59 protein-coding genes (2 of these 59 only partly in view) are annotated in these 54790 nt (G+C 63.0%); 29 read left to right on the forward strand and 30 right to left on the reverse strand.

Going from position 1 to position 54790, the window contains the following annotated elements:
• Window positions 1-640, forward strand: partial view of a glycosyltransferase family 87 protein gene (locus tag RIN13_RS05260; RefSeq protein WP_309106349.1) — the 3' portion only. 611 nt of this gene lie to the left of the window's left edge; only the last 640 of its 1251 coding nucleotides appear in the window; its start codon lies beyond the left edge, outside the window; the stop codon is at window positions 638-640.
• Window positions 621-1943 (forward strand): glycosyltransferase 87 family protein, encoded by a 1323-nt coding sequence (locus RIN13_RS05265; protein ID WP_309106288.1) that lies wholly within the window; start codon window positions 621-623, stop codon window positions 1941-1943. The genes RIN13_RS05260 and RIN13_RS05265 overlap by 20 nt, the downstream gene beginning before the upstream one ends.
• On the opposite strand, the gene mptB is transcribed toward RIN13_RS05265, so the two are convergent.
• The 5 genes from mptB to RIN13_RS05290 all read right to left on the reverse strand — a co-directional run bounded on the left by mptB (window position 1940) and on the right by RIN13_RS05290 (window position 6736).
• Window positions 1940-3538 carry a polyprenol phosphomannose-dependent alpha 1,6 mannosyltransferase MptB gene (mptB, locus tag RIN13_RS05270; protein WP_309106289.1) on the reverse strand — a complete coding sequence of 533 codons (1599 nt, stop codon included), beginning with the start codon at window positions 3536-3538 and terminating at the stop codon, window positions 1940-1942. The two genes, RIN13_RS05265 and mptB, sit on opposite strands and share 4 nt — an antisense overlap.
• Before the next feature lie 174 nt (window positions 3539-3712).
• Window positions 3713-3943: a hypothetical protein gene (locus RIN13_RS05275; RefSeq protein ID WP_309106290.1), complete on the reverse strand. Its 231-nt coding sequence runs from the start codon at window positions 3941-3943 to the stop codon at window positions 3713-3715.
• Window positions 3944-4064: 121 nt separating this feature from the next.
• Window positions 4065-5363, reverse strand: a complete 1299-nt coding sequence (locus tag RIN13_RS05280; protein WP_309106291.1) for a DUF6596 domain-containing protein — start codon at window positions 5361-5363, stop codon at window positions 4065-4067.
• A 35-nt stretch (window positions 5364-5398) separates the two neighbouring features.
• Window positions 5399-5758 (reverse strand): YciI family protein, encoded by a 360-nt coding sequence (locus tag RIN13_RS05285; RefSeq protein ID WP_309106292.1) that lies wholly within the window; start codon window positions 5756-5758, stop codon window positions 5399-5401.
• 162 nt (window positions 5759-5920) lie between these two features.
• Entirely contained in the window at window positions 5921-6736 is an 816-nt protein-coding gene (locus tag RIN13_RS05290) for a methyltransferase domain-containing protein (RefSeq protein WP_309106293.1), read from the reverse strand.
• Between the two features lie 111 nt (window positions 6737-6847).
• On the opposite strand from RIN13_RS05290, the gene RIN13_RS05295 reads away from it, so the two are divergent.
• Window positions 6848-7594: a response regulator transcription factor gene (locus tag RIN13_RS05295; RefSeq protein ID WP_309106294.1), complete on the forward strand. Its 747-nt coding sequence runs from the start codon at window positions 6848-6850 to the stop codon at window positions 7592-7594.
• A 92-nt stretch (window positions 7595-7686) separates the two neighbouring features.
• Window positions 7687-9069, forward strand: a complete 1383-nt coding sequence (locus tag RIN13_RS05300; protein WP_309106295.1) for a HAMP domain-containing sensor histidine kinase — start codon at window positions 7687-7689, stop codon at window positions 9067-9069.
• 26 nt (window positions 9070-9095) lie between these two features.
• Here RIN13_RS05300 and RIN13_RS05305 read toward each other — a convergent pair whose 3' ends face one another.
• Both RIN13_RS05305 and RIN13_RS05310 read right to left on the reverse strand, forming a co-directional pair.
• Window positions 9096-9851 (reverse strand): SDR family oxidoreductase, encoded by a 756-nt coding sequence (locus tag RIN13_RS05305; protein WP_309106296.1) that lies wholly within the window; start codon window positions 9849-9851, stop codon window positions 9096-9098.
• Between the two features lie 22 nt (window positions 9852-9873).
• Window positions 9874-11199, reverse strand: coding sequence for a DUF4241 domain-containing protein (locus RIN13_RS05310; protein WP_309106297.1), 1326 nt, complete (start codon window positions 11197-11199; stop codon window positions 9874-9876).
• 299 nt (window positions 11200-11498) lie between these two features.
• Here RIN13_RS05310 and RIN13_RS05315 point away from each other — a divergent pair, with 299 nt between their 5' ends.
• The gene (locus tag RIN13_RS05315) at window positions 11499-12485 is read left to right on the forward strand and encodes an SGNH/GDSL hydrolase family protein (RefSeq protein WP_309106298.1); all 987 of its coding nucleotides are present in this window, start codon (window positions 11499-11501) and stop codon (window positions 12483-12485) included.
• A gap of 98 nt (window positions 12486-12583) precedes the next feature.
• On the opposite strand, the gene RIN13_RS05320 is transcribed toward RIN13_RS05315, so the two are convergent.
• The 3 genes from RIN13_RS05320 to RIN13_RS05330 all read right to left on the reverse strand — a co-directional run bounded on the left by RIN13_RS05320 (window position 12584) and on the right by RIN13_RS05330 (window position 15774).
• Window positions 12584-13198, reverse strand: coding sequence for a DUF305 domain-containing protein (locus tag RIN13_RS05320; RefSeq protein ID WP_309106299.1), 615 nt, complete (start codon window positions 13196-13198; stop codon window positions 12584-12586).
• 78 nt (window positions 13199-13276) lie between these two features.
• A complete protein-coding gene (locus tag RIN13_RS05325; RefSeq protein ID WP_309106300.1) occupies window positions 13277-13729 on the reverse strand; it encodes a hypothetical protein in 453 nt (150 codons plus the stop codon).
• An 86-nt stretch (window positions 13730-13815) separates the two neighbouring features.
• Window positions 13816-15774, reverse strand: coding sequence for a copper-translocating P-type ATPase (locus tag RIN13_RS05330; protein ID WP_309106301.1), 1959 nt, complete (start codon window positions 15772-15774; stop codon window positions 13816-13818).
• A 9-nt stretch (window positions 15775-15783) separates the two neighbouring features.
• On the opposite strand from RIN13_RS05330, the gene RIN13_RS05335 reads away from it, so the two are divergent.
• On the forward strand, window positions 15784-15978 hold the full coding sequence (locus RIN13_RS05335; protein ID WP_309106302.1) for a hypothetical protein: 195 nt from the start codon (window positions 15784-15786) through the stop codon (window positions 15976-15978).
• Window positions 15979-16259: 281 nt separating this feature from the next.
• On the opposite strand, the gene RIN13_RS05340 is transcribed toward RIN13_RS05335, so the two are convergent.
• The 6 genes from RIN13_RS05340 to RIN13_RS05365 all read right to left on the reverse strand — a co-directional run bounded on the left by RIN13_RS05340 (window position 16260) and on the right by RIN13_RS05365 (window position 24128).
• On the reverse strand, window positions 16260-18389 hold the full coding sequence (locus tag RIN13_RS05340; protein WP_309106303.1) for an RICIN domain-containing protein: 2130 nt from the start codon (window positions 18387-18389) through the stop codon (window positions 16260-16262).
• 82 nt (window positions 18390-18471) lie between these two features.
• Window positions 18472-19761 (reverse strand): family 1 glycosylhydrolase, encoded by a 1290-nt coding sequence (locus RIN13_RS05345; protein ID WP_309106304.1) that lies wholly within the window; start codon window positions 19759-19761, stop codon window positions 18472-18474.
• Between the two features lie 8 nt (window positions 19762-19769).
• Window positions 19770-20654, reverse strand: coding sequence for a carbohydrate ABC transporter permease (locus RIN13_RS05350; RefSeq protein ID WP_309106305.1), 885 nt, complete (start codon window positions 20652-20654; stop codon window positions 19770-19772).
• Entirely contained in the window at window positions 20654-21616 is a 963-nt protein-coding gene (locus RIN13_RS05355; protein ID WP_309106306.1) for a sugar ABC transporter permease, read from the reverse strand. The genes RIN13_RS05350 and RIN13_RS05355 overlap by 1 nt, the downstream gene beginning before the upstream one ends.
• A 55-nt stretch (window positions 21617-21671) precedes the next feature.
• On the reverse strand, window positions 21672-22943 hold the full coding sequence (locus RIN13_RS05360; RefSeq protein WP_309106307.1) for an ABC transporter substrate-binding protein: 1272 nt from the start codon (window positions 22941-22943) through the stop codon (window positions 21672-21674).
• A gap of 132 nt (window positions 22944-23075) precedes the next feature.
• On the reverse strand, window positions 23076-24128 hold the full coding sequence (locus RIN13_RS05365) for a LacI family DNA-binding transcriptional regulator (protein WP_309106308.1): 1053 nt from the start codon (window positions 24126-24128) through the stop codon (window positions 23076-23078).
• A 125-nt stretch (window positions 24129-24253) separates the two neighbouring features.
• Between RIN13_RS05365 and RIN13_RS05370 the strand changes: the two genes are divergently transcribed.
• From RIN13_RS05370 to RIN13_RS05415, 9 genes are all read left to right on the forward strand, one after another.
• Complete coding sequence (locus RIN13_RS05370; RefSeq protein ID WP_309106309.1) at window positions 24254-24850, forward strand: gamma carbonic anhydrase family protein; 597 nt, start codon at window positions 24254-24256, stop codon at window positions 24848-24850.
• Between the two features lie 40 nt (window positions 24851-24890).
• On the forward strand, window positions 24891-25223 hold the full coding sequence (locus tag RIN13_RS05375; protein WP_309106310.1) for a GNAT family protein: 333 nt from the start codon (window positions 24891-24893) through the stop codon (window positions 25221-25223).
• A 411-nt stretch (window positions 25224-25634) separates the two neighbouring features.
• Complete coding sequence (locus tag RIN13_RS05385) at window positions 25635-26066, forward strand: hypothetical protein (RefSeq protein ID WP_309106312.1); 432 nt, start codon at window positions 25635-25637, stop codon at window positions 26064-26066.
• 238 nt (window positions 26067-26304) lie between these two features.
• The gene (dnaK, locus tag RIN13_RS05390; protein WP_309106313.1) at window positions 26305-28176 is read left to right on the forward strand and encodes a molecular chaperone DnaK; all 1872 of its coding nucleotides are present in this window, start codon (window positions 26305-26307) and stop codon (window positions 28174-28176) included.
• Window positions 28177-28178: 2 nt separating this feature from the next.
• The gene (locus RIN13_RS05395) at window positions 28179-28907 is read left to right on the forward strand and encodes a nucleotide exchange factor GrpE (RefSeq protein ID WP_309106314.1); all 729 of its coding nucleotides are present in this window, start codon (window positions 28179-28181) and stop codon (window positions 28905-28907) included.
• Between the two features lie 94 nt (window positions 28908-29001).
• Entirely contained in the window at window positions 29002-29976 is a 975-nt protein-coding gene (locus RIN13_RS05400) for a DnaJ C-terminal domain-containing protein (RefSeq protein WP_309106315.1), read from the forward strand.
• 14 nt (window positions 29977-29990) lie between these two features.
• The gene (locus RIN13_RS05405) at window positions 29991-30410 is read left to right on the forward strand and encodes a heat shock protein transcriptional repressor HspR (RefSeq protein ID WP_309106316.1); all 420 of its coding nucleotides are present in this window, start codon (window positions 29991-29993) and stop codon (window positions 30408-30410) included.
• Window positions 30389-30784 carry a YidH family protein gene (locus RIN13_RS05410; protein ID WP_375164725.1) on the forward strand — a complete coding sequence of 132 codons (396 nt, stop codon included), beginning with the start codon at window positions 30389-30391 and terminating at the stop codon, window positions 30782-30784. The genes RIN13_RS05405 and RIN13_RS05410 overlap by 22 nt, the downstream gene beginning before the upstream one ends.
• A gap of 19 nt (window positions 30785-30803) precedes the next feature.
• Window positions 30804-31151, forward strand: a complete 348-nt coding sequence (locus RIN13_RS05415) for a DUF202 domain-containing protein (RefSeq protein ID WP_309106318.1) — start codon at window positions 30804-30806, stop codon at window positions 31149-31151.
• 40 nt (window positions 31152-31191) lie between these two features.
• On the opposite strand, the gene RIN13_RS05420 is transcribed toward RIN13_RS05415, so the two are convergent.
• The gene (locus tag RIN13_RS05420; RefSeq protein ID WP_309106350.1) at window positions 31192-34710 is read right to left on the reverse strand and encodes a DEAD/DEAH box helicase; all 3519 of its coding nucleotides are present in this window, start codon (window positions 34708-34710) and stop codon (window positions 31192-31194) included.
• Between the two features lie 174 nt (window positions 34711-34884).
• Here RIN13_RS05420 and RIN13_RS05425 point away from each other — a divergent pair, with 174 nt between their 5' ends.
• Together RIN13_RS05425 and RIN13_RS05430 are read left to right on the forward strand one after the other, a co-directional pair.
• On the forward strand, window positions 34885-35130 hold the full coding sequence (locus tag RIN13_RS05425) for a hypothetical protein (protein WP_309106319.1): 246 nt from the start codon (window positions 34885-34887) through the stop codon (window positions 35128-35130).
• A gap of 5 nt (window positions 35131-35135) precedes the next feature.
• The gene (locus RIN13_RS05430; RefSeq protein WP_309106320.1) at window positions 35136-36329 is read left to right on the forward strand and encodes a Vms1/Ankzf1 family peptidyl-tRNA hydrolase; all 1194 of its coding nucleotides are present in this window, start codon (window positions 35136-35138) and stop codon (window positions 36327-36329) included.
• 3 nt (window positions 36330-36332) lie between these two features.
• On the opposite strand, the gene RIN13_RS05435 is transcribed toward RIN13_RS05430, so the two are convergent.
• Together RIN13_RS05435 and RIN13_RS05440 are read right to left on the reverse strand one after the other, a co-directional pair.
• Window positions 36333-36647, reverse strand: coding sequence for a hypothetical protein (locus RIN13_RS05435; RefSeq protein ID WP_309106321.1), 315 nt, complete (start codon window positions 36645-36647; stop codon window positions 36333-36335).
• A gap of 19 nt (window positions 36648-36666) precedes the next feature.
• Complete coding sequence (locus RIN13_RS05440; protein ID WP_309106322.1) at window positions 36667-36810, reverse strand: hypothetical protein; 144 nt, start codon at window positions 36808-36810, stop codon at window positions 36667-36669.
• Window positions 36811-36903: 93 nt separating this feature from the next.
• Here RIN13_RS05440 and RIN13_RS05445 point away from each other — a divergent pair, with 93 nt between their 5' ends.
• The 4 genes from RIN13_RS05445 (at window position 36904) to RIN13_RS05460 (ending at window position 39778) form a co-directional block, all read left to right on the forward strand.
• Entirely contained in the window at window positions 36904-37554 is a 651-nt protein-coding gene (locus RIN13_RS05445) for a hypothetical protein (RefSeq protein WP_309106323.1), read from the forward strand.
• Window positions 37555-37693: 139 nt separating this feature from the next.
• Window positions 37694-38332 carry a protein tyrosine phosphatase gene (locus RIN13_RS05450; RefSeq protein WP_309106324.1) on the forward strand — a complete coding sequence of 213 codons (639 nt, stop codon included), beginning with the start codon at window positions 37694-37696 and terminating at the stop codon, window positions 38330-38332.
• A 130-nt stretch (window positions 38333-38462) separates the two neighbouring features.
• Complete coding sequence (locus RIN13_RS05455) at window positions 38463-39017, forward strand: sigma-70 family RNA polymerase sigma factor (RefSeq protein WP_309106325.1); 555 nt, start codon at window positions 38463-38465, stop codon at window positions 39015-39017.
• Window positions 39014-39778 carry a hypothetical protein gene (locus tag RIN13_RS05460; protein WP_309106326.1) on the forward strand — a complete coding sequence of 255 codons (765 nt, stop codon included), beginning with the start codon at window positions 39014-39016 and terminating at the stop codon, window positions 39776-39778. The genes RIN13_RS05455 and RIN13_RS05460 overlap by 4 nt, the downstream gene beginning before the upstream one ends.
• A 93-nt stretch (window positions 39779-39871) precedes the next feature.
• Here the strand turns inward: RIN13_RS05460 and RIN13_RS05465 are convergent, their stop codons facing one another.
• Both RIN13_RS05465 and RIN13_RS05470 read right to left on the reverse strand, forming a co-directional pair.
• Entirely contained in the window at window positions 39872-40552 is a 681-nt protein-coding gene (locus RIN13_RS05465; RefSeq protein ID WP_309106327.1) for a VOC family protein, read from the reverse strand.
• A 52-nt stretch (window positions 40553-40604) separates the two neighbouring features.
• Window positions 40605-41132 (reverse strand): hypothetical protein, encoded by a 528-nt coding sequence (locus RIN13_RS05470; RefSeq protein WP_309106328.1) that lies wholly within the window; start codon window positions 41130-41132, stop codon window positions 40605-40607.
• Between the two features lie 180 nt (window positions 41133-41312).
• Here RIN13_RS05470 and RIN13_RS05475 point away from each other — a divergent pair, with 180 nt between their 5' ends.
• The gene (locus RIN13_RS05475) at window positions 41313-41813 is read left to right on the forward strand and encodes a sigma-70 family RNA polymerase sigma factor (protein ID WP_309106329.1); all 501 of its coding nucleotides are present in this window, start codon (window positions 41313-41315) and stop codon (window positions 41811-41813) included.
• The gene (locus RIN13_RS05480) at window positions 41810-42487 is read left to right on the forward strand and encodes a zf-HC2 domain-containing protein (RefSeq protein WP_309106330.1); all 678 of its coding nucleotides are present in this window, start codon (window positions 41810-41812) and stop codon (window positions 42485-42487) included. Before RIN13_RS05475 ends, RIN13_RS05480 begins: the two co-directional genes overlap by 4 nt.
• A gap of 288 nt (window positions 42488-42775) precedes the next feature.
• Here the strand turns inward: RIN13_RS05480 and RIN13_RS05485 are convergent, their stop codons facing one another.
• From RIN13_RS05485 to RIN13_RS05495, 3 genes are all read right to left on the reverse strand, one after another.
• Window positions 42776-43849: a TerC family protein gene (locus RIN13_RS05485; RefSeq protein WP_309106331.1), complete on the reverse strand. Its 1074-nt coding sequence runs from the start codon at window positions 43847-43849 to the stop codon at window positions 42776-42778.
• 267 nt (window positions 43850-44116) lie between these two features.
• The gene (locus RIN13_RS05490) at window positions 44117-44605 is read right to left on the reverse strand and encodes an SRPBCC family protein (protein ID WP_309106332.1); all 489 of its coding nucleotides are present in this window, start codon (window positions 44603-44605) and stop codon (window positions 44117-44119) included.
• Between the two features lie 65 nt (window positions 44606-44670).
• Window positions 44671-45408 (reverse strand): MIP/aquaporin family protein, encoded by a 738-nt coding sequence (locus tag RIN13_RS05495; RefSeq protein ID WP_309106333.1) that lies wholly within the window; start codon window positions 45406-45408, stop codon window positions 44671-44673.
• A gap of 45 nt (window positions 45409-45453) precedes the next feature.
• On the opposite strand from RIN13_RS05495, the gene RIN13_RS05500 reads away from it, so the two are divergent.
• The 3 genes from RIN13_RS05500 to trxB are packed head-to-tail and all read left to right on the forward strand — an operon-like array spanning window position 45454 to window position 47603.
• Complete coding sequence (locus RIN13_RS05500; protein ID WP_309106334.1) at window positions 45454-46128, forward strand: helix-turn-helix domain-containing protein; 675 nt, start codon at window positions 45454-45456, stop codon at window positions 46126-46128.
• A gap of 37 nt (window positions 46129-46165) precedes the next feature.
• Window positions 46166-46588 (forward strand): arsenate reductase ArsC, encoded by a 423-nt coding sequence (locus RIN13_RS05505; protein ID WP_309106335.1) that lies wholly within the window; start codon window positions 46166-46168, stop codon window positions 46586-46588.
• Window positions 46589-46625: 37 nt separating this feature from the next.
• Complete coding sequence (trxB, locus tag RIN13_RS05510) at window positions 46626-47603, forward strand: thioredoxin-disulfide reductase (RefSeq protein ID WP_309106336.1); 978 nt, start codon at window positions 46626-46628, stop codon at window positions 47601-47603.
• 25 nt (window positions 47604-47628) lie between these two features.
• On the opposite strand, the gene RIN13_RS05515 is transcribed toward trxB, so the two are convergent.
• Both RIN13_RS05515 and RIN13_RS05520 read right to left on the reverse strand, forming a co-directional pair.
• A complete protein-coding gene (locus RIN13_RS05515; protein WP_309106337.1) occupies window positions 47629-48468 on the reverse strand; it encodes a DUF1206 domain-containing protein in 840 nt (279 codons plus the stop codon).
• 140 nt (window positions 48469-48608) lie between these two features.
• The gene (locus tag RIN13_RS05520) at window positions 48609-49010 is read right to left on the reverse strand and encodes a nuclear transport factor 2 family protein (protein ID WP_309106338.1); all 402 of its coding nucleotides are present in this window, start codon (window positions 49008-49010) and stop codon (window positions 48609-48611) included.
• Between the two features lie 83 nt (window positions 49011-49093).
• Here RIN13_RS05520 and RIN13_RS05525 point away from each other — a divergent pair, with 83 nt between their 5' ends.
• Complete coding sequence (locus tag RIN13_RS05525) at window positions 49094-49477, forward strand: helix-turn-helix domain-containing protein (protein WP_309106339.1); 384 nt, start codon at window positions 49094-49096, stop codon at window positions 49475-49477.
• A gap of 3 nt (window positions 49478-49480) precedes the next feature.
• Here the strand turns inward: RIN13_RS05525 and RIN13_RS05530 are convergent, their stop codons facing one another.
• Complete coding sequence (locus RIN13_RS05530) at window positions 49481-50446, reverse strand: helix-turn-helix domain-containing protein (RefSeq protein WP_309106340.1); 966 nt, start codon at window positions 50444-50446, stop codon at window positions 49481-49483.
• A 132-nt stretch (window positions 50447-50578) separates the two neighbouring features.
• On the opposite strand from RIN13_RS05530, the gene RIN13_RS05535 reads away from it, so the two are divergent.
• Window positions 50579-51217, forward strand: a complete 639-nt coding sequence (locus RIN13_RS05535) for an isochorismatase family protein (protein ID WP_309106341.1) — start codon at window positions 50579-50581, stop codon at window positions 51215-51217.
• Between the two features lie 51 nt (window positions 51218-51268).
• Here the strand turns inward: RIN13_RS05535 and trmB are convergent, their stop codons facing one another.
• On the reverse strand, window positions 51269-52198 hold the full coding sequence (trmB, locus tag RIN13_RS05540; RefSeq protein WP_309106342.1) for a tRNA (guanosine(46)-N7)-methyltransferase TrmB: 930 nt from the start codon (window positions 52196-52198) through the stop codon (window positions 51269-51271).
• Window positions 52199-52236: 38 nt separating this feature from the next.
• Window positions 52237-52698 (reverse strand): redox-sensitive transcriptional activator SoxR, encoded by a 462-nt coding sequence (gene soxR, locus RIN13_RS05545; protein WP_309106343.1) that lies wholly within the window; start codon window positions 52696-52698, stop codon window positions 52237-52239.
• Between the two features lie 116 nt (window positions 52699-52814).
• Here soxR and RIN13_RS05550 point away from each other — a divergent pair, with 116 nt between their 5' ends.
• A complete protein-coding gene (locus RIN13_RS05550; RefSeq protein WP_309106344.1) occupies window positions 52815-54299 on the forward strand; it encodes an MFS transporter in 1485 nt (494 codons plus the stop codon).
• On the opposite strand, the gene RIN13_RS05555 is transcribed toward RIN13_RS05550, so the two are convergent.
• Window positions 54277-54790: the 3' portion of a class I SAM-dependent methyltransferase gene (locus RIN13_RS05555; RefSeq protein WP_309106345.1), read on the reverse strand. 197 nt of this gene lie beyond the right edge of the window; 514 of the gene's 711 nt are visible here — the last part of the coding sequence; the start codon falls outside the window, past its right edge; its stop codon occupies window positions 54277-54279. The genes RIN13_RS05550 and RIN13_RS05555 overlap by 23 nt on opposite strands.

Genomic DNA, 54790 nt, shown 5'->3' on the forward strand with positions numbered 1-54790 from the left:
GGGGGTAGCGCCGAAGCTCCTGAATTTCCTGACCGCGCAGGGGGATCGGGGCATGCAGCTGGAGGCTACTTTCACCACCCCCTGGCTGTGGCTGAGCGTACTGAACACGGGCAGCTCGCGGATGTACATGAACACCGAGATCAACTCCATGCAGGTGGATGGTCCCGGTACCGAGATCATGTCCTTCCTGATGCAGCCGTTGCTTGCCTTGGCTGCCGTACTGGTCGGGGTGCTGATCTTCCGGGCGCTGCACGCCGGCAACCGCGTGGGCTTGTCGGACCGCAGCGAGCTCCTGCTGGTCGGAACGCTCACCATGACCACCGCCTTTGTGGTTTTCAACAAGGTGGGATCACCCCAGTTCATGGTTTGGCTGGCTCCTGCTGTTGCAGTGGGACTGGCAAGCCATTGGAAGCAGTGGCGGGTGCCGGCGGCCATTCTGATCGCCATCGCTGTGACCACGTACTTTATCTACCCGCTTTTCTACGATGCATTGAGCCACAACAACCCCCTGATGGCGTTGGTTCTGACCATCCGGAACGTGCTTTTGGTGGTGCTCTTCTGCTGGTCCGTGCGACGTCTCTACCGTCTGAGCAAGCATGCGCCGGAGGGTGAAGTTGCCGATGAAGCCGAGACCCGCTGACATGCTGCAAAAGGTTGGCCAGGGACTGACGCGCCTTCGTGGGAAGGTCCTGACACCGGCTACGGTGAAGTGGCTGAGCAGGCCTTCCTCCGTCTGGTGGGGCTTCGCGGTTGTCCATCTCTACTTCCTGGGCTGGATGATGTCCTTCATCCTCAAGGGCGAAATGTTCAGCGACACCCTGCAGTACCGGGAATGGGCCGTGAACGGAGCCAACCCCGGAAACGGTGAGGCGTCCATCAGCCCCTGGGTGTACCCGGCACTGGCGCAGCTGCCCATTTACTTCTCCAACATCGCCGGGCCGGACCACTACCTGCTGGTGTGGACGCTAATGATCACGGCCCTCAACGCGGTGGCCCTGGCTTATCTGATCCGTGGCGGTAGACGGCCTGAGGGAATTGCTCCCGCCTGGTGGTGGCTGGGCTTTACCGTGTTCATGGGATACCTCAGCTTCGCCCGTGTGGAGGGAATCACGGCGCCCATCGTCCTGATTGCTTTGCTCTTCGCGGCCCGCAGGCCCGCGGTTGCCGCCGTTCTGCTCAGCATAGCCACGTGGATCAAGGTCTCTCCGGCGGCTGTCCTCCTGCCGATCCTGATTGCCAGCAGGGATCGCGTCAAAATCATCGCCGCCGGTATTGCCGTGAGCGCAGCCGTAGTGGTGGGTACGTACTGGGCCGGCGGCATCAGCCACCTGTTTGATTTCCTCACCAACCAAGGCGAGCGGGGGATGCAGCTCGAGGCCACATTTTCCACTCCCTGGCTCTGGCTGAGCGTCCTGAACATCGGCGACGCAAAAATTGCGGACAACGTGGCCATCAACTCCTCGGAAGTGTATGGCCCCGGGGTTTCCATTGCAGCCGTTCTGATGCAGCCTCTGTTCCTGGTCGCCGTGGCCGCCGGTGCTGTCCTGCTGATGTGGGCCCTGCACAGGGGAGCAGAGCGCGAAGAGCTGTTCCTCGAAGGCGCGCTCATGATGACAGCAGCGTTCATCGTCTTCAACAAGGTGGGTTCACCGCAGTTCATCATCTGGCTCGCTCCGGTGGTGGTGGCGGGCCTCACCCATGATTGGAACCGCTGGAAGGTGCCCGGCGCCCTGCTGATGTCCATAGCAGCGCTCACCTTCGTGATTTATCCCTTGTTCTACACACCGCTGATCCACGGCCACCCGCTGATTGCACTGGTCCTCACGGCGCGGAACGTGCTCCTGGTGGTTCTCCTGTACTGGTCCGTACAACGCACGCTGGAGTTGGCGGCCCGCAAGGGGCGGCCAGTCGAAGCTGCCGCTGCGGGACGCTCGCAGGACTAGCTTGGAATGTCCTCGGGGCGGCGCTGGCGGGACAGCAGCGCTGCCTTGGCCGCCGGCGTTACCAGCAGCTTGCGCGTTTTCTTGTCTATGAACAGCAGGTACAGGACGAAGGCCAAGGCGACGAAGAAGGCCAGGGTGGAGGCCTGATAGTCCAACTCGACGAATCCCCACACTGAGAGCTGGTCCTGGGCTCCAAACACCACAAAGAACGTGATGATGACGTAGACGGTCCAGATCTGCCAGTCGTCCCGGATGCCCGTTACGGCGAGCAGGGGGATGAACCAGAGGACGTACCAGGGCTGGATGATCGGCGAAAGCACCACGATCGCGGCGAAGCCCAGAGCCATCCTCCGAATGAGCCTGGAGTGGTCTCCCCTGAACATCAGCAGGACCACCAGGCCCACCCCGGCGTATTTGAGCAGCGACCGCAATCCCGAGGCGAGCATTCCGCCGTCGAGCCCCAACGCATTGGCCAGGCCCTCCACCTGCTGGCCGAGGAAGCCGGACGGCGAATAACCGGTGTAACCCGGCGTCGGATCCGTGATGGCCGAAACCCAGCCCATACCCAGCCCGAACGGGACGCCGCTGACTGCCAGCACGCCGAAACTGATGGCGGCTGTCAGGAACCAGTACCAGAACTTCCTTCCCCAGCCCGCGGCCTGGCCAGCCCACAGCAGGCCGATAAAGGGCAGGAGAACAATGGAAATGGGCTTGATGCCAATGGAGGCAGTGACCAGGAGGACTCCCCAGAGACCGCGATTCGTGGCCGCGAAGTAAGTCCCTGCAACGGCCAGTCCCACCATGAGGGCGTCGTTATGGGCGCTGGCCACGAAACTGATCAGGAAGAGCGGGTTGGCCACGGCTATCCACAAGGCCCTGCCGCCGTTGATGCCGTGAAGCTGCGCGAGTTTGGGGATGTAAACCATACATAGGACCACACCGGCAACGGCAATCAGGCGGAACAGGAAAACAGAGAAGTCAGGCTGTGCCCCCGTGATGTGCACTACCAGGCCCTCCAGCCAGAGGAAGTAGGGGCCGTAGGGCGTCCTTGCCTCGGCCCAGGCCGGGTCAGCACCGAGGGCGAACCAGTTGCTGAGGGCAGAGATGCCGGTGTTGTAGGGGTTGAGGTTTTCCAGGACCAGCCGCCCTTGCCCGGTGTAGGCGTACACGTCCCGGGAATAGATGGGCACGGCAAAGAGCATGGGCGCTGACCAGACCGCGATAGCCCAGGCCACTGACCTCAGCGATCCCGGACCCCAATTCCCCAGCCGCTGTCCGAGGCGCAGCCACGAGCGCATCAGCATCATGGCTCCGAGGGTGAGCAGCAGGGTAGCGGTGGTGACTCCCCAGCCTTCCGTGCGGAGGGCAATAACCAGTGGGTGGCGGATCATCGGGGAACCGTTCGCGATCCATCCTGTGCCGATGGATCCGACGAACATCATGAGGGAGCCCACCAGACCCTGGAGGATGGCCCAGTAGGCGCGGGGAGGAGTATCGACGGCGATCTCCCCTGTGCCGGAGCGGGAGGGCTGACTCTCCTCTACTTGGTGCTCCACCTGACCTCCGGTGCCCTTGGACGAATTGGCGGACATCATGATGGGGAACTCTCGGGTGGGCTAGGCTGAACCGACAGCGAAGGCGGTTCAGACGACCCCCAAGCGCAGCTCCATGTTAGCACCGAGCCTCCGCCTGCCACTGTCATTTGACAGCCCGACGCCGTCCGTTACGCTCCGTTGTCCGCGTTCGGTCTCTGACTCGGCGCGCTGGGCTCAACTCCCCGAAGAATGACTGTCTTGGCCACCTTCCGTCAGTTCGCTTTCCGTATCAGGGCCGCCGTCGTCGTCGCAACCAGTCTGATTGACGAGGGAGCTGGCCTGTGCGCCGCCGCCGGTGTGGAGGCCTGTGCTGGCGGTGGCAGGAAAAGCGGTGGGCATGGCCAGTCCCGTTCCGATGCTCAGGGCCAGCAGCACCCCGGCTGTTGCCCGGACGATCCTTCCCATCTCAGCTCTCCATCCCTTGCCTGCCTGTAATAAGCATGCAGCAGTGGGTTGTGGACGCACCGTGACGGGGCTGAGCGAGGCCTGTGAAGGCCCCCTGCTAGCCGGGATCCAGGGTCGAAATCTAGTCCTGGCCCAGCCGGGCCGCTCGCGCAGCGAGGTAACGGCGCTCGGGGAGGCTGGCCGTCGAGCTTGCAGCGCGGAGATACGCCTCACGCGCCGCCGGGGCATCGCCGGTCAGTTCGAGAAGGTGTGCCCGCACCGCATCAAGGCGATGGCTGCGCGTGAGCTGTGGATCTGCTTCGACGGTGCCCAGCACCGCCAAACCTGCGAGCGGTCCCTTCACCATGGCCACTGCTACGGCCCGGTTCAGCGTGACCACCGGGCTTGGCGCGATCCGCTCCAGCACGTCGTAAAGCGCCAGGATCTGGGGCCAGTCGGTATCTTCGGCCTTTGGTGCTTCGTCGTGGATGGCCGCGATGGCCGCCTGCAGCTGGTAGGGACCCACCGAGGCTTTGCCCAACGTGCTGGTCAAGAGCCCAACCCCTTCCTGGATCTGGGCGGTGTCCCAAAGACTGCGGTCCTGTTCAGTGAGCGGCACCAGGCCGCCGCCGGGCAGCGTGCGGGCTGACCTCCGGGCATCCGTCAGCAGCATGAGTGCCAGCAGGCCGGAGCTTTCGCCCCTCGCCGGTGATGTTGCCGGGATGACGTCCAGCAGCAGACGCGCAAGCCGGATGGCCTCGCCCGTGAGGTCCGCGCGCTGCAGGGAACGGCCTGAGCTCGCGGAATAACCCTCATTGAAGATCAGATAAAGGACCTGCTGGACGACGGCGGTCCTCGCCATGATCTCGTCAGGTGCCGGCGGCTCAAACCGGGCACCGGCACGGGTAATGCTGCCCTTGGCCCGGCTGATCCGCTGCGCCATGGTGGCCTCGGGAACCAGGAAGGCGCTGGCGATTTCAGCAGTGGTCAGGCCACCGACGGCACGAAGGGTCAGGGCCAGCTGGGACGGCGGTGAAAGCGCCGGGTGGCAGCATAAGTACAGCAGCGTCAGTGTGTCATCGGCGTCAGGTGACACGCCGCCGTCGTACTCCCGGTGCTCCCACGCAGGCTCCCCGCGCATGGACACTGCTCCGGAAGCATGCAACGCAGAAGATTCCAGGGCAAAAGTTTCTTCCCGGCGGCGGCGGGCGCTCTCGCTGCGCCACTGATCCACCAGGCGCCGGCTGGCTACTGTCACCAGCCACCCGTGGGGATTATCCGGGATGCCGTCCCGGGGCCAGCTGAGCGAAGCTTCCAGCAGCGCCTCCTGCACAGCGTCCTCGCACGCATCAAACTGGCTATAGCGGCGGATGAGCAGGCCGAGGACCTGCGGCGCGAGCGTGCGCAGCAGGTCCTCCAGCGGACGGCTTCCCGGTTCCATGTATGCGGCCTCGGCGTTCCCCGCCTTACTGCCGGCTAGACATCCGGCGGCCCGTCCTGGACGGCCCTCAACTCCACCGTTCCGGCGTACTTGACGATGCTGGAGCAGATCTCGATGGCCCGTTTCTCGCTGGCCACATCGACTACCCAGTATCCGATGAGAGATTCCTTGGACTCGGCGTACGGACCGTCTGTGGTGATCACGCCGTCGTGCGTCTGCTTGACCAGTTTTGCGGTGCTGCCGTCAGCCAGCCCGGCGTTGAACACCAGCTCGCCGGAGTCCGTGAGGTCCTTGTCGATCTGGATCATGAACCCGATCATTTCCTGGATCCATGCCGGGTCCGCGGTTTCCATCATCGTTTCGCCCGAACCGAACATCATGATCATGTACTTCATCTCTGGCTCCTTGGTTACTGGCACCTCTTTGGTGCCTTCATTCATAGGTCGGAGGCGCTGCCTGTTTCTCTACATGCTCCGGAACATTTTTTGAAGAAAGTTCGACGGCGGTTGCAGGCCAGGAGGTCCGCCCCGCCGTCACGCTCGGGGTCACGCTCGGGGTCACGCCCGGGCGATGACCTCACCGTTGGGGATCAGGAACCAGCCGTCGTCAGTGGAACCCCAGCGGTGCCAGCCGGCGGAGAGGCGGGCCAGGTCTGCTGCCTGGGCGAAGCCGTACTCCAACGCCTGCTCCGCGAAGGCCGAGTGCCGCACGCGCTCACTCCAAACCCGTGCCTGCCAGCGCCGCTGCTGACCAGTGGCGTAAAGCCAGTTGCTGCTGCTGGGTGCGACGTCGGTGAAGCCTGCGGCCTGGGCCCAGGAAACCAGCCTGCGCCCGGCGTCCGGTTCCGCGCCATTGCGGCGGGCAATCTTTTGGTAAAGCTCCATCCACTCGTCCAGTTCGGGGATGGTGGGGTACCAGCTCATGCCGTGGAAATCTGCGTCGCGCACGGCCACGATCCCGCCGGGTTTGGCCACACGCCTCATCTCACGCAGCGCTTCCACGGGGTCGGTCAGGTGCTGGAGGACCTGGTGGGCATGGACGACGTCGAACGTTCCGTCGTCAAAGTCCAGGTCGTAGATGTTCCCGGCGGCGAACTCGACGTTCGCCACGCCGCGTTCTGCTGCCAGGGACCTGGCCTGGGCGATGATGTCAGGGGACCTGTCCAGCCCGGTCACTTTGCCGGGGGCCACCATAGCAGCGAAATCGCACGTGATGCTTCCCGGGCCGCAGCCCACGTCCAGTACCGATGCGCCCCTGGTGAGATGGGGGATGACAAACGCGGCCGAGTTCTCCGCAGTCCGGGACGCATGGGCGCGCACAACAGATTCATGGTGGCCGTGGGTGTAGACGTCGTCAGGCTGCTCGGCACTCATAGTGAAACGCTACCCCCGGTGCCTTCGAAAGGAGCGCAACCCGGCACATCACATTGTGGGCCCAGCCCTTACAGTGAAGGAGGAAATCCAAGGGATGAAGGAAGAGAACCCATGTCTGAAGCTCCGCGTCATTCGCTCTCCGGCCTGCCGCGCCTGGCGCATCCCGACGGAAGCCCCATCAGGGCGCTCGTTGTCGATGACGAAAAGAGCCTCGCCGAACTGGTGGAGATGGGCCTGCGGATGGCCGGCTGGAGCGTTGCGATAGCGAATGACGGGCTGTCCGCTGTAAAGACCGCCCGGGATTTCCGTCCTGATGTGCTGGTCCTCGACGTCATGATGCCAGGAGCCGACGGGCTTGAGGCGCTGCGGAAGATCCGTGGGTTCGCTCCCCAGATCCCCGCGCTGTTCCTCACGGCCAAAGACGCGGTTGAGGACAGGATTTCCGGGTTGGCAGCCGGCGGCGATGACTACGTCACCAAGCCGTTCAGCATGGAAGAACTGATGCTGCGGCTGCACCGCCTCGTTCAACGGTCCGGGGTGGCCGCCTCGGATTCGGCCGAGCTGGTTGTCGGTGACCTGGTGCTGAACCTGGAGACGCGGGACGTGACCAGGGGTGGTGAGGAAATATCCCTGACAGCCACGCAGTGGGAGTTGCTGCGCTTCCTGATGGAGAACCCACGCCGGGTTGTGAGCAAGAGCCAGATCCTGGATCAGGTGTGGAACTACGATTTCGGCGGGCAGGCCAACATCGTCGAGCTCTACATCTCGTATTTGCGGAAGAAAATCGACGCCGGGAAGCCTCCAATGATCCACACAGTCCGGGGTGCGGGGTACGTCATCAAACCGGCCGCCCAGTGACCGAACCGCGGGCGCCTGTGGCGCAGAGGGAGGCAGGGGTGCGGAGGGCGGCAGGGGCGCGGAGGGCGTGGCATCTGCGCACTAAGCTGGTTGTGGCAACCCTTGTTCTGCTGACGTTGATCTGCGCGGCGATCGGCGTGGTGAGTCATGTTGCCATGAACGCCTACCTGACAAGTGAACTGGACGGGGGTCTCGCTGCCGCTGCCGAGCGTGTGGTCCGTCCGCCCGGCGGAGGGCCGCGGCGACCCTCTGCGCCCGATCCTTCGGAAGCCCGCGGGCAGCGCCCGGGCACCTTAAATGCTTTGTTCGACGACGGCGCCGCGCGGGTTTCCGCCGTCGTGCAGGATGACGGCAGCACCAAACCGCTGACTGCGTCCGACCTCAAGGTTGTTTCCGGGCTGACACCTGGTTCGCCGCCCGAGGAGATGGTGCTGTCCAGCGGCCGGTACCGGCTGGTTTCCGCCGTCGTCCCGAACACGGGGGACATTCTTGTCACTGGACTCTCGACGGCGGACCGGGACAGTACGCTCGCGTCCCTGGACGGGACCATCGCGGCCGTTTCACTGTTCGGGGTCCTCCTGACAGGCCTGGCGGGCACCCTCATTATCCGCAGATCGCTACGGCCGCTGGAGGAGCTGTCCGCTGTTGCAACCTCCATGACGGAGCTCCCGCTCGCTTCCGGGGAAGTCGCCGTGAACGTCCGCGTTCCTCCCACAGCGGCACAACCCGGCACGGAAGTGGGGACGGTGGGAATCGCCCTCAACGAAATGATTGACCACGTCACCCGGGCCCTTGAAGCCCGGCAGGACAGCGAAACCCGAGTAAGGAGTTTTGTGGCCGACGCCAGCCACGAACTGCGAACGCCATTGACGTCCATCAGGGGCTACACAGAGCTCGTCCTGATGCGGGGCCGGCTCCAGGATGCCGACAAGTCAGCCTTGAAGCGCGTCGCCAGCGAATCCGAGCGGATGTCTTCCCTCGTGGAGGATCTCCTGCTGCTTGCACGCCTTGACGAAGGGCAACGCGGTGATCCAGCGAAAGTGGATCTGACGGAGCTGGCAGTCGAGGTGACAAGTGACGTTCAGCTGTCCGCGCCGGATCACGTCTGGACTCTGGACCTGCCGGAAGAACCTGTGCACATCACCGCCGTCGAGTCTGAGATCCGTCAGGTGCTGATTAATCTCATCGCGAACGCCCACAAACACACTCCGCCGGGGACGACCATCCGGACAACCCTCCGGAAGGAGGGCTCAGCCGCCACAGTTACCGTTTCCGACAACGGGCCGGGGATCGATGACGCTTTCCTTGGAAGCATCTTCACGCGCTTCAGCCGGGCGGACACAGCCCGGTCCGGCACCGGCAGCACCGGTCTTGGGCTCGCCATTGTGCAGGCTCTGGTGCACGCCAACGGCGGAACCATCAGTGTCACCAGCGAGCCGGGAAACACCCGCTTTACGGTGACACTTCCGGTTTAGCTTCGTGCCCTGGTTTCAGGGCCCCTTCACTGCGCTGGAGGGCGTAAGCGCAAAGCCTGCATGCCGCCGTCGACGGCTATGGACGCTCCGGTGGTGGAACCCGAGTGGGGGCTGACCAAGTAGGCAACTGCGCCGGCGACCTCATCTGCGGAAATAAGCCGGCCATGGGGCTGGCGAGCCTCAAGGGCGGCGCGTTCCCCCTCAGGATCCGCTGCCGCCTCTAACAGGCGGGACACCCACGGAGTGTCAGTTGTCCCGGGATTGACGCAGTTCACCCTGATGCCTTCACGAAGATGGTCCGCCGCCATGGCCCGCGTCAGCGAGAGCACTGCGCCCTTGGTGGCGGAGTACAGCGCCCGCTGCGGCATGCCGGCCGTGGCCGCAACCGAGCACATGTTAACGATGGCTGCCGACGGCGACTGCCGCAGCGCCGGTAGCGCTGCCCGGCTGATCCGGACCATGCCCATGACATTAACGTCCCACACACGGTGCCATTCGTCATCGTCGTTGTCAGCCACGTTGCCCTGCGCACCGATGCCGGCGTTGTTCACCACGATGTCCAGCCGGCCGAACTGCGCCAGGACGGAGGCGACGGCGGCACGGACCGAGCCATCGTCGCTCACGTCGCAGACAGCAGGGAAGGCGCCCTTGGACGATCTTGTCGGATGACGGTCCAAAATAGCGACATCGGCCCCCAGTAACTGGAGCCTGCCCACGATCGCATCGCCAATGCCGGATGATCCTCCGGTCACAATGGCTACCAAGCCCTGCAGTTCGCTCATGAGACGGCCCCTGACAACCATGCTAGATGTGCCGGTAGCCGAGATACTCGGTGACCTCGAGGATGGATCCTGCCGGAGGAGCTGTGGCGGGGTTCCACGTCTTGCTGGAGATACCTCCCGTGATGAAGGTGCCGAGGTGGTTTCCATCCACAAGGAGCTCACCGTCGGGTGCCAGCACTCGGAAGCGGATGTCCTCACCCCGGTTGCTGACGACGAAGGACCCGCCTTTCGCGGTGATCTGCAGTTCGTGACGGGCGAGTTCCGGAGTGCCGGCCGGGCCGGGTTGGAACGGGACACGGCTGGTGCGAAGGATGTTCTCTGCGAGCACGTGGAAATCGACAACGAGTGAGGTGAGATTGCCGTCGGCGGCCAAACCCCAATAGCACGGGTAGGCCCCGTCGCCATACCCGCTCGTGACCATGACCGCATCCGTTGCCTCGCCCAAGAGGCTGAACATGGTGCCCGGTGTGTCCATCAGCCGTTCCACGTGCTCTTGAAACATTGCGTTGACGCGCTGGGCCTGACACATCACGAGCGACCCGACGTCGAGGAGGGCGACGTTGCCGGCATCGACTCCTACATTGCAGGTGCCGTCGGTGAACTCGGCGCGGTGCCAGGTGACCGCGGGTGCCTCGGACAGCAGCAGCCGCACTGCGACCGTCATGCCCGCCACCGTGGCGACTTCGATGGTGTATGTCCCCGGCGTTATCCGTCGAGCCAAGGGGACGAAGTGTGCGTCAACGAAACCGAAGTCCAAGACCGCGAGCACCCCGGAGGCGCAGGTGAGCTCGCCGAGTTGGAGGACCTCGAGCGGCGCCGGTTCGCCAAACGGCGCCACCATCCGGCCCGCTGTAAACAATCCCGGAACATCGAGCTCCAGATGCTCCGGCAGATCTGGCAGGGCAGCTTCGGGTGACGCCCTCTGCAAAAGTGCCTCGGCTCGGACCGGATCGACCAGCGGTTTGCCGGGCGGGTCCAGAAAGGTCGAGAGTTGGGAAATCCTCCAGCCGTCACCGCCGCGCAGCAGCTGGTACTCGTAGTAGTAGGTTGTCTTCCCTGCTGAGTGGATGACGGAGTGGACCGTCGCCGTATGCTCGCTGACCTCGACGTCGGCGATTTGCTCGGCGCCCGGCTCGTGCGCAGGACTGGAAGACAGCGCACCTTCCTGACCGGTGCGGACCCCCGGGGTGCAGTGGGTCGCCACCAAATCCGCCAACTCGGCTGCCCAGGCTTCAAAGGCACCCAAGTCGAACGAAAACATGTCAGATGACTTGCCGGACCGCTGCCATCTCGTGTGAAAATCGGCAACGAAGGCATCGATTCTGCTGCGGACCTCATCCTGAGTCATGGCACACACCTTAGCGAGACATGGTTGCCGTCTACTAGACACACGGGCTTTTGCTTCACGCCCCGCACTGTGCGGCGCGCCACGGACTTGAGCTTTAGCTGTGTGTTCCTTCCTTGATGCTGTGAAGAAACAGATCAGTCCTTGAGTGGTGCAGGCAAAAATTTCAGGAAGGGGACCCAGGTTAGGGAAAGCGCTAAGGGGTCCGGGCATGAGGGAACTGACCGGGGGGCAGGGTGTTCAGCATACTGTTATCAAAGGACTCCAGGAAACAAATCGATGGATCGTCCGCACTTCGGCTGGTGCCTTTGTTGCTGGTCTGCTGCCTGCTCCTGTCGCTATCACCGTCGTTGCCGGTTGAACAGGCATCAGCGACCGTAACCAGCGGAAAGCTCGCGATCATCGGCGATAGTTTCGGGTCCGGGTACATGCTTCCCGACCCGTCCAAGCGGTGGACCACTATCTACGCCGCCAGCAGGGGCGCCGTGGAGATCAACAAGGCCGTACCCGGCTCCGGATACATAAATCGTGGCGTCGGCGCGACGTTCCTACAACAGGCGGAGGGCATCCCGGCAGATACGGAGACTGTCCTGATCAGCGGTGGAATCAATGACGCAAGCCTGAACCGCCCCAATGCTGAGCTGGAAGCCGCCGTCCGCGCCACCTTGGAAGCTGTGAAGTTGGCGGCCCCTTCCGCTCAGGTAACGGTGGTATCCCCGATGTGGATCCACAGCACACCGTCCCCGCAGCTCCTGCAGGTGGACGCCGCTATCCGTCGCACCCTGCCCTCCACCATCCCCTACGTCGAAGGCGGACCCTGGCTCAGGGTGGGACGCCCTGAATGGAACTACTATGACGGCCATCCCAACGAGCGGGGCCACGCTGTAATCGCGGGATGGATTCAGGACAACCTGTCGGGTGACATTCCAAGCGGTGCCACGTTCGCTGATTTCGCCCGCCCAGGCACGGGTGACACACCGTTCACAGGGATAGGCGGTGTCAATCTCGCCGAGGGGACCATCAGAGACGCGCGCCGGGGATGGTGGAAGCTTGACGGGGACGCAGTCCTGTATGGATCAACTCCTGGCTTCCTGTTCGTCTCTGCCAACGGGAAGCGGGATGCAGTCCGGAGCGACGTGGCATTGCTGCTGAACTATCAGCACGACGCCCGCATCTACCACCCTGGCGGTGACCTTCATGTCACCGTCGGCTATGCGCCCAACGGGCAGGCACGCGTCCTAGCCAACGGCGGCACCGCGATCAGCGCTCATTGGGATGGGGCGAACTAGGCGTCCTGCGAACAACAGCAGCCACCCCTGCCCGCCGGTAACTCCGCGGAGCGAACGACGGCGGGCAGCGGCCAGCGCAGGCGGCCTGAGGCGGCCGGTCAGAGAGTGCCCAGAAGGTTCCGCATTTCGACGATCTCCGCTTCCTGCGCGGTCACGATCACCTTGCTGAGATTCACGGCGTCCGGGTTCACCCCGTCTGCTGTCTCGGCTTTGGCCATGGTCACCGCGCCTTCGTGGTGGGTAATCATCTGGTTCAGGAAAAGCTTTGCAGCTTCCGTCCCCTGAGCGGCTTCCAGCTGTGCCATTTCCGCTTCGCCCATCATGCCCTCCATACCGTGACCGGAGTGGGCCGTTGTGGATTCGTTCCAGCTCTTGAGCCACGCGGTCATAGTGTCGATCTCCGGCCCTTGGGCGGCTTTGATCCTGGTGGCCAGGTCCCTCACCGGAGCCGGGATATCCTGCTTTTCCAGCACCATGTCACTCATTTCCACAGCTTGGGCGTGGTGCGGGATCATCATCTGGGCAAACATCGTGTCGGCCGCGTTGTGGAGCGTGGCCGCCGCGGTTGCACTGCCGGATGGAGAGCCGGCCGAGGTGCTGTGATCCATGCCGGGCATGTGCCCGCCTGATCCGGAATCAGCGGCGCATCCGGCAAGGGTAAGAGTGGCGGCGAGGGCGGTGGCGGACAGGGTCAAAAACGTCTTCTTGTTCATCAGTCATTCCTTCAAGTTTGATGTGGCGCGTGGCGCCGTCGGGATGGTCCAGGTCATCTATGCGAACCAGGGCCTGTTTTACGTCCGACTGATGGACAGGTCGCCTGGAGAAGGGCTGGATGGATAGAAGTTCCGGTGGACAGCACTCTTCGCAGGTCTGGCGCTGGTGTCGACCCCCACCCAGCTGCTGCCGGGAAACGGCGCGGCCAGCGATGTTGTGTTCATTGAGAGGATGCACGACGCCGGGGTCGCCTCCATGCTGGTGCAACTACCCGAGCATGAGCACTGGCTCAAGACCGATAAGGTGGCCACATCCGGGGCCGGTGCGTGGAGGTGCTCTGCAGGGTCCTGGTGCACTGCCGCATCATGGTACGAAGCCGCCTGCTGATGGGTTGTTGCCTGATCATGAGCAGAGTGCACGGGGCTGACAACGTGCATGCCGAAGATGCCGCCGATGATCAAGAGGACCGCGGCGAGCAGGCCTGTTTTGCGCAGGAACGCCGTGGGATCAAAAGTCCTGTCCCGGGTCATGGCGTTCCCTCCTTCCAATGATGCAGACGGTTTCAAGGCTACCGTTCTGAGCTGCTGGCTTACTGTTCACCAACGACGGCGGCAGCTCACCTTACGTGGGCGGGGCTCAGTTTTACGCGCCGCAGCAGTTGCGCATTCAACGCAACCACAATCGTCGAGGCTGACATCAGGACAGCACCGGCAGCAGGGGACAGCGACACGCCAGCGAACGCCAGCACTCCGGCGGCCAAGGGGACGGCGAGGACGTTGTAGCCGGTGGCCCACACGAGGTTCTGCCACATCTTCCCGTAGCTCGCGCGGGAAAGGTCCACCATCGAAAGCACTGCCCGGGGGTCGTTGCCGGCAAGGACAACTCCCGCCGACTCCATCGCGACGTCAGTGCCGGCGCCGATGGCAATGCCCACCTCTGCCCGCGCCAGAGCGGGCGCATCGTTGACGCCGTCGCCCACCATTGCAACTTTCAGGCCCCGGGCCTGCAGCTCTGCCACTTTCTTGTCCTTGTCCGCTGGAAGGACCTCGGCGAAGACCTCGTCAATGCCGAGCTCAGATCCAACGGCATGCGCTACCTGCTTGGCGTCTCCGGTGATCATGGCCACCTTGACTCCACGGTCCTGCAGCGCTCTCACGGCCTGCCGCGATTCGCTGCGGACGGCGTCCTCGAGACTAACGGCCCCAAGGACCTTTCCGTCGTCGAGGACGTGCAAAACGGCGGCGCCGCGATCCATCCAGACCCGGGTGGCTCGGGAGAGTTCTTGCGGTTCGGTGATTCCCAGTTCGCGGAGCAAGGCAGGGCCGCCCACCTGAATGCTGCGGCCATCAACGGTGGCGCGAACACCCCTCCCTGTCAGGGACGTGAAGCCCGTAGCCTGGGGAATGTCCAGTGATTCGCCCTGAGCGGCACGAACCACTGCACGGGCCACCGGATGTTCGCTGTCGGACTCAACCGCGGCAGCCAGCGCCAGCAACTGATTCCGGCTCACACCGTCTGCGCCTGCAGCATCCTTGAGCTCCGGCTCTCCCTTGGTAAGCGTTCCTGTCTTGTCGAACAGGACGACGTCGACCGTGCGCATGCGTTCCAGGGCCATCCGGTTCTTGATCAGCACCCCTGCCCGGGCCGCTTGTTCGGTGGAGATAGCGATGACCAGCGGGATTGCAAGGCCAAGAGCATGGGGGCAGGCGATCACCAGAACGGTGACGGTGCGGGTGACGGCGTCGGGGACGCTCCCCAACAGCGTCCAAGCGATGAACGTGATGATGCCTGCAACGGCGGCGAAGTAGAAGAGGAACGCTGCCGCTCTGTCCGCGAGAGCCTGGGCCTTGGACGACGAAGCTTGTGCTTCCGCGACCAGGCGCTGGATGCCGGCGAGGGCGGTGTCCTCGCCGATCGCCGTAACCCGCACCCTGACGGCGTTGTCCGTGGCAACCGTTCCGGCGATGACCTGGTCACCTGGGGTGCGGGTAACAGTCTTTGACTCACCGGTGATCATTGATTCGTCGAACTCGGCTTGGCCATCGATCACAGTGCCGTCCGCAGGCATCCGCGCTCCCGAGCGGACGAGGACGACGTCACCGGCCCTGAGTTCGGAGACGTTGACCGTTTCAGTACCTGAGTCCGTGACCCGCTCGGCCTCGTCAGGGAGCAGTGCCGCCAGGGCATCAAGGGCGCCTTGGGCAGAACCAAGGGCGCGCATTTCGATCCAGTGCCCCAGCAGCATGATCGCCACGAGCAGGGCCAATTCCCACCAGAAGTCGAGGTCGAATCCGCCGATGCCAAGGCTTGTCGCCCAGGAGGCAACAAATGCAACGCTGATGGCCATGCCGATCAGCAGCATCATGCCGGGGCGCCTGGACTTCAGTTCTTTCAGGCCGCCCGTCAGGAATGGTTGGCCGCCATATAGAAAAATGATCGTTCCCAGTACCGGAGGAATCCAGTTCGATCCGGGAAAGACCGGTGCCATGTAGCCGAGCAGATGCCCCACCATCGGGCTGAAGTACACCACCGGCAATGACAGTGCCAGGGTCACCCAGAACCTGTTCTTGAACATGGCGGTGCTGTGTCCGGCATGCTGGCCGTGGCTGTGCACCACGTGATCATCGTCCGGGCCGTGAGCCTCATGGTTGTGGACGCCATGCGTCCCGGGGCTTTCAGTGGTCTGGTGACCATGACCGTGATTGGGGTGTTGATGGCCACTTTGGTGCTGATGGTGATGTCCGTCCGCAGCGGCCGCGGTGGTTCCGGGGGTCGTTGACTCCTGCAGTCCTTTTGCGTCTTCTGTTCCGCGCATGTCAGGTCCATTCCTGGAAGAAGTTATGGCGCTGGGGTTGAACGGCTGTGACGGCCGGAAATCCGGCCTGGACATACCACTTCACTGACAACACGTTCAATATACCCCTAGGGGGTATCCGGCGCAAGTCCGGCGTCAACCCATAACCCTCAAAACGACGAGGAAGGTCCCTGCCCATCGTGGTGGACAGGGACCTTCCCCGGGTTGTCGGCTCTTTGTTAGGAGTATGTTGGCCTAGTGCTTTGCTATTGAATGCCTTCGCGAACAAATTTCCATTGCTGGCAGGTGAAGCCGTTGGCTGTGTATTGCTGCGCGATGCCTCCGTCGGCCGTGGAGGCACCAGCTATTTCAAGCAGCTTTCCACTATTGGCATTCGCGAGTTTCCACCAGCCTCCACTGACGGTGGGCGCCCAGACCTGGGTGGCACTCCCCGTGGGCCCCCACTGTGTTGCCTGCACTCCGTTTGCTGTTGCAGCAGAGCCGATTTCGAGCAGTTTGCCGCTGTTGACGTTGCTCAGCTTAATCCCGTCGCTGGCCTGGCTGACATTCCACAGCTGGGCCGGATTGCCGGTGTCCCCCCATTGCCCCGCACCTGCACCGTCAACCGTGGAGGCGCCGAGGATTTCCAGGGACTTCCCGCTGTTGCGGTTGACTACACGGAATTGCGGATCCAGGACGGCGGAAGTGCGGTAGAGGTGGAGGCCATCCAGCTCAGCGAATGAGGTGGCCTTGGTAAAGGACACGGTGTTGGTTCCTGCCGCCAGGGTTGCCGTCATCTGAGCCCAGGCGTAACGTCCCCAATCAATGGTGGCCGGGTAGTTCAGGTTGCTGGAGGCCCCTCCGTTGACCCTGACGGAGTGGGAGCTGTTGGCTCCTGTTCCGTTGGAGTAGCGCACGTTGAAGGTGTAGGTTCCGGCTGCCGGCACCCTGACAGTAAATGTGACGGAGCTGCCTGTGTTGTTGATATTGCCGACTTTGGCACCGTTGGATGCGTCCGGATCCGAGACCAGGGCCGTATCCTGACGTGCTGCGCGTTCGGCTTCGTACTGTTGGGCGTCCAAGGGGATGGAGCCGACTCGGACGTCGTTGTATGTAGTGCTGAGATTCTCCACGTTCGTGGCCTGATACAGGGTTCTGCCGTCCACGCTGGTGTCGAATCCCTGTGCGAACCCGGTGAAGGAGCCCCCTTGTGTGTCCGTGGCGTCATACGTGACGGCGAACGGCAAGCGTTCCCACGGGCCCTCGCCGAGGTTGTAGTTGACGTAGAAGTTCTGACCCCCGTCAATGGTCCCGGATGCATCCAGGGACCACTTTGAAGCAACGATCACCATGCCCTTTGGACCTCCGGTGGGAACCCATTTGACATAGGGGGATGAGCCTATTCCCCGGCCGTCCTGGAGCGCTACCTTGGTGCCGATGCTGGCTTCGGGGGACCAGTTCAGGCCGTCCGCTGACGTCTTGTAGTAGACCGGAGCCGTGTTCTGGCTCTGACTTGGACGGTTCACCACTTCGAAAGTGGCCAGGTAGCGGCCGTCCTGCATTTTGGTGACGGTGATCATTCCGGGCCGGTCGCTGTTGTTCGGGGGAGCGGATACGTTGACCAAGGCACCCCACGTGAGGCCGCCGTCGGTGGAGCGGCGGTAGGACACTGCCTGCAGAACGCCGTTAGCTTTCTGCCGCTCGTCCGAGAAATACGCCACCAGGCCGCCGAGCCCGTCGATAGCGAGCGAGGGTTCCCAGACGGTGGTGGTAGTGGACGTGGGGCTCGGGTCGTAAACCGCAGGGCCACCGGAGTCGATGGTGCTCTGGAGTGACCAGGTAACTCCCTTATCCAAGCTCTTATAGACCACCAGTCTGCTGCTTGACCTGTCCTCGGGCATGATCATTCCTGCGAGCAGGACGGTCCCGGCCGGCAGATTGCCCACTTGCTGGGGCAGTTCAAAAAGGAAGGGCTGAGCCGTGCGGGTCAGGGCGGGGAAGTTGATGCTGGGATTTACGTCAGCGATCTTGGTCCAGGTGGTGCCGTTATCGCTGCTGCGGTGGATCGGATAGGTCTGTACTCCATTGGTGAGGACCAGTTTGTCGAATGTTGCCAGCAGCGTTCCGTTGGCGGTGCCGTTGTTCTTCAAGGTGACGACTTTGGCGTACGTGGTGCCGGCTGCCCGACCACCCTCCGGGTTGAAGGAGGAACCCGCCGGCGGGGAGTAGACGAGGGCGCCGTTGCCTGTAGTAACTGCTGCTGCCGGGGGCGCTGCAGTGAACTGTGCTGCAAGGAGCACCATGAGGACCAGCAGCAGGCTGGCTATGAGGGGTTTAGCTCGTCCCGGCCCCGCAAAGTAACGGGGCGTGGCGGAGGCTGGCATGACATCTTTCATTCCTTCTCCAATGTGCGTTTTTGGGGATGTGGGCAACGGGTAGGGCAATGTGGCTGGAGTGGAGCGCTGTGAGCAAACCTGGCTAGGCGCGCGTTGGTGTTCCGGCCAGGAGGAGTGAACGCTTGCCGCCAGCAGCGCGTGCGTGGTGAAGGTAGCGGTCTGCCACAGGGTTCCTGACGCGGTGGAGGGTGCCGATTTCGTCCGGGACGAGGTCCCACAAGCCCATGGTCAGCCGGTAGTTTTCCAGCGGTTCAGTCCCATAACGGTAGGTCCATTCATACATGTCCGTAACGGGCCACCAGGTATAACCGACGATGTCCTGTCCAGCGGCCCGCAGCTGCTGCACGCATTCCACAGACGCGTCCAGCCACTCGAGGCGTCGGTCGTAGGATCCTGTGAGGCAGGTTTCGGTCAATGCCACCGGCGCGTCGTATCGCCTTCCATAATTGGTCAGGACCTCGGCCAGTCCATCCGTCCAGTCGTTGCGCACAGCACGGGGGTCGGAGATGTCTCCCCGCCGAGGTTTGGCGACTTCGAGGAGTTCAGTGGAGTGCAGGGGATAGTAGTTCACGCCCATAACATCGGGCAGTACGATATTCTCCTGGTGCCAGCTCAGGTCGTAGTCCGTCATCCCATGGCGGCCAAGCCACGATGCGAGCTCGTGGTCGGCATTCACCTTGCCTGTCACCAGGTCTTCAACGAGGTAGGACCGAGCCGTAAGGTGCCGGATTTCGTCGTCGTGCTGGCCGTCAGCGGAGTCACTAACGAACCGGAAACCGGCGTCGACGTGGGTGAAGATCGCGCGGTCCCCGAGGACCTCTGCCATGTTCTGCTGGGCCAGCACAAAGCCCTTGGACAGATTGCGAACCAGCGCAACCAGCCCATCGTCCCCTGACAGGTACGGTGGCCAGTGCCCGAACTTGCCCGAGAACAGAGTGTGGATCATCGGCTCATTAACCGGGGTGTAGTCCACCACTGTGTCTGCATAGCGGGCCGCAACGCGGGCTGAGTAGTCAGCAACGCGTTCCGGGTAGCTGGAGTTCAGGAACTGGTTATCCAGCCAGGTCGGGGTCCCGTAGTGCATGAGGTCTACCAGCGGCCTGAGTCCAAGTTCGGCGAAGCGGTCCATGACTTTGTCCAGCCACTCCCACTTCCACACTCCCGGTTCCGGGTTGATCCGGTACCAGGGGATTCCCCAGCGCAGGAACTCGCCGCCGGCTTCCTTGGCCAGGCCCAAATCCTGGTGCCAGAACCTGTAATGCTGCGTGAGTTCGTATTCGTCAAGGGACCTTTCCCCGGCACGTTCCTGGGGGATGAACGTATCTTCAATGCCGAGGCCGAAGTGCAGGCGCCCGTCTTGGTACCAGTTCAAATTTTTCCTCACTTCAATCCGGTGGTGGCGACGCTTTCGATGAAGCGGCGTTGAACAAACATAAAAATGGCGGCAAGGGGAAGGATGGCCACGAGGGCTCCGGCCATCATCACGCCGTACGGGACTATGCCGCCCGGTCCTGTCAGCAGGGTCAACCCTGATGTCAGAGTGCCCATTTCCCTATCGGTCGTGAAGATCAGCGGCCAGAGCAGATCGTTCCAGTTGTTGACGAACACGAAGACGCCCAGGGTCAACACGGCAGGCATCGCATTGGGCAGGACGATATTCCAGTAGACCCGCCATTCGGAGGCCCCATCGATGCGGGCGGCGTTGTCCAGGTCCCTGGGCAGCGAAAGGAAGAACTGCCTCAGGAAGAAGATTCCGAAGGCGTCAGCCGCCCGGGGGACGATCAGTGCAGCGAACGTATTCACCCAGCCAAGTTCGCTGGCGAGCTGGTAAACCGGCACCAGAGTCGCCTGGAACGGGATCATCAGGCTGGCGATGATGGCGATAAGCAGGATTTTCTTGCCCGTGAAGTCAATCCTTGCCAAGGCGTAGGCGGCCAGGGAGTCAAACAGCAGGGCAAACAGCGTGACACCGCCCGCGAAAATGAAGCTGTTGGCAATCAGCCGTGCAAAGGGCAGTTCCTGGAAGATCCGGGCGAAGTTATCCAGCGTCCACTGTCCGGGAATGAGGGTCGGCGGGAAGGCATTAACTTCAGCGGCGGGTTTGAAGGCGGTGAAAGCGATAATCGCAATGGGCAGCAGGATCACGGCGGTTGCCAAAGCCAGCAGCGCAACAACCAGGGCACGGTTCAAGGCGGATCGTTTTGTGGAGCGCGTGCCGGTCCCGGTGGACCGGGAGGCCAATTGCGGGTGGAGTGTGGTGGACATCAGTCACCTTCCCGTTCCCGTTTTCCGAAGAAGACGAATTGGATAACGCTCAGCAGCAAGGTGGCGGCGAGCAGGACGTACGACAGCGCCGAAGCGAATCCGACGTCGAGTTTGCGGAATCCGGAGGTATAGATCTGCATGACGACGGTTTCGGTGTGGCCGTACGGGCCGCCGCCGGTCATGACGTAAATCTGATCGAAGGCCTGCAGTGCGGCGATGAGGGCGAAAATGAGGACGAACGCGGTGGTGTTGGAGAGCATCGGCATAGTTACGTGCCGGAAGCGGGTCCACGGCCCTGCACCATCCACGCGGGCGGCTTCGTACAGGGTTCCGGGGATTTCCTGGAGCCCGGCGAGGAAGATGACCATGTAGAATCCAAAGCTTTTCCAGACGGCGACGAATGCAACGGCCGGCATGGCGAGGACGGGATCCTGCAGGACGTTTCCAATTCGGATCCCGGCGTTACCCAGCCAGTAGTTCAGCAATCCCACCTGTGGGTCGATCAGGTACGCCCAGGCAATAGCGGCAACGGCGAGGCTGATGATAAACGGCAGGAACAACGCTGTGCGGAAGAATCCCCTGAAGGGCAGCCTGGGATCGTTCAGCAGCAGGGCCAGCGCCAATGCCAGGGCCACCGCCGTGGGAGTGAACAGCAAAGCGTAGAGAGCGGTGTTGACGACGGCGTTGATGATAACGGGGTCGGTGAAGATGCGGGTGTAGTTCTCAAAGCCCACCCATTCCTCTTTGCCGAAACCGCTGGCGTCGGTAAAGGACAGACGGAGAGCGGAGAACATGGGCCAGGCCGTGAAGGCGCCGAGGACCACGAGGGCTGGGAGAAGGAATGCCAGTGCCTGGAAGTTCTTGCGACGCTGGCCGATGGCGGGGTTGCGGCGGCCGCCGAGGGGCGCGGGAGCGCGGTACCGCCGTGTTTCCGGCGGTTTCTTGTGCACAGTTGTGCTCATGGGAGCTTCTTTCGAAGGATGCGGCGCCGGGAGACGCCGCATCCGTAGGTCTTGATTACTTGGCGTCGAGGATCTTCTGGATCGAGGCCTGTGTCTCGCTCAGCAGGTCCTGGATGCTCTCACCGGCCACAGCTCGCTGCGTGAGCTTGTCCACTGCGGTGAGGGTGTCCGTGCTGTTCACGACGCCGGGCAAAAGGGGCCGCCCGAACCCGGACTGCTTCGTCAGGGCTTCCACCACTGGATTGGCGGCAACGTCAGCGGCGGGGATGTCTGAGCGCAGCGGCGGCCAACCTGACCCCAGGGACCAGGCGGTGGCCTGTTCCTTCTGCAGGAAGTAGCTGAAGAATTTTTGAGCAGCAGCGGCCTTGGAATCGTCCTTCTGCTCAATGATGGCCATGGAGACGCCGATCGCTGATGCGGCCTGGTCCTTCGGGCCAGCCGGGACGGCGGCGATTCCGTAATTGATGTTGTTTTCCTTGGCGATGGATGACATCCAAGGACCGCCCAGGTACATGGCGGCCTTGCCGCTGCTGAAGAGTTTGTCCCCTGCGATGCCGTCCAAACCGGTGGGGGATATCTTGTCATTTCTTATGGCATCCACCCAGGTCTTCAGGGTCTCAGCATTCTCCGGCGAGTCGACGACGGCTTTGCCGTCCTTAACGATGTCTCCGCCGTTTCCGTAGAAGAGGGACGGCCAAACACCGTTGGCTACAGTGGCGTGGTCCGGGAGGCCGAGCCCGAACTGCTCGGGTGTCCCGTCACCGTTGGCGTCCACGGTGAGCTTCTTGGCCGCTGCGATCCATTGATCCCAGGTGGCGGGAGGGGTGGTGATTCCGGCCTTGGCAAAGAGGTCCTTGTTGTAGAACATGGCCAGGGGCACGAAGCCGGACGGCACGCCGTACTTGTGTCCGTTGACGGTCTCCATGTCGGCTGCGGCCGGGACCAGCTTGTCCAAATTGCTGTTGGGGTCTTTGTAAAGGTCATCGAGTTCGACGAAGGCGCCCTTGTCCGCATAGACAGGGAGGCGCTCAGCAGGCATGGCGACGATGTCTGGTCCATTTCCGGAGGACAAGGCCGGCAGCAGCGTGTCGTCGATGACGGACCAGGGGTTGGTCTGGACCTTGATGCTGACTTCGCTTTGGGAGGCGTTGAAGTCCTCCACAATCTTGTTCAGGACCTTACCGTCGGCCTCTGTGTAACCGTGCCAGAACGTGAGCTCCGCTTTGGAGCCTTCCTTGTTCCCGGAGCCTGCCCCTGCGCCGGAGCAGGAGGTCAGGACCAACGACGCGGCAGCAACCGCAGTAAGAAGTGTGAGCGACCTGTTCATGTCGGCCCTTTCAATGAGTGGGACTTCCGTGTCCCTGAACCTGGTTACCGTCTAGGGTAAACGTTGTAAGTAAACGTTGTATCAAGCATGCAGCGCTATTCTCAAGGGGTCAAGACTTTCAAGTGACTTTCTTCAGGCGGCGTTCGTTGCGGAGGTTGCCTTTTGGTCTGAGCCGCCGGAGGATTCACGGATTTCGAGCGAGAACCCCGTCTCGATCTCGATTGCTTCCAGCTCCGGCCCGCCCTCGATACGGCGAAGCAGGGTCTCCACCGCTGCGGTAGCGATGTCATCCCTCCGTGGGTTCACGGTTGAAAGGGCGGGCAGGGAATAGCGCGTTTCGTCCAGGTCATCGAAACCTACGATGGCAACATCCTGCGGGATCCGGCGCCCCGATTCCTGGAGCACTCGCATAGCGCCAAGAGCCAGGGTGTCGTTAAAGGCGAATACGCCGTCAAACGCTACACCGTCCTCAAGCAGCTTTGTCATGGATGCAGCGCCGCCTCGGCGGTGCCAGGAATCTGCATAGCAAACCAGCTGCGGATCGAAAGCCAGCCCCGCGGCCTCGATGGCTTCACGGTAACCGGCCAAGCGGAGCTCGGCGGAGGCAACAATGTCACCCTCGTGGGCAGCCAGGGCCAGAACGCGGCGACGACCCGCTGCCAACAGGTGTTCGGTCGCGGCGCGGGCACCAGCCGTGTTTGCCATCGTGATTCTGTCCACCTGGCCATCGAAGGATGTGTCGCCGAGAACCACCAGCGGCGTGTCAACACTCTTCAGGAGATCGGCGTCCCCTGCGCCAAGCGTGAGGGAACTGTAGATAACACCGTCCACCATGTGCCGGTGCTGTCCCCGAAGCGCTGCGAGTTCATTCTCGCGTCCGCTCCCGATGGGTTCGATCAGAACGGCAAGGCCCCTGGCCGCAGCGGTACGCATGACGGCGTCCGCGAGTTCGGCAAAATAGGCGGTGGTGAGATCGGGAATAATCAATCCGATGACCCCTGACCGTCCGGACCGCAAATTCCGTGCGGAGAGGTTGGGGCGGTAGCCCAACTCTTCAATGGCGTCTTCCACCCGTTGCCGGGTCTCGGGCCGCAGTTGCGGATGCCCGTTGATTACGTTGGATACCGTTTTGATGGAAAAGCCGCTGACCCGTGCAACATCCCTGATCGTGACCGACAAAGCCACTCCTTCCCCCGGCGCATTGGGCAGAAAGACTACCCTGCCATCAGGGTACAACGTTGGAAGCAGTCGGGTACAACGTTGGTAGAAGCGGTGTCGGACCCACTTAAGCCAAGGGCTAGGATGGCTGGATGTTGCTTGAGCACCGCGCTGCCCGCCCGTCCATCCATCCCTCCGCATATGTTGCGCCCACGGCCGTGGTGTCGGGTGCCGTGGTCGTCGGCGAGGGCACCCGGATACTCCATGGCGCAGTGGTAACCGCGGAGGATGGCGAGGTCCGCATTGGCCGGAATGTTGTGGTGATGGAGAACGCCTTGGTGCGCGGGCGCTTGGGGCATCCAGCCCTCATCGGCGACTGCGTGATGGTGGGGCCGCACGCCCACATCAACGGTGCCACGGTGGAATCTGAGGCTTTTATTGCGACCGGAGCTTCGCTTTTTCCAGGCTCGTTCATAGGTGCGGGAGCGGAAGTCCGCATCAATGGCGTAGTTCAGGTGAACTCCAGGCTCGAGGCCGGAGCGGTAGTGCCCATTGGCTGGGTGGCGGTTGGCGATCCAGTCAGCATCCTTTCCCCCGACCGTCATGAGGAGATCTGGAAAATCCAGCGGACCCTTGACTTCCCCGGCACCGTCTATGGAGTGCCGCGAGGGACGCCAATGAGCCAGCTGATGCAAAAGCAGTCGTCGTACTACGGGGAACATCTGAACGACACTGTGCTGGAGGGCTGACGATGGGTTCCCTGCTCCTTCGCCCATAGAGCTGAATGGCGTGGCCGTTGGCAACGCTGGCATCAGCAACATCAACCGGATCCATCTCACGGCCTGGGTTTGCTACTGGCTGTCATCTGAGGTTCGTGGCCAACGGCTTGCCACAAGAGCGGCCGCCTCCCTATCCGGTTGGGCGATGGGGGACTTGGGGATTTTCCGGCTGGAACTGGGGCACAGGATCAACAACCCTGCGTCCTGCCGGGTGGCGCTGGGTTCCGGGTTTCGGGCTGAAGGTGTTGAAAGGTCCAAACTCCAGTACGGGGACGAAAGATTCGACGTCGAAACCCATGTCAGGCCTTCCATCGATACGTGGAAAGCCGTGATGAGCTGTTGACTCTGCTGTTGATCGACACGCAGGGGGACCGGGGGACGCAGTAGACAGGGGCCGTCGCGACCGCCCCTGAGCAGGACTATTGCGAGCAATTCCGTTCTTTGGGCAGGGTGGCCGGGAATGGGCAAACAGAGCCGGCCCGGTATGCCCTGCTCTTCGGAAGCCCCGTTCCCGGGTGCAAGGCCCCCGCCGGGCGGACCATGGAGCCTGGCACGAGGGTGATCAGGAGACTGATGCGCGCGAGGAGCTTTTTGACCAACTTCTCGGGGTGTTGGCGGGACTCGCAGGACTTGCCGCGTAGGCCAGTGGGGCTGTTCCGGAACCGGATGCGTGGAACTCTGTCACGCGAACGGCGGCGTCGATAGACTGCCACTGTGCCCGCCTGGGCGCCACTGACTGAGGAGGAAACCACTCATGTCCGAGAATGAAGAGTTAGAAACCTCGCGCGAAGAAAAGCGCCACACCAGCACTCCAAATCCGGCCCTGGAGGGCGAAGGTGGACAGTACGCGGACGGAGACTACGGCGACGCCGGAACAGTGGATGAGCCCGCTGAAAGTCCGGCCCCGGGAGCTTACACGGAGGGTGACTACGGCGATGCCGGTGGTGCGGATGAGGCCACGGCGGGTGCAGGCAAGGGTGCTTATGGCGAGGGTGACTACGGCGATGCCGGTGTTGCGAATGAACTCACCACTCCCGTGGAAGGTGAATTTCAGGAGGGTGACTACGGCGACGCGGGAGAGGTGGACCCTTCCGGATTGACGCAGCGCCAGCGGAACGCAACCGGCGACGACGTCGTACCCGGCCGTGCTGACGACGACACCGAGGGCCGAGTCCAGCGGGACTAGCGGTCCGGCTGCTGTGGCTGCCTGAAGAGGAAACGAACCGGGACTCCCTCCGGCGAAAAACCAAGGTTGAGTGGAGTGCGCTCAACTTGGATTGACAACGTGCTGCTCCTGAGTAAAGTTGAGTGTAGATCGCTCAACAACCGGGCGTGCCCTGATTTTCGACCCCGATTGCGACAAGCGTTTCAACGGGTTCGAGCGCCGGGGCCAGCTAGTTTCCAAGGAAAGAAGGAAGCAACACATGTCACGTGCAGTAGGTATCGACCTCGGAACCACCAACTCCGTCGTCTCCGTTCTCGAAGGTGGCGAGCCCACCGTCATTGCCAACGCCGAGGGTGGCCGCACCACGCCGTCGGTCGTTGCGTTCTCCAAGTCCGGCGAAGTCCTGGTTGGTGAGATCGCCAAGCGCCAGGCCGTCAACAACATTGACCGCACCATCTCCTCCGTCAAGCGCCACATGGGCACCGACTGGAACGTCGACATCGACGGCAAGAAGTACACCGCGCAGGAGATTTCCGCGCGTATCCTCATGAAGCTGAAGAACGACGCCGAGTCCTACCTGGGCGAAAAAGTCACCGACGCCGTCGTCACCGTCCCGGCCTACTTCAACGACGCCGAGCGCCAGGCCACCAAGGAAGCCGGCGAGATCGCGGGCCTGAACGTCCTGCGCATCGTCAACGAGCCCACCGCGGCCGCTCTGGCTTACGGCCTGGACAAGGGCAAGGAAGACGAACTCATCCTGGTCTTCGACCTCGGCGGCGGAACGTTCGACGTTTCCCTCCTTGAGGTTGGCAAAGACGAAGACGACTTCTCCACGATCCAGGTGCGCGCCACCGCCGGTGACAACCGCCTCGGCGGCGACGACTGGGACAACCGCGTTGTGGAGTACCTGCTCAAGCAGCTCAAGGTCAAGGGCATCGACCTCTCCAAGGACAAGATCGCCCTGCAGCGCCTCCGTGAAGCAGCCGAGCAGGCCAAGAAGGAACTTTCCTCCTCCAGCAGCACCAACGTCTCGCTGCAGTACCTGTCCGTCACCCCCGACGGCCCGGTCCACCTGGACGAGCAGCTCACGCGTGCCAAGTTCCAGGACCTGACCAAGGACCTCCTGGACCGCACCAAGAAGCCGTTCCACGATGTCATCACGGAAGCCGGTATCAAGCTTTCGGACATCGACCACATCGTGCTCGTGGGTGGCTCCACCCGTATGCCCGCCGTGTACGAGCTCGTGAAGGAACTCGCTGGCGGCAAGGAGCCGAACAAGGGCGTCAACCCGGATGAGGTTGTGGCCGTTGGTGCCGCTCTGCAGGCCGGTGTCCTGAAGGGTGAGCGCAAGGACGTTCTGCTGATCGACGTCACCCCGCTGTCCCTCGGCATCGAGACCAAGGGTGGCGTGATGACGCACCTCATCGAGCGCAACACAGCCATCCCCACCAAGCGGTCCGAGACCTTCACCACGGCTGATGACAACCAGCCCTCGGTGGCCATCCAGGTCTTCCAGGGCGAGCGCGAGTTCACCCGTGACAACAAGCCGCTGGGCACGTTCGAGCTGACCGGCATCGCTCCGGCTCCTCGCGGTGTGCCGCAGGTCGAGGTCACCTTCGACATCGACGCCAACGGCATCGTTCACGTTTCGGCGAAGGACAAGGGCACCGGCAAGGAACAGTCCATGACCATCACCGGTGGCACCGCCCTCTCCAAGGAAGACATCGACCGCATGGTCCGTGACGCTGAGGAGCACGCCGCAGAGGACAAGGCACGCCGTGAGGCAACGGATACCCGCAACACTGCCGAGCAGCTCGCGTACTCCGTTGACAAGCTGATCGCCGATAACGACGACAAGCTGCCGGAGGACGTCAAGACCTCCGTGAAGGCCGACGTCGACGACCTCAAGAAGGCACTCGAGGGCACCGACGACGCCGCTGTGAAGACCGCGTTTGAGAAGCTGCAGGCTTCCCAGACCAAGCTCGGCGAGGCCATCTACGCCCAGGCCGGATCACCGAACGGTGAAACGGGCGCAGCGGGTGCTGAGGGTGGTCCCGCAGGTGCAGCTGGTTCCACTTCTGACGAAGACATCGTTGACGCCGAAATCGTCGACGAAGAAGAGAAGAAGTAGCCATGCCCCATCACGGTAACGAAGAAGAGCACGTTTCTTCCGAAGACCGGGCCGAGCGGGAAAGCCAGCAGCGGCGGAGCCAGCAGGGCGAAAACGACACGCAGAAGCCGGTCATCCGGGACAACCGCAAGGTTGACCCGGAGACCGGGCAGGCCAGGCGACCGGACAACGAGGCGCAGACAGGCAGTGCCGGCTCACAGCCCGGTTCCGCCCAGCCAGGTTCGGAAGAACTGGACGGAGACGCGTTGTCGCAGGTTGAGGACATCCTCAACAGTGTTGAGGTGCCGGCCGAGGAATCGGTGGCGCAGGGTGTCGCTTCTGCCGAAGCCGAGGAGCTCAGGAATGACCTCCGCAGGCTTCAGGCTGAGTACGTCAACTACCGCAAGCGGGTGGAACGTGACCGCGCCGTGGCAGGGGAGATGGCCGTCATCGGCGTCCTGAACTCCCTGCTCCCGGTGCTGGACGACGTCGATGCTGCCCGCCAGCACGGTGACCTCGCGGACGGACCGTTCGCTGCGATCGCCGCCAAGCTGGAAAATGCGCTGAAGACCTACGGGCTGGTGCGCATCGATGAGACCGGAGTGGAGTTCGATCCCACGATCCACGAGGCCCTCATCCAGCAGCCAGGCGAGGTGGAACTCGACACCGTGAGCCAGGTTCTGCGCTCGGGCTACAAGTCCGGTGACCGGGTCCTCCGCGCGGCACAGGTTATTGTCGCGGTTCCGGCCTAGCATTACCCCATCGAGATGACAGTTCGCGGTAGTGATTCGAAAGAACATTGCCGTGAACTGTCATCTCGGCACACAGATTTGAAAGGAAACGCCATTGGCTAGCCAGGACTGGGTGGACAAGGACTTTTACGCGATCCTTGGAATCGCCAAGGACGCTTCCGATGCTGACATCAAGAAGGCCTACCGCAAGCTGGCCCGTCAGCACCACCCTGATACCAACTCAGGAAACACCGCCTCGGAGAAGAAGTTCAAGGACATCTCCGAGGCCTATTCCGTGCTCTCGGACCCCGATGAGCGCCAGCAGTATGACGCCATCCGGGCTATGGGCAGCGGCGCCCGCTTCGCCCCGGGCGGGGCAGGCGGCGGAAACGCCGGGTTCGAGGACCTCTTCGGTGGCCTGTTCACAGGCGGTGGCGGCCGGCATTCAGGTGGCTTCAGCACTGCGGGAGGCATCCCCCCTGAGTTCGCGGACCTGTTCGGTGGCGGCTTCGGCGGCGCACCGGCCGGCTATCAGCGTGCCCCCCAGAAGGGCGCCGATCGTTCGGCCACCACAACCATTTCTTTCGCCGGCTCCATCCGCGGCACCACCATAGGCCTGCGTGAACCCGACGGCGAGGTCATCGATGTCCGTGTTCCTGCCGGCATCAAGGACGGCCAGAAGGTTCGTGTTCGCGGGAAGGGGCAGTACGGCCCAGCCGGTAACGGAGACCTCATGGTCACAGTTAATGTGAAGCCGCATGAGTTCTACACCCGCGACGGCGACAACCTGCGGATCCACGTGCCGGTCTCCTTTCCCGAGGCTGCGCTGGGTGCGGACATCGAGGTCCCCACGATCGACGGCGACAAGGTCAAGGTCCGTGTCCCGGCGGGCACGCCTTCCGGGCGCACTCTGCGAGTGAAGGGTCGGGGCGTCAAGACTTCCAAGGGTGCCGGGGATCTCCTGGTGACCATCGACGTCGCCGTGCCCAAAAAGCTCACCAAGGAAGCCGAAGAAGCTGTCAAGGCCTTTGCTGCAGCGACAGCGGATGCAGATGTGCGGGCCGGACTGGCTGACAAGGCCCGTCTGTAGGGAAGGGATTCGCCATGGACATCGAGTTCGACCAGCCAATCTTCGTCATCTCGGTGGCGGCGGAGCTCGCTGACATGCACCCTCAGACCCTGCGCCAGTATGACCGCCTGGGCATTGTTTCGCCGCGCCGTGCGCCGGGGAAGTCACGGCGTTATTCGCAGCGTGACGTGAACATGCTCCGGGAAGTGCAAAGGCTCTCGCAGGAGGGCGTCTCCCTGGAGGGCATCAAGCGGATCCTGCAGCTGGAAAACCAAGTCGCTGCCCTGCAGCGCCGCGTCAGTGAGCTGACCGAGGAACTGAGCCAGCGCCGTCGTCCATTGGATGCCAGGATTTTCGCCGCTGGCGCTGCCGGCGACGTCGTCACCCTGGCGAGGGGCCAGCGGCCGCGGGCCAGGTCCCAGGCGCTGGTCGTATGGAAGCCCCGGGCGGAGTAGCAGTGAGCATAAAACGGGGCCGGATTGCCGAAAGGTTGCTAGGCGGCGGGACCGAACCCGATCCCCGGTTTACCCTGGCCAACGAGCGGACCTTCCTGGCCTGGATCCGGACCTCCCTTGCCTTCCTCGCCGGGGGCGTCGCCGTCGAGGCCTTTACCGGCGATCTTTTCCAGGAGCCTGTCCGCAAGGGGCTCTCGGTCATTCTGCTGCTCCTGGGCATGTTCATCAGCGGGGGATCAGCCGTGCGCTGGATCAACGTGGAGCGCAGCCTTCGGCATGGCCTGCCCCTGCCGCTGCCCCTTATTGCGCCGATCCTTGGCATCGGCGGCGCCGTGGTGGCCGCCGTCGTCGTGTTTCTGGTACTTCTTTCCTGATCATGAGCAGCGACTGATCATGGCCAGCGACGGCGGACAGCCTCCCACCCGGCTCCACAGCGACCCCGGTCTTCAGCCCGAACGGACATCGCTCGCCTGGGGCAGGACCATGCTGGCGCTGGCCACTGTCAGCACCATCTTCCTGCGGTGGATCGAACAGCACGGCCTTTTCGTACTGACGTTGTGGGGCATCTCCTGCCTCACAGCCGCCGCCATTTTCGTCACCCAGCGGACGCGTTACACACGGCACGGGGAGGGGATCAGCCGGGGGCTGATGGGCCCCAACTTCCGCTCAGTGCTATGGACGGCCTCGGCCGTGCTCGTGCTGGGTATGTTGGGGATCTACGTTGTGGCGATCACCCGCTAAAGCGTGCCAGTAGCCGCAAGCGGCCGCTGGCACCTCAGCGTCAGTCGTTGAACAGCCCGGCCAGGTCCTCGGCTGTCAGCGATCCGCCGGCAAGGGTATCGCCTTCCATGACGTCCGAGAACAGCTGCGATTTCCTGGCCTTCAGTGCCATGACCTTCTCCTCGATGGTGTCCTTGGCCACGAGCCGATAGACCATGACATTTCTTGCCTGGCCGATCCGGTGGGTCCTGTCCACCGCCTGCGCCTCCGAGGCGGGGTTCCACCACGGATCCAGCAGGAAAACGTAGTCTGCTTCGGTGAGGTTCAGGCCAAAGCCGCCGGCTTTCAGACTGATGAGGAACACGGGCGCCGAGCCGTTCTTGAATTCGTTCACCACATCGGAGCGGTTGCGGGTGCTGCCGTCGAGATAGCAGAACTCGATCTTCTCCTCGATGAGCCGCTCACGGACCTTGCCCAAAAAGCCAGTGAACTGGCTGAAGATGAGAGCCCTGTGGCCCTCGGCCACAAGGTCCTCGAGTTGCTCAAACAGCACATCCAGCTTGCTGGACCGGACCGAGGTCAGGGTCGGATCCACCAGGGAGGCGTCCAGGCTCAGCTGGCGCAGGAGGGTAAGGGACTGGAAGATGGTGAAGCGGTTCTTCTTGACATCGTCGATCAGGCCCAGGATCTTTTGACGCTCACGCTGCAGATGGGTCTGGTAGACCTTCTGATGGCGCGGGTTCAGGACCACTTCCAGGATCTGCTCCTGCTTGGGCGGCAGGTCCCGGATGACCTGCTCCTTGGTGCGGCGCAGCATCAGCGGACGGATCCGACGCCGAAGCTTGTCCAGCTGCGCCTTGTCGCCGTTCTTTTCCACCGGCTTTTGGTAGTTCTCGGCGAAGCGGCCCGGGCTGGCGAACAGCCCGGGAGCCACAATGGACGTCAACGCCCAGAACTCCATCAGGTTGTTCTCCAACGGCGTGCCGGTGATCACCAGCTTGAAACCCGCCTGCAGTTTCCGGGCACACTGGTAGGCCTTGGACTGGTGATTCTTCACGAACTGCGCTTCATCCAGCATCAGGCCCGCCCAGGCACGGGATGCGTAGGCCTCGTAGTCGATCCTGAAGAGGGCGTACGAGGTAATGACGACGTCGGCTCCGGCCATCGCTTCAACAGGGTCGGCGCCGCTTTTGGCGAACGTCTCGCCGACGGCCCTGACTGTCAGCCCTGGTGCGAAGCGGGCAGCTTCGGCTTCCCAGTTGCCCACCACGCTGGTTGGCGCGACCACCAGGAACGGTGCCCGCCCGGATACGGCTGCACCGCTGACATCAGCTGCGGCCCCGGCGTTGCCAGCCTCGGCAACGCCAGTATCAACACCCGCCGCCTCTTTGGCAGCGCAAATCAGTGCCAGCGCCTGGACTGTCTTGCCGAGTCCCATGTCATCTGCCAGCACTCCGCCCAGGCCGTGCTTGTACAGGAAGGTAAGCCAGTTGAATCCGTCCAGCTGGTAGGGCCGCAGCTCAGCGTTCAGGGAAGCAGGCAGCGGCAGCCCCTTGGTGCCGCCATCGAGCAGTCCGCCAACCGCCTCCCGCCACGCGGCCGCCTGCTCATCCACAATTCCCAAGTGCGCCAGTTCGTCCCACAGGCCGGCCTGGAACCGGCTGATCTGCAGCGGCGCGTCCTTGTTGTCCTGCAGCGACCGGGCTTCGTCGATCAACGCCCGGAGCTGGTGCAGCTCCGGAAGATCCAGGGAAAAGTAGGCGCCGCTGGGCAGCAGCATGCGTGTTTGTCCGGCGGCCAGTGCGGAAAACAGCGCAGCGAAGGAAACGGGCTGGCCTTCGAGGGTGATGACGATTCCGAGGTCAAACCAGTCCCGCTGCTCGGTGGCCTTCGTGGAGATGGCGACGATGGGGGCTTCCTCAGCCTCGCGGTAATCAGCGATCACACCTGCTGTATCCACCTCGACCCCGGCTGTTTCGCGGAGCCCGGGGAGTACCTCTTCGGTGAACGCCAGCGTGTCCAGGCCTTTGAGCTCAACAGAGGCTGCCAGGCGCGGGGTGCCCCAGCCTCCGGCGGCAGACTCGCCAAGGGAAGGCACAACGTCCCACGGCTGGCCCACGGCCTCCAGAATCCGAGCTTCGCTGGGATCGTCGCGGTAACCCTGGTCGTCCGAATGGCGCCACAGGGGCTGGGCGGTTACCAGGTTGCCGGACTTGTAGTGCCATTCCCAGTGCAGCCGGACCCGGTGGTCTGCACCATAATTTGCCAGCAGGGACAGTGTGGGCACCGCCAAAGTGGGAAGTTTCACCGACTCGTCCGAGGCCGTTACGCGGGCAGCCTGCTTGAGCTTCGGATAGAAGCCGGTGAGGAACCTGCTCTCATCCTTGGCCGGAATATGAAGGGTGTTCGCAGCAGTCACGAAATTCAGCAGTTCTTCGCTGAGCCCGTTCTCCAGCGCAGCGAGCGTAATCACCGGTTCAGCGGCAGAGGTTGCGGCGCCATCGATTCCGGGAAGCGTGGCGTGGTCCGAGGTCAGGAAGATCCCGTGCGCCGGCCGCCCGATGGTTCCGACAGACGCAGGGTTCACCACCTCGCCCTCAACGGTCACGGTGGGCGATAGCACCAGCCCGCCGCCGTCGGCCGTGTCTAGCGGAGCGGCTGCCCTTCCGGCTGAGTCCCCTGGGTCGGTTGGGTCCCCTGGGACGGGTGGCCCGGAACGGGTGAGGTTAAGTCCGACGACGGCGGGAGACTCCGCGAAGCGGACAGCTTCCTGCCCGCGGCCGTGGACCAGGGCGACGCCGATCTTCCGTGCTTCAGCGAGCAGGCTCCAGAGGTTCTTACCGGCGTAGGTGTTCAGGCCGAGCCATGGGGCCGAGGCGACGTGCTGCCGGTTGGCCTGGACGGTATGCGAGGCCAGGAATTCCTGCATCCACTCGACATGCTCCTGGTTGCATTCTCTTTTGAAGTTCAGATAGCTGAGGGTGTTCCAGGAGACATCGCCGCGGATCCATTTCCCCTTCGCGCCCATGATGACTGGCCGGGCCTTCAGCTGCCGGACGCTTCGAAGCGGATCCCGGCGTCCCGTGTAGGAGAAGTGGGGCGCCGGCTCTTCGATCTCAAACTGCAGAGCCAGGGGGATGCCGTTGGTGGACTGGGTGATACCGGGCTTGGCGATGAGCGGACTCAATGCCTGCTCCCAGTCGGCCAGTTCCAGGCTGTGCTGATCGCGGGAAAGCCGGGAAATCTCGGCAGGGGCGAGCAGTTGGACGCGCGTGGCCGGATTGTCCTCGGCTGCGAACAACAGGGCAGCGACGTGCTTGCAGTCCTTGCGCACTGGGCAACTGCACACGCCCACAGTGCAACTCCAACCACCGCCCTTCCGGACAAGCTTGGCTGTGGTCGAATACGGGACCTCTGCGCCGCCCCTGACCTTGCCAAGCATGAGCCCCGTTGCAGCATCGAAAGTGATGCCCGAGACGCGGCTGCCCATGGCATAGGCCAACCCGGCCGCAAGGGAACGGTCGTTGATAGCGGGAGTCTGAATTGCCAGCGCCGAACTCTGGTCCGGTTGGGATGGAATGGTATGCACTACTTTCGGCAGGTCAAAATGCTGCAGGTTATCTGATCCATCTTAGTCAGCGAAACCTCAGTCCGAAGGTAGCCGTTGACGGTTCTCCTCGAAACAGCCCGATGCTAACGTTGAAAGTGATCTGCAGCACGTTTGACCTTAGGTTCAAAAGGAAAGGAGATCGAGATGGTTGAGCGGGGAAATACCACCCATGGGCCAGCCTTGGACGACAAGATGAAGCAGGAAACCCAAGCGCTTCACCAAGGAAAAAGGTCAGGACACGTTGAGGAATGGCGGGAAACCGAGCCCCTTCCGGACGACACTGACAGCCAGGAAACCAGGGAATCCGTCCGGGAAAATCTGCCCGCAGGTGAGCCTGAACCCCCCGAGGCCGGCAGCCGGAAGAACAGCGAAACAACGGGAAACGGGTGAACGGGATGAATTCGACCCTTGAAAGATTCTCGAAGCTCCTTGAGAAGGACGGCACCTGGTGCACAGTGCTGGCCGACGCCGGGACGGGGACCGTCGATTCCCTGGAGGCGGCAGACGTCAGGCCCGGGCAGATCCGTGATGCACTTCTTGCAGCGGGAGCTGCCAAAGCGGATGCCCAGGCTGTCGAACAAGCTATCCAGCCGCTGGAGGGAGTCCAGAATCCAGTGGCCCGCTTCCTGCTGGTCCACGACGGCCGGGTAGAAGTTGACGAGGTACTCGCCGGCGAGCGCGTCGACAGTCCCTATGTAAAAGTCGGGGTAGTGCCAGATCTCCTGCCGCTTCTGCGTCATGCCGATTCCGACATACCAGTGGTGACGGCCAGTGTTGACCGCTCAGGTGCTGATATCAAGCTCGCCTACGCGCGTCGCGCCATCACGGGCGGACCTGAATCCAGCCGCTCAGTGCAGGGCAGCACCGAGAACCTCAAAAAGGTGCCTGGTGGCGGTTGGTCCCAAGGGCAGTTCCAGCACCGGACCGAGGAGATCTGGCGGAAAAATGCTGAAGATGTGGCGGCCGAAATAAACCGTCTGGTGCAGACCGAACGCCCGGCAATTGTGGCTATTGGCGGGGATATCCGCGCCCGCGACCTTGTCCTGCATCAGTTGTCGGAGAATGCCCGTGCGATTGCCACCACTGTGGACTCGCATACCAGGGCCGGCGGCGCGCATCCGGAAGTCATGGATACCGCCGTCGAGAAGCTGCTGGCTGAAAACAAGGCGTACTCACAGCGGCGGCTGCTCGAACAGCTCGAGGAGGAGAAGGGGCACAACAACGGAAAGGCTGCGACCGGGATCGGGTCCGTGGTTCACGCCCTCCAGCAGGCGCAAGTGCAAACGCTGGTCCTGAGCACGGAACTGACAGCAGATCCGGGCGGAGGGAATACGGCTACTGATCCTGACAGCCACCCGGCGAGGGAAATGCTGGTCCTGGGTTCCAGCCCGTGGATTGCCACTGTGGAAGAGGAAACTCTCGGAGCTCAAATCCTGGGCAAGGCATCCGCTGCCGCTGCGCTGATCCGGGCAGCAGTGCTGACAGACGCCGACGTCGAAATCCTGCCCAAGGCAGCGATTCCAGGTGGCGCCGTCGTGGCGGCGCTCCTCCGCTGGCCGGTTGGTCCGCCGGTTCCGGAAGAAGGCTAGCAACTACCGGCAGCCGGCATTCGACGGCGGGACGCTCCACCATCGGAGCGTCCCGCCGTCGCACCCGGCCTTTGCCGTCCGCTCCCTGCTTACAGGGCTGTGCAGGGAAATGTAGCCTTTGCGCAGCTGGATCTCCACACCTTCAGTCTCTTCTGCCCACGCCAGCAAGGCATCGGCTATCGGCCGCAGTTCAGGATGACTGGCGCACTGGGCATCCAGAAGCTCTCCAGCGTCGCGCAGCATGAATTCGGGGTAGCCGAACATTTCCCAGGACACGGCGTACTGGGCATAGCCGGTGACGCAGTGCTCCTCCCGCATCCAAACCCGGAGCTCGCCGTCATTTTTTCAGACCTGCTGCCCGGGCGCGCTCGACCCACCAGCTGACGTCATGCCCTGATTTACGCTGCAGAAGGGCGTGGTTGCTGTCCACCATGGTCTGCCAGGACTTCGCAGTATCCTTCAGATCGCTTGGCTTCGCCATGGTCTCAATGCTAACGGCTGGCGGCCTGATGGCCCGGTCCCGGGTTTCCTTCGCAGTGGCCATTGATTAGTGTGAGTCACTATGGTTACTCCAATGTTCACCGTTTTTCAGACGATGACTGGTTTCCATGGGGGGCTTCGACGCCGTGCTGCAGCCGGCACGCTCGGGGCGATGCTGGTTCTTTCCGCAGGGATTCCTGTGGCCAACGCTGCGGGTCCGGCGCCGCAGGACACGTGCTTCCTGTTGATCTGCTCCCCGTCCCCGCCAGAGACTGCGGAACCCGCGCCTACGCAACCTGCACCGGGTCCAACAAGCCCCTCTGAGGCTCCGGGAACGCCCTCAAACCCGCCTCCCGCCCCTGCCCCGGCCGTTCCTTCCGGTCCGGCGCCGGCGGAGGAGACCGTCGCTCCTTCCCACGCACCCAGTCCAAACTCTTCGGCTCCTGACAGCTCGCTGGACGGTGATGACCTGGGAGCTTCGTCCACAGATACGAATTCCAACGCGCAACAGGTCCAGGCAACCGGCGGGGTGGGACCCGCTGGCCAAGGTATTGCTCCGGCCTCAGGTGCAAAGGACAACGGCGCCACATCCTCCCGGCATCTTGAGCAGGCCTCCCTGGTCCACCAGGGCAAGGGGAACGCGTCGGTGTGGTGGGGGATCGTTGCGCTTGCTGTGGCGGGTATCGCGCTGGTGATCTTTTTCAGGCTGCGGCGGACGGAAAAGCTGCTCGCAAAGTCTCCTTGAAAAAACTTTTGGATATCGCGTAACCGATCCATGGTGCATGGCGATGTATAGGGAGTGCGGGCGTTGCTTCGCACCACCTGACCTGCCGGCTGTACAAGAGCCGGTTTTTGCACCAGTCCCAAATTCTTCGGAGGGTTCCATGTCCTTGTTCACTGTTATTGCCACCAGTAAAGTCGCCGCGAGCGCATTGGCCGCAGGCGCCCTGGCGGTTGGTGGCACCGGTGCCGCAGCATACGCCGGCGCACTTCCCACCGAGGTTCAGCAGAGCGCCCATGAGCTGTTGGGAGCCCCTGCCCCCCACGTTGGCGGAGTTTCAGACACCGCCAAGGCTGCCGCTGACGCTGCTGCCGACGCCGATGCAGACACCAATGTTGAGGCCGGCACAGGAACCGAGGCCGGAGCCGAAGCCGGAGCCAGCGCTGCCGCCAACGCCGGTGTAGCCGCTGCCGTTGATGCAGCCGGTCCCGCCGCTTACGCTCTCTGCACAGCATTCACCAACGGCGGCCTCGAAGCTTCCTCTGAAGGATTCGTCTCACTGAGCATTGCTGCCGGTGGCGAAACCGGCATTGAAAGCTACTGCGCCGGTGTCATCGAGGCAGGCAAGGCTGCAGGTCACGTTGAAGGCCAGGCTGAGGTCTCCGGGTCGGCCGCTGCTAAGGTAGAGGCTCCGGCAGTTCCCGAGCTGCCGACCCAGGCTGCCGTACCGGCAGCTCCGGAACTGCCTGTCGCGGTTCCCACCGAGGCCGCTGACGTTGCCTCATCGGCTGTACGCCCGTAGCGCTTAATCTCTAGCGGCCGCGGGGCTCCGTGCCTCTCCGCAGGAGCTCCGCGGCGCACAAAAGCGCGCGACGTCAGAGCTGTTCCAGAATCAGGAACGCTGACTTCGCCGCACGGATGGAGGAGCCCGGTTGCTGGACTCTGTGACTGATGAATATGTGCACACTGACGGCGCAGACCCGTCCGTGCTATTCACGGTCGCTTACCGCCGATATTCCGGCGCAGTTCTGGGCTACCTCCGGGCCAAGGGAGTCGACGACGCCGAGGCCGTCACGCAAGACGTCTTCCTGGCCTTCTTTCCCAAACTGGAAAGCCTGACCGGCGGGCTGCAGGGGGCAAAATCGTTGATCTTCTCCATCGCACATGCCCGGATGGTGGACCACTACCGCCGCAGTGAACGTGCGCCTGCGCTGAGCCCTTACGAGGCAGAGCTGGACGGGCGGAGCTCGGCATCTGCTGAAGACCAGGCGATGTCGCACGCCAACGGGCTGGGAGCCGCGGCCTTGTTGGAGAACCTCAGCGAGGACTACCGCGAAGTTTTGGCGCTGCGGGTCGTAGCCGACTTGTCAGTAGAACAAGTGGCAGACATTATGGGCAAGACTCCGGGAGCTGTAAAGCAGTTGCAGCGCCGGGCACTTTGCGCACTCAGGGACCGTGCGTCAATTACGAAACAAGGCACATCATGAGCTACACACCCGTATCCGGAAGCGAACGGATCATAGACCAGGTCCTGGCTGAAGCCGGACTTGAAGACGCAGACGATCTCCGTCCCGTCCTGCTTGAACTGCGTTCTTTGGGCGGCGAGCAGCCGGGGCCAAGCGCAGAGATCCTTGCCCTTATGGAGGGAACCAGGAGCGCTGGCTCCGGCCTGAGCGCCGGAACTCCCGATGGCCAAATCGCTGACGCTGAGATTGCCGACGCCGGAACCCCCGACCCCGGAAGTGCTGACGTCATCGACCTCGCTGCCCGCCGTCGCAATAAGCGCCGGCTCCCGCTGACAGTCTTTGGCGTAGCTGCTGCGCTGGCCGTCGGTGGTGGCGCAGCGGCCGCAGCTGACCAGGGCGTACGCGACACACTGCATTCGGCGTTCACTTCTATTGCCTCCACTTTCGGCGGCGAGAACCACAAACAGGGCCCCAAGACCCCGACGGTACCGGGGCCAGCGGAAACCGGCGGGGAGTCCCAGGGGACAGCGCCGTCGCCTGCTGGCTCGGCCCCAAGTACCTCTGGGACGAACGGGGGTCCGGCTGACGGCACGCACCGCCGTCAGGACGGGGGGTCACAAGCTCCGGCTGATCCAGGCACAGGACCCGGCAGGTCTTCCGAAAACCCTTGGCCGAACAGAACTGCTCCTGCCATTCCGGACGTTCCGGCTGCGCCGAGTATTCCGGACCCAGGGCTGACGCCGCCCAGCCTGCCGCCCCTGCCTGCACTTCCCGCTTCGTAGCGGGCTGACGGCGCCACTCCGCAGCCCTGAGGATTCCGCAAACCCTGCTGCATGACGCCCTGCCACACAGCAGGACCTTGAGCATAATGCTGCTCAGGCTTTGAAGTGCCAGGCGTCGAGCGCAACACGGCCAAGCGGCGATTGCAGCGTCACGGTGATTGGCGGGTTCTGCGCATCGTCGATCGGGCTCGCCTGAACGGCCGGAAGTTTCAGCACCTCCACCACCTGCGTCGGAACGCCGCGGAGCATCAGATCCTGCAGCGCCACCTCCGTGGGTGCCATGTGGGCGCACGGATGTTGCCCTTCCCATTCGATCAAGCTGGGCAGCGCGCCTGCGCATTCAGTTCGACCGTCGTCGCGAACTGTGATCCGCCACTTCAAGAGTCCGTGAGGCGTGTCGCGCTGCATAGGCAGCAACTCACCAGGATTGAGGGCGGACTCGGTAAGGTTCCGGCGGAGCATCTCGATCTCGCGGGTGCGCGCCACTGCGTGCACCAGTCGAGGCGATTCGCGGACGGCCTCGCGCACCTCGGGGTGGTCGAGTCCGAACCAGCGCGGCCTCCCCGGCGGCCGCGCGTCAGGATCGATCGCGATGACCTCGAGGTAGCAGTCAGGGAAGCTCTCGCTGCTGATGGCCATCACTCGGTTGTGAGTCCCCATCAAGACGTGCTTGCCTCCACCGGAGGGTTGAACCCCGAACGTGGCCGCGCACCAGGCCTCGCCCTGTTCCAGCGAATCGGCGGCGATGACCAGGTGATCGATAATTGCGTTCACAACTCAACCGTACCGTCCGGGGCATTCGACGGATCGGGTCAATGTCCCTGCCCTAGTAGCCGCTTGCCTCCGCCGACTTGATCATGTCTCCTGCCGGGCTGACCAGATACCAGACGTCCATGACTCCCTGGCCCAAAATGTCGCCGGGTTCCTTGTCCTGCGCGAAGTAGTAGATCGGGAGGCCGTTGATGGTGATCTGCTTGGCGCCATCCGCCGTATTAATCGAGCCGATCTCCCCGGTGACGCCTTCCACCTTGGGTGCATCAGAGGTGGTGGTAACAGCAGGCCATGCCGCAACACATGCGTCCTTGCAGGCACTGGTGCCGGAATCCTTGACGTCCTTCGTGAAGAAATAGACACTCTTTCCTTCGCCGTCCACCACGATCTGCCCGGCAGTTGAGGAAGCGGTCTTAAGTTCGACGTCGGCTGCCGCAGTGGTGGTGGCTCCGGGCGCCGGAGCTGAGGAAACCGTGGCAGGCGCTCCGGTAGTAGGAGCCGTAGTTCCCGGGCTCCCGCCACAGCCGGCAAGCGCTGCCGCCAGTGCCAGAGCGGAGAATCCGATGCCCCATTGCTTGTTCATATCTACTCCTTGAGGTGAGTACAGGGTTTTGCGTGCGGGGATAATTTTGGTTGGGATACCACGAACGATGGCACTCAGCCGGGGATAACAGGTATGACGCCAGGGGGCGGAGAATGGTTCAAGTGAACCAATCACGGCGCTGAAGCGTCGTATGGGGCGGGATAGAAAAGAGGAAGGCACGTGCCGCTTGACGAAGAGGTAGTGGCTGCCATCTATCGGGAACACGGGCAAGCGCTGCGCCGTTTTGTCCTGAACGCATCTCCTGATCCGCACAGTGTGGACGACATCGTGCAGGAGACGGTGCTCAGGGTGTGGCAGCATGCTCCGCAGATCACAGGCAGCCTTCGCAGCTACCTCTTCCGTACGGCCAGGAACATCATGATTGACAACTACCGCAAGGCTCAAAGGCGCCCGGTCGAAGCGACGGAACGCGACGTGGCTGATCCCGCCGAGGCGGCCGGACGCGTCGACGAACTGCTGAACAGGGTTCTTATGGAGGAAGCCCTGCTGCGGTTGAGTGCAGAGCACCGGGATGTGCTCGTGGCTCTGCATTACCGGCGTTTCACGGTCAGCGAAGCCGCTGTTCAGCTCAACGTTCCGCTCGGCACGGTCAAATCCCGCGCCTACTACGCGGTCAAGGCACTGAGAACCATCCTGGATGAAATGGGGGTGGAGAGGTGAGCGGGGATCAGCTCCATCACTTGTTGGGCGCCTACCTCCTGGGCGGCCTTGATGCGGCGGATACTGGCCGTTTTCAGGAACATCTGAAGGTTTGTGCGGAGTGCCGCAACGAGCTCGAGGATCTCAAGAGCCTCCCCTCGCTACTGGAGGCACTTCCGGTCCCGGATGCTGTTGCCCTGACCTGGCACCGCTCCCCGGAGAGTGAAATCCAGGATTCCCGTGCCGTTCCGCCAACCTTGCTGGATGGACTTGCGGTACGTCGACGGAAATCACGACGGCGCTGGTCGGCTGTTGTGGGCGCAGTTGCTGTCGCTTGCCTGGCTGTCGGCTTCGTCGCCGCCCCGCTGCTGAACCAGCCCCCCAAGCCCGATGCCAGTTTTTCGGTGGAGGCAAGCAGTGGGCTCCAGGTGACCGTTGGGCTGGTCAAGAAAAACTGGGGGACCGAGCTCGCCCTGGAAGGCCACAGCATGCCCTTGAACGGAACGTTGTCCTTATGGGTGAAGGACCGTGCGGGCGCCGAGGACCGGGCTTGCGCGTGGACAGCGACGCCCAGCGGCCGAATCCGTGTCACGGGCGCCACACCGGTGCAGCTGACCAGTATTTCCGAAGTGGAATTGCGCAATGATCGCCAGCAGGCTGTAGCCGTTATTTCAGTACCTGACGGTTCACCTTGAATGGTGTTTCTGAAGCCAGCAAAGTCGTGCAGCGACCCGAACATATTCGAGAAGGGTGAGCTCAGGAACGCGTGTGGATGGCATCGGGATATTCAGCCTCTGCCACACCAGCAAACCAACGAGGAATTCTGCAGGAGTTTCTGGAAACTGGGAGATCACACGTGGCAGATCGCGATTATGAAGACGGGGCCGGGCATCCCATATACAGACATATGGGATGCCCGACCATCAGGCCCGATTTAGGTGTGAGGTTGAGACCCTGCCCCCGGCCCAGCTGCCGGTGGGGAGCTACTTGGACACAGTAGTCGGCATCGTCTTCTTGTCGACCTCGGATTCCTCGTTCCGCGGGTCGGCTGTGATCACGGGTTCGCCGTGGATCAGTCCGCGGTCGTCCTTGTTCCTGTCGCCGCGGGTCTTCAGCAAACTCGCGATGGTCGCTACGACGATGGTGCCGGCGATGAAGAGCAGCGAGAGCCAGATGGGAATCTCCGGCACCCAGAGGAGCGGTTCCCCGCCGTTGATGAAGGGGAGCTCGTTGACGTGCAGGGCGTGGAAGACGAGCTTCACGCCGATGAAGGCGAGGATGACGGCCAGCCCTTGGGCGAGGTAGACCAAGCGCTCGAGCAGTCCACCGATGAGGAAGAACAACTGACGCAGACCCATCAGCGCGAATGCGTTGGCGGTGAAGACGATGTACGCCTCGTTTGTCAGGCCGTAGATTGCAGGGATTGAGTCGACGGCGAAGATGAGGTCTACGAAACCGATCGCAATGATTGTAAGCAGCATCGGCGTGACGAAACGCTTCCCGCCCTGCATCACGGTGAGCTTGTCCTGGTGATACTCATTCGTGACAGGCAGGGCCCGGCGCACAAGGGTCATGAACTTGCCGTCAGCCGGGTTGGACGCATGACTGCTGAAGGCTTGCCGGTAGGCCAGAACGAGGAGCAGGGCACCGAAGATGTAGAAGACCCAGGAGAAGTTTTCGATCAGGGTCGCTCCGATAGCGATAAATCCGCCGCGCAGGATCAGGGCGATGATGATCCCGATCATCAGCACCTTTTGCTGGTACTTCTTCGGTACTGCGAATCCGGCCATCACGATGAGGAAAACGAACAGGTTGTCGATCGACAGCGCCTTCTCGGTGAGGTAGCCGGCGAAGTACTCGCCGCCGAACGTCCATCCCGAGACCGTGCCGATTCCCACCCCGAACAGTAGTGCGAGTCCGATGTAGAACGCCGACCAGCGCGCCGATTCTGCAAGGGACGGTTCGTGGGGTTTGCGCACGTGGGCGAAGAATTCGTAGACGAAGAACAGGATCGTCACGGCGATCGTGATGAGCCAGATCAGGGGCGTGACCTGCATGAGGATGCTCCATAAGGGGTAGGCGTTGGACAGAGACGCCAAGGTCTCCTCCGCCCGGATGACACCGGAACCGTCGGCCCGAGATGCGTAAGTGCATCCGTATTGACGGGCCGATCACAGACGGGAGTACTCCCCTTGATGGGAAAATCGTAGCCGATCCAAAGCCGTCGTCCTAATCCACAGATGGTGCTGTGTCTTCCTGGCCGCAATGAACATAGGTGCTTACGAGGGTTTCCCAAGCAATGAACAACTATCGACTAAGCCGAGCTAAACCATTTCAGGGTGCGTGCGGCGGAACTCGGCCACGAGGGCCGGGTCTTCGCAGGCGCGTGCAAACGCGTCGATTCGCTGGTCGATTTCCCGTGCAAGGAGCCAGCTGCCCAACTTCTCCGCCACCGGTTTCAGCCAGCGCGGGCGGCAGGAAAAGGTGTACTTCCAGACGGCGCGCGTGCCGCCGTCGTCCGCGCTGAAGCGCCAGCCTCCGCCGAAGTTTTCAAAGAACCACGGTCCTGACACCATGGTCATGCCCACGTTCCGGGGCGGGACGAAGGAGACGTATTCGCTCACCATCACCAGACCCATACGGGAAACCGTCCGTGTCCGCACGCCCTTGCCAGCAGCTTTGGCCCCATCAAGCCAGCCCTGGGCAGAAATGAACGGGTCCCACTTCAACCGGAATTCCCCCGTGGTCTGGGAGAAGGCAAAGGCCGTGTCCGGATCGAGGCTGATGAACCGTTCTGCGCGTACTTGTGGCATCCCGCCAGTGTAGTGGTGACGAGTGCCGGACCCCGGGAGGAGATCCCGTATGAGCAGATCGCCCGTCAGGAGTCCACGGCAGCGCGATGGGGGATGACAACATCATCGGCGGAGCGGCCCGCCGTGGGGAAGAGGATCAGGAGAAGGCCTATCCCGACTGCTGCTCCCACCAGTTGCGCCAGGACGAAGCCCGGAACCGAGCCCGGCAGGATCCCGGCGAACGTGTCACTGAACATGCGGCCCACGGTCACTGCCGGATTCGCGAACGACGTTGAAGAGGTGAACCAGTAGGCGGCCCCGATGTAGGCGCCCACGGCCGGGGCGGCGAGTACGCCGCGGGAGGTTCTGACCAAGGCGAAAATCAGAAGGATCAGCCCGGCGGTAGCAACCACTTCACCAAGGAGGTGTCCCACGGTGAGCCGATCCTTCGTGGAAATAGTGGTCCCGACGTCGAACATGGCGTTCGCCAGGACGCTTCCACTGATTGCGCCCGCAGCCTGGGCCGCCACGTAAATACCCACCTCGGGCAGGCTTAGGCCCGAGCCGCTTCGCCGTCCAAGAATCCAGTCGGCGAGAGAGACCACAGGGTTGAAATGGGCGCCACTGACGGGACCGAATATCAAGATGAGCACAGTCAGGCCGAAAACTGTGGCGGTGCTGTTCTCGAGCAGTTGGAGACCGATATTGCCCGGCGAGAGCTGTTCGGCGGCGATCCCGGAGCCCACCACAACTGTCACAAGAAGGCAGGTGCCGAGGAATTCCGCGATGGCACGGCGCCATAGAGGAGGCTGGGGAGAATTCATGGGACCAGCTTGACCGAAAGAATTATCTCAGTCAAACTTGAGGCAATGAGTATTGACGTAATGGATAAGTTTCGCGGGCGGGTGGCCAAGCACGCCGCACTTGCTGATGCTGCGCGCCTGCGCATCGTGGACCTGCTGACCCTTGGGGATCTTTCTCCCACAGAACTGCAGGCCGAGTTGGGGATGCCATCAAACCTGCTGTCCCACCATCTGCGGACTCTTGAGGAAGCGACTCTCGTGACCCGGCGCCGCTCTGAGGCGGACAGGCGACGCAGCTACATCCGGCTCATTCCCGGCGCTCTCGAAGGCCTGGTTCCGGGAATCGAGCACGGAGCCCAGCGGGTGGTCTTCGTCTGCACGCGAAACAGCGCCCGGTCCCAACTGGCCACAGCGCTCTGGCAGCAGCTCAGCGAAATCCCATCAACCTCTGCCGGAACCCATCCCGCCGATCACATTGCCCGCGGTGCCATTGAGGTTGCCCGGCGCCACGGTCTCAGCCTTCCGGATACGGCACCGCGTCGCCTTGACCCGCTGGCGGGCGAGGGTGACTTTGTCGTCACTGTCTGCGACAACGCCCATGAAGAGCTGAGCGGACTTGGGGGCGTCCACTGGTCGGTCCCCGATCCTGTGCGTCAAGGCACCCCTGAAGCATTTGAGCATGCCTTCCAGGAGATCGCCCACCGGATAGGCGATCTCGCTCCGCGCGTTCGTGCGGCCTGACTTCCGCCCGGAATTCACCTCAACCAGGAGAAACACGATGACCACCGAAACAACCAAGAAGCCATCCGTCCTGTTCGTCTGCGTCCACAACGCCGGCCGCTCGCAGATGGCCGCTGCCTTCCTCACCACCATGGGCAAGGGCGAGATCGAAGTCCGCTCCGCAGGTTCCCAGCCCGCCGATAAGATCAATCCTGCCGCCGTTGAGGCCATGGCCGAGCTCGGCATCGACATGTCAAAGGAGAGCCCCAAGGTCCTCACCACCGAGGCCGTCAGGGAATCCGACGTCGTGATCACCATGGGCTGCGGCGACGAATGCCCGTACTTCCCCGGGAAGCGTTACGAGGACTGGGTCCTGGAGGACCCTGCCGGCAAGGGCGTCGAATCCGTCCGGCCAATCCGCGACGAGATCAAAGGCCGCATTGAGAACCTGATCGAGTCCCTCGTTCCTTCCGCGAAATGACCGCAGTCAAGTAGCACGAACTCCAGAGGAGCACGTCATGAGCACCGAACAGCTGATCATCATCGGATCCGGCCCCGCCGGCTATACCGCCGCCATTTACGCGGCGCGGGCCGGGCTGAAGCCGCTCGTTCTGGCAGGATCCGTCACCGCAGGCGGCGCCCTGATGAACACCACCGACGTTGAAAACTTCCCGGGTTTTCCGGATGGGATCCAGGGGCCGGAGCTTATGGACGGCCTGCAGCAGCAAGCCGAACGGTTCGGGGCGCAGGTGGTGTTCGACGACGTCACCGAGGTTACGCTGACGGGCCACCTTAAGCGTGTGGTCACCGGCGCCGGGGAGACCCACGAGGCGCCGGCGGTCATCCTCGCCACCGGCTCCGCCTACAAGGAATTGGGCCTGCCGGAGGAGAAGAAGTTCAGCGGTCACGGCGTCTCCTGGTGCGCCACCTGCGACGGATTCTTCTTCCGCGACCAGGACATCATTGTCGTCGGCGGTGGTGACTCCGCAATGGAGGAAGCCACCTTCCTGACCCGCTTCGGAAAGTCTGTGACCGTCGTCGTCCGCAAGGGCGAACTGCGTGCGTCCCGGATCATGGCCCAGCGGGCAAAGGACAACCCGAAAATCAGTTTCGCCTGGAACTCGGCCGTCACGGCCATTCACGGCGACGGAAAAGTCAGCGGCGTGACCCTGAAGGACACCCGCACCGGGGAAACCCGGGAGCAGGCCGCCACCGGTATCTTCGTGGCGATCGGCCACCTGCCACGCACCGAGCTCGTGGCCGGGCAGGTGGAGCTGGATGCCGAGGGTTACATCAAGGTTGATTCCCCCACCACCGTCACCAACCTCTCGGGGGTCTTTGCCTGCGGCGACGCCGTGGACCACCGTTACCGCCAGGCCATCACGGCTGCCGGAACAGGTTGTGCCGCAGCCCTCGACGCCGAACGCTACCTGGCCGCCCTGGACGACGCGGACAGCATCGCCACCGCGCTGGTGGAAGAGCCCACCCACGCCTGAACCACTGGACAACGGGAGTAACCCGCTACATCTTTCCGAACCTGGCCCGCACCGCCTGGAACACCCCATAACAGGCGAGCCCTATTCCTACAGCAGCCAAGGCGTAAACGCCCAGAGGCTGCTCGCGGAGAGCCCGGAGTCCGCCGTCCAAGCCGGTGGACTCCTCCGGCTGCGCCTGCACCGTAGCAATGATGATCAGCAGGCCCACCAGCAGAAGGGCAGCTCCCTTGGCCGCGTAACCGGCGATTCCCACGATCTTGACGGCGCGGCGGGCAGGGGCTGATGTGGGCCAACGGAGAAGTTTGGCGAACGATTGAAGGAACCCCCGAATGGCGTAAACCACACCAGTGATGGCCGCGGCTGTTCCCACGAGGATCAGCAGCACCGTCCCCCCGGGAACCTTCATCACAGCGACAGTCAGATCGCTCGCAGACTCGCCGTTGTCCTGTCGTGCTCCCAGGGCGAAGGAGCCAAGAGTGACGGCGAAGGCAACGAAAACCACAGCCAGGCCGGCCGCCTTCAGTTTCTTCATCAGCCTCTGCCTGCCGGAGAGATGATTGAAGTGGAAGACGGCATCGCCCGTTTGCCAGAGGGCAAGTGCGACGCAAGCTACAAAGCAGCTCCACAGCAGCAGGGGCCCGGCTGGTTGGCTGGACAGCTCTCCGACGGCGCCACTCACGTCTGCCTGGCCCTCTCCGCCCGTTGCCAGGCGGATGGCGATGGCGCCTACGAGAAAATGGAGGACACCGCTGACAGCGAACCCGGCACGCGCCACCAGCTCGAGCGCCCGTGAATCGCTTGCTTCTTCGGCGGTTGCTGCCGCCTCTTTGAGTTCCTTTTTGATGATCGGCCCCTCGTACTTCACTCAGTGATGATGTTTCCGCGAGAGGCCTGTCACGGAGGTGGTTGTATATCTCACTACAACATAGACCGTGCGACTCCATGAGGGAACAAGAGGCCGGCAGCACTCTCCAGCGCCACCGGCCCCGTCCTCTACTGGATAGCTTAGGGGCGTCCCCAGAATGCGTCCTCTGCCGCGCCGTCCTCGGAGAACAGACGCACCTCGGCGATCTTTCCGTTTCGGACGGTGAGCAGATCGACGCCTGACATGTCCATCGAAACATCTGCGCGCTTGCCGGAGAACCGGACAGGAACGGCAACGTACTCGCCATTGACCATCGCAGGTCCCGTGACAGCCAGCTGGAACGTGCCCTGGCTCGTTTCCATCATCCCGCCCAGCAACGACCCCACGCTATCGAGGCCTTTGTGGTCACCGGAGAAACGGTGCGCACCGGGCTGATGCCACACCACGTCAGGGCTCAGGAGTGCCATCGCCGCGGGTACGTCACCGCGGCCGAGGGCGTCAAAATAGGAGGCGGTCACGGCCGCCGGAGTCTGTGCAGTCATCTGGTTCTCCTTCGCTTGGGCTTACCCGCCTATAGTTACAGTCGGTAACCTGTTACATCAACGTAACTAAGGAGCTTGATTCAGTGACTGTCCCGGCCTGGAACGTAATGGTGGCCACGTGCCCCTCGCGGACTTCTCTGGCGAAGATCGCAAACAAGTGGACGGCCATGATCGTCATCGCTCTCAGTGGGGGTCCATTGAGGTTCGGTGAGCTGCGTCAAGCCGTGGATGGCATCAGCGGTAAGGTTCTGGCCGATACGCTGCGGGACCTCGAACGGGACGGGATCGTGGACCGGACATCGTATGACGAGATGCCGCCCCGCGTTGAGTATGAGTTGACCGCTCTCGGCCAAACCCTGCGAGAGCCTCTGACAGCGCTGGGCCTCTGGGCTGAGGAATACATCGAAGATGTGATGTCCGCGCGGGAGTCCTATGACAAGCGCGTCACCCCGGCGGCGTTCACCTAAGAGTCACCGCGACGCCGGATCCGGGAGCCGTGCGTCGAAGTGGCGCCTGTATTCGGTCGGTGTGGTGGAAAAGGCCGTGGCAAAGTTTTGCCTCAGGGTCACAGCGCTGCCGAAGCCGCAGTCAGCGGCAATCTGATCAATGGATAGGTCTGTGGTTTCAAGCAGCCGCCGGGCAGCCTCCAGCCGCCGGATGCGTATCCAGGCGGATGGCGTTGTCCCTGTTGTTGACCGGAAGGCGCGGACGAAGGTTCGGCGGCTCATGTGTGCTTGGGCTGCGAGGCGGTCAATGCTGAGGGGCTCAGCCAGGCGGCCCAGCGACCATTCGAGCAGGCGGGCAATCGGGTCATCCGTGGAGCGCGGCGGAACCGGGTGTTCGATGTACTGCGCCTGTCCCCCTTCCCTGTGCGGAGCGATGACCAGACTGCGGGCTACCTTGTTCGCCGCATCCGCCCCCAGTCGACCCCGCACCAGATGCAGGCAGGCATCCAGTGCGGAAGCCGTGCCGGCCGAGGTTAGAACGTCACCATGATCGATATACAGAACACTTTGGTCAAGGAACACATCAGGGTGCCGGCCAGCGAGAGACTCAAAGGCACCCCAGTGGGTGACTGCCCGACGCCCGGATAGCAAACCGGCATCTGCGACGGGGATGGCACCAAGACAAAGCCCCACGATTGTCACACCCCGCTGGTGCGCGTCCTGAAGGACCCGCCGCAATGATCCGCTCGGAGCGCGATCGTCGTCGAACCATGACGGCACGACGACGATGTCCGCGTCTTCCGCTGCTTTGAGGCCCTGGACCTCTCCGAGTTGATAACCCTCTGTTGTTCGAACGTGGCCAGCCTGGTCGGAGAAGAGGACGGTCTTCCATTCAGCCAGTCCCTGACGCGTGACCTCGTCGAAAACCATCTGGGGAACAGCGAGGTGAAACATCGTCACTCCGTCGAAGGCGTACACGGCAATGCGCATCCGTTTTCTCCTTAGGTTGGCCCAAATCCATCGTACATGGGCCTTCGTGCCACTGGTGGTCCTGGCCTCCAGGGCGAAGGATGGAATGGTTGCCATCCGGCGGCCAGCGAACCACTACCGGGAGAACAGACAATGAGCACCCCTCGTCGCGCCCTTATCCTCATCGACGTCCAGCAGCAGTACTTCAGCGGACTCCTCGAGATCCAGTACCCGCCGCACCAGGAGTCCCTGCCGATGATCTCGCTGGCTATCGACGCCGCCACCGCCGCAGGTGTCCCCATTGTGGCCGTTCAACACAGTGCAGGCGAGGGCGCTCCGGTGTTCGCACCCGGCACACCCGAATTCGACCTCCATCCGGAGATTGAAAGCCGCAGAACCAATGCATGGAAGGACCTCGTGAAGCCATACGGCTCCGTCTACGCAGGCACTGACCTGGCTGGGTGGCTGCGCCAGGAGGACATCGATACCGTCACGCTCGTTGGGTACATGACCAACAACTGCGTCCTGGCTTCTGCCGTTGAGGCGGAGTCTCTGGGCTTCAACACGGAGGTCCTCTCAGACGCTACCGGGGCTATTAACCTTGCCAATGAAGCAGGTTTCGCCGACGCAAAGACGGTGCACTCGACCCTGCTGACGCTGTTGCATGCAAACTGGGCAGCTGTTGGCACCACCGATGCGTGGATCGCAGCCCTCAACGCCCGGCAGCCTTTGGACAAGAGCGACCTTGGCAGCTCCGCGATAGCCGGGACGGCACAGCTCAGCCGGGCATAACCCCGGCTGGACAATCGAGGCGGGTGGCGGGAACGGCGGAGCCCTGTTCAGTTAGGCTTCGAGCCGCCGGTAGCACAGATCGAAAATCAGCCGGCCGGCTTCGTGCGCTTTGTTCTCGAAGCTCGTCCGGATCCTGCCCTCGAACCGCGGTGCCCAGCCGCCGGTTTCATCGATCCCTTCATTGGGGCCGGTGTGTTCCGTGCTCACCGGGGCCCGTCCCTCCTTCACGGGCGCGCCCCCCACGAGGGATTCGACGCCGGACTGCCACACCTGGGTGAGCGGGCTCTGCGGACCGCGCCGCTCGCCGTCGTGCAGGTTCTCGAAATGAGGGGAGCCGGCCATGACGTCACGGACGTGCACCGCGTAGTTGGACCAGTCAGTGGCAATCCTCAACAGCCCACCCGGTTTGAGGGACTTTGCCGCGAGCTCGGCGAATTCGGGCTGGATGAGGCGGCGCTTGTGGTGGCGGGACTTGTGCCAAGGGTCGGGGAAGAATACCCAGATCTCGGTGACCGACCCGGGCGGCAACATGGTGGACAACACTTCCGGAGCGTTCGCTTCCACCACCCGGACGTTGCTGAGCTTGCGGCTGTTGATCTTGATGATGGTGTTGGCGAGTCCCGGGGTGTAGACCTCTACCGCCAGGAAATCGGTGCCCGGGTTTTCCTCGGCGGCATGGCACACGGCGTCGCCCAGGCCGGACCCGATCTCCACGATCAGCGGTGCCTTGCGCCCGAACTCCTCCTCGGCGTCGAACAGATAGTCAGGGTGCACCGAGGTGTTGGCTACATGCCGGGGGACGTCCAGCGCCCAACGGTCGGCATGCTCTTCCCAGGCCTGCTGCCGGCGGCCCTGGAGCCGGGTCCCGCGGCGCACAAAGCTGACCGGCCGGCCGCCATAGGTGCCGAAAGAAGCCTGGGTGCCTGGTGTGACCGGCCGCGGAGTCTGCGGCTGCTGGGGATTTTCTGGGGATTCACTCATCACTTCCAGAATAGTTGAGTCCCGGGCGTGCAATCCCCTCAGGGCTCCCATCGGCGGGGGCCGCTTCCACTGCCTGTTCCGCCGAGTTCGTCCTGGGGATTCTGCAGCCGGCACGCTTTCAGGCTCAGGCAGCCGCAGCCAATGCACCCGTCCAGGTCGCGGCGCAGATGCTCCAGGGCCTCAATCCGCCCGTCGAGTTCGCTGCGCCACAGCTTCGAGAGCCGGGCCCAGTCGCGTTTGGTGGGGGTGCGGGCCTCGGGCAAGGAGTCCAGTGCCGCTCCTATGTCCTTCAGTGGAATGCCCACACGCTGGGAAACACGGATAAAAGCAACGCGGCGAAGGGCATCGCGGCGGTATCTGCGCTGATTGCCGGAAGTCCGGACCGAGGAGATGAGGCCGTTACGTTCGTAGAAATGAAGGGCCGACGGCGCCACCCCGCTCCGTTCGGCCAACTCGCCTATCGATAGAACATGGTGCGTTCCGCCCGGTACCTGTGGCATGCTTCCCCTTTAGCCTTCCCGTTGGTCCCGGACCGACAAAGAGATACCAGCACCCGAAAACCGACGCCGGACGGAACCTTGACCTCAACCTTAGTTGAGGTCTTACGGTAACGTCCATGACTACCGATCAGGCCGTACCTGTGCAAAGTTCCGCCCCTCCCACCGTAAATGCAAGCACTGGGATCTACCATCGCCCCTACCTGCTGGTCACGGTGGGTGCCTGCGCCCTTGTCTTCCTGGCCGCGTTCGAGTCCCTCGCCGTGACCACCATCATGCCGGTGGTGAGCCGTGAACTGGAGGGGGCCTCCCTGTACGCCCTTGCTTTTGCCGGTCCACTGGCCACCGGAGTCATCGGGATGGTGGCTGCTGGAAACTGGTCCGACCGGCGCGGCCCTGTGGGTCCCTTGTACACCTCGGTAGTGATGTTTGTCCTTGGGCTCCTGATAGCAGGGACTGCCGGGACCATGGGCATCCTCGTTCTGGGCAGACTGGTTCAAGGGCTGGGCGGCGGCGCCATGACGGTGGCCCTGTACGTGGTGGTGGCACGGGTATACCCGCCTGTGCTGCACCCCAAAATTTTCGCCGGATTCGCTGCAGCCTGGGTAATCCCGTCCCTCATCGGACCATTTGCTGCTGGCATCGTGGCCCAGGCAACCAGCTGGCACTGGGTGTTCCTGGGCGTCGTTGGACTGGTGGTCCCGGCGCTCCTCATGATTGTGCCGGCCCTTCGCGGCCTGCACGGACCATCCGAGGCAGCGCAGGAAGCCACGCAAAAGCCCTGGGCCTACGGACGGCTTGCGTGGGCAGGGCTCGCGGCGGTTGCTGTCCTGGGCATGAACCTTGCGTCCGGGGTTCCCGCGGTAGGAGGAGGCCTGGCAGTGGCCGCCGTCGTGATTGCCCTGATTGCCGTGCGGCCTCTGGTTCCACGTGGAACCCTCACAGCCAGAGCGGGCCTTCCGAGTGTCATCCTCAGCCGCGGTCTGATCTCCGCGGCGTTTTTCGGCGCCGAGGTTTACCTGCCGTATCTGTTGGTGGAGCGGTACGGGTTTTCTCCCACATTCGCCGGGCTGACCCTGACAGGCGGGGCCCTCGCCTGGGCTGGCGCTTCGGCTGTGCAGGGACGGCTCGGCCGACGGCTCGAGAACCAGGTGGCCGTGCGGATCGGATCTCTGCTGGTGCTGGGGGCTGTTGCAATGGCTCTCGTGACAACCGTCCTCAGCTGGCCTGCCGCCGTCGCGATTATCAGTTGGATTTTCGCCGGCGCAGGCATGGGCCTGATGTACCCGCGGCTGAGCGTTATGACCCTGGCACTGTCAACACCGGATAACGAAGGCTTCAACAGCTCAGCCATGTCCATCTCGGATTCCCTCGGCGGAGCCCTCGCTCTGGCCACCACTGGGATTATCTTCACGGCCCTGACGACGGCGGGAGCCTCCTTTGCCGGCGTCTTCGCCTTGACCGTGGTAATCGCCGTCGCCGCGGTGTTCATCGCCCCGCGCGTGCAGGCGCGATCGGTTCAGGGGGTCCAGGGGCCCAAAGCAGGCGCTCCCGGGGTGCAGGCTTCTACAGCTGAGGTCCCTAGCCGCGATCAAGCTTCGTAGCCCGGAGCACGGCGTCGGCCACTTTCGTCTGCTGGCCGTCTGGACCCTGGGCATGGCGCTCGCGGGAGTCCATCGTCTCCACTTTCCAGCCGGGGGATCCGATTCCGAGCTCATAAGCGGCCTGCTCGGCGGTGAAAAACTTGTCGGGGGAGTGGTGCCTTCCCCCAGGCGGCAGCCCATCCGGATGGTGGCCGACGATCAGCAGGGTCCCGCCAGGGCGGACCGCTGAGGCTGCCGGGCGGAGGGCGTCTTGCCAGGCCATAACGTCCGAATGCAGGAACTGGGCGCTGACCAGGTCGTATTCTTGCTCCGAGATCCAGTCGACGAGGTCCTGCCTGATCCACTCAATCCGGCAGCCGGCGTCGGCCGCGTGGGCAGCAGCCCGTTCAAGGGCGACGGCGGAAACGTCCACACCGGTAACACTCCAGCCGTGCTGGGCGAGCCAAATGGCATCGGCTCCTTCGCCGCAGCCCAGGTCAAGGGCACTGCCG

The sequence above is a fragment of the Arthrobacter sp. genome (genome assembly GCF_031179985.1).
Classification (GTDB): Bacteria; Actinomycetota; Actinomycetes; order Actinomycetales; family Micrococcaceae; genus Arthrobacter.

What these genes read in the sequence shown, in the direction of transcription:
- RIN13_RS05265 (WP_309106288.1), top strand. Translation starts at nt 621, where the DNA reads ATGAAGCCGAGACCCGCTGACATGCTGCAAAAGGTTGGCCAGGGACTG.
- mptB (WP_309106289.1), bottom strand. Translation starts at nt 3,538, where the DNA reads ATGATGTCCGCCAATTCGTCCAAGGGCACCGGAGGTCAGGTGGAGCAC.
- RIN13_RS05275 (WP_309106290.1), bottom strand. Translation starts at nt 3,943, where the DNA reads ATGGGAAGGATCGTCCGGGCAACAGCCGGGGTGCTGCTGGCCCTGAGC.
- RIN13_RS05280 (WP_309106291.1), bottom strand. Translation starts at nt 5,363, where the DNA reads ATGGAACCGGGAAGCCGTCCGCTGGAGGACCTGCTGCGCACGCTCGCG.
- RIN13_RS05285 (WP_309106292.1), bottom strand. Translation starts at nt 5,758, where the DNA reads ATGAAGTACATGATCATGATGTTCGGTTCGGGCGAAACGATGATGGAA.
- RIN13_RS05290 (WP_309106293.1), bottom strand. Translation starts at nt 6,736, where the DNA reads ATGAGTGCCGAGCAGCCTGACGACGTCTACACCCACGGCCACCATGAA.
- RIN13_RS05295 (WP_309106294.1), top strand. Translation starts at nt 6,848, where the DNA reads ATGTCTGAAGCTCCGCGTCATTCGCTCTCCGGCCTGCCGCGCCTGGCG.
- RIN13_RS05305 (WP_309106296.1), bottom strand. Translation starts at nt 9,851, where the DNA reads ATGAGCGAACTGCAGGGCTTGGTAGCCATTGTGACCGGAGGATCATCC.
- RIN13_RS05310 (WP_309106297.1), bottom strand. Translation starts at nt 11,199, where the DNA reads ATGACTCAGGATGAGGTCCGCAGCAGAATCGATGCCTTCGTTGCCGAT.
- RIN13_RS05320 (WP_309106299.1), bottom strand. Translation starts at nt 13,198, where the DNA reads ATGAACAAGAAGACGTTTTTGACCCTGTCCGCCACCGCCCTCGCCGCC.
- RIN13_RS05325 (WP_309106300.1), bottom strand. Translation starts at nt 13,729, where the DNA reads ATGACCCGGGACAGGACTTTTGATCCCACGGCGTTCCTGCGCAAAACA.
- RIN13_RS05330 (WP_309106301.1), bottom strand. Translation starts at nt 15,774, where the DNA reads ATGTTCAAGAACAGGTTCTGGGTGACCCTGGCACTGTCATTGCCGGTG.
- RIN13_RS05340 (WP_309106303.1), bottom strand. Translation starts at nt 18,389, where the DNA reads ATGAAAGATGTCATGCCAGCCTCCGCCACGCCCCGTTACTTTGCGGGG.
- RIN13_RS05350 (WP_309106305.1), bottom strand. Translation starts at nt 20,654, where the DNA reads ATGTCCACCACACTCCACCCGCAATTGGCCTCCCGGTCCACCGGGACC.
- RIN13_RS05355 (WP_309106306.1), bottom strand. Translation starts at nt 21,616, where the DNA reads ATGAGCACAACTGTGCACAAGAAACCGCCGGAAACACGGCGGTACCGC.
- RIN13_RS05360 (WP_309106307.1), bottom strand. Translation starts at nt 22,943, where the DNA reads ATGAACAGGTCGCTCACACTTCTTACTGCGGTTGCTGCCGCGTCGTTG.
- RIN13_RS05370 (WP_309106309.1), top strand. Translation starts at nt 24,254, where the DNA reads ATGTTGCTTGAGCACCGCGCTGCCCGCCCGTCCATCCATCCCTCCGCA.
- RIN13_RS05385 (WP_309106312.1), top strand. Translation starts at nt 25,635, where the DNA reads ATGTCCGAGAATGAAGAGTTAGAAACCTCGCGCGAAGAAAAGCGCCAC.
- dnaK (WP_309106313.1), top strand. Translation starts at nt 26,305, where the DNA reads ATGTCACGTGCAGTAGGTATCGACCTCGGAACCACCAACTCCGTCGTC.
- RIN13_RS05395 (WP_309106314.1), top strand. Translation starts at nt 28,179, where the DNA reads ATGCCCCATCACGGTAACGAAGAAGAGCACGTTTCTTCCGAAGACCGG.
- RIN13_RS05405 (WP_309106316.1), top strand. Translation starts at nt 29,991, where the DNA reads ATGGACATCGAGTTCGACCAGCCAATCTTCGTCATCTCGGTGGCGGCG.
- RIN13_RS05410 (WP_375164725.1), top strand. Translation starts at nt 30,389, where the DNA reads ATGGAAGCCCCGGGCGGAGTAGCAGTGAGCATAAAACGGGGCCGGATT.
- RIN13_RS05415 (WP_309106318.1), top strand. Translation starts at nt 30,804, where the DNA reads ATGGCCAGCGACGGCGGACAGCCTCCCACCCGGCTCCACAGCGACCCC.
- RIN13_RS05425 (WP_309106319.1), top strand. Translation starts at nt 34,885, where the DNA reads ATGGTTGAGCGGGGAAATACCACCCATGGGCCAGCCTTGGACGACAAG.
- RIN13_RS05430 (WP_309106320.1), top strand. Translation starts at nt 35,136, where the DNA reads ATGAATTCGACCCTTGAAAGATTCTCGAAGCTCCTTGAGAAGGACGGC.
- RIN13_RS05435 (WP_309106321.1), bottom strand. Translation starts at nt 36,647, where the DNA reads ATGCGGGAGGAGCACTGCGTCACCGGCTATGCCCAGTACGCCGTGTCC.
- RIN13_RS05440 (WP_309106322.1), bottom strand. Translation starts at nt 36,810, where the DNA reads ATGGCGAAGCCAAGCGATCTGAAGGATACTGCGAAGTCCTGGCAGACC.
- RIN13_RS05445 (WP_309106323.1), top strand. Translation starts at nt 36,904, where the DNA reads ATGTTCACCGTTTTTCAGACGATGACTGGTTTCCATGGGGGGCTTCGA.
- RIN13_RS05450 (WP_309106324.1), top strand. Translation starts at nt 37,694, where the DNA reads ATGTCCTTGTTCACTGTTATTGCCACCAGTAAAGTCGCCGCGAGCGCA.
- RIN13_RS05460 (WP_309106326.1), top strand. Translation starts at nt 39,014, where the DNA reads ATGAGCTACACACCCGTATCCGGAAGCGAACGGATCATAGACCAGGTC.
- RIN13_RS05470 (WP_309106328.1), bottom strand. Translation starts at nt 41,132, where the DNA reads ATGAACAAGCAATGGGGCATCGGATTCTCCGCTCTGGCACTGGCGGCA.
- RIN13_RS05485 (WP_309106331.1), bottom strand. Translation starts at nt 43,849, where the DNA reads ATGCAGGTCACGCCCCTGATCTGGCTCATCACGATCGCCGTGACGATC.
- RIN13_RS05490 (WP_309106332.1), bottom strand. Translation starts at nt 44,605, where the DNA reads ATGCCACAAGTACGCGCAGAACGGTTCATCAGCCTCGATCCGGACACG.
- RIN13_RS05495 (WP_309106333.1), bottom strand. Translation starts at nt 45,408, where the DNA reads ATGAATTCTCCCCAGCCTCCTCTATGGCGCCGTGCCATCGCGGAATTC.
- RIN13_RS05500 (WP_309106334.1), top strand. Translation starts at nt 45,454, where the DNA reads ATGAGTATTGACGTAATGGATAAGTTTCGCGGGCGGGTGGCCAAGCAC.
- RIN13_RS05505 (WP_309106335.1), top strand. Translation starts at nt 46,166, where the DNA reads ATGACCACCGAAACAACCAAGAAGCCATCCGTCCTGTTCGTCTGCGTC.
- trxB (WP_309106336.1), top strand. Translation starts at nt 46,626, where the DNA reads ATGAGCACCGAACAGCTGATCATCATCGGATCCGGCCCCGCCGGCTAT.
- RIN13_RS05520 (WP_309106338.1), bottom strand. Translation starts at nt 49,010, where the DNA reads ATGACTGCACAGACTCCGGCGGCCGTGACCGCCTCCTATTTTGACGCC.
- RIN13_RS05530 (WP_309106340.1), bottom strand. Translation starts at nt 50,446, where the DNA reads ATGCGCATTGCCGTGTACGCCTTCGACGGAGTGACGATGTTTCACCTC.
- RIN13_RS05535 (WP_309106341.1), top strand. Translation starts at nt 50,579, where the DNA reads ATGAGCACCCCTCGTCGCGCCCTTATCCTCATCGACGTCCAGCAGCAG.
- trmB (WP_309106342.1), bottom strand. Translation starts at nt 52,198, where the DNA reads ATGAGTGAATCCCCAGAAAATCCCCAGCAGCCGCAGACTCCGCGGCCG.
- soxR (WP_309106343.1), bottom strand. Translation starts at nt 52,698, where the DNA reads ATGCCACAGGTACCGGGCGGAACGCACCATGTTCTATCGATAGGCGAG.
- RIN13_RS05550 (WP_309106344.1), top strand. Translation starts at nt 52,815, where the DNA reads ATGACTACCGATCAGGCCGTACCTGTGCAAAGTTCCGCCCCTCCCACC.